The organism is Pseudoalteromonas sp. NZS127, assembly GCF_015864805.1.
Classification (GTDB): domain Bacteria; phylum Pseudomonadota; class Gammaproteobacteria; order Enterobacterales; family Alteromonadaceae; genus Pseudoalteromonas; species Pseudoalteromonas nigrifaciens.
On sequence record NZ_JADYWN010000010.1, the window covers coordinates 57,672 to 115,342 of the forward strand.

General features: G+C 39.8%; 46 protein-coding genes, 2 pseudogenes and 2 riboswitches (2 of these 50 cut by a window edge). Of the genes and pseudogenes, 24 read left to right on the plus strand and 24 right to left on the minus strand.

Going from position 1 to position 57,671, the window contains the following annotated elements; genetic code table 11:
- Nucleotides 1-816, minus strand: the 5' portion of a protein-coding gene (locus I6E78_RS10715) for a PrkA family serine protein kinase (RefSeq protein ID WP_197182458.1). 1,107 nt of this gene lie to the left of the window's left edge; only the first 816 of its 1,923 coding nucleotides appear in the window; its start codon is at nucleotides 814-816; its stop codon lies off the left edge, out of view.
- Between the two features lie 210 nt (nucleotides 817-1,026).
- Nucleotides 1,027-1,608 (minus strand): superoxide dismutase, encoded by a 582-nt coding sequence (locus I6E78_RS10720; protein ID WP_058373135.1) that lies wholly within the window; start codon nucleotides 1,606-1,608, stop codon nucleotides 1,027-1,029.
- Between the two features lie 266 nt (nucleotides 1,609-1,874).
- On the opposite strand from I6E78_RS10720, the gene I6E78_RS10725 reads away from it, so the two are divergent.
- Nucleotides 1,875-2,213 carry a Grx4 family monothiol glutaredoxin gene (locus I6E78_RS10725; protein ID WP_004335359.1) on the plus strand — a complete coding sequence of 113 codons (339 nt, stop codon included), beginning with the start codon at nucleotides 1,875-1,877 and terminating at the stop codon, nucleotides 2,211-2,213.
- 690 nt (nucleotides 2,214-2,903) lie between these two features.
- On the opposite strand, the gene recN is transcribed toward I6E78_RS10725, so the two are convergent.
- The 3 genes from recN to nadK all read right to left on the minus strand — a co-directional run bounded on the left by recN (nucleotide 2,904) and on the right by nadK (nucleotide 6,172).
- A complete protein-coding gene (gene recN / locus I6E78_RS10730; protein ID WP_197182459.1) occupies nucleotides 2,904-4,577 on the minus strand; it encodes a DNA repair protein RecN in 1,674 nt (557 codons plus the stop codon).
- A 75-nt stretch (nucleotides 4,578-4,652) separates the two neighbouring features.
- Nucleotides 4,653-5,210, minus strand: a complete 558-nt coding sequence (locus I6E78_RS10735; RefSeq protein WP_197182460.1) for a hypothetical protein — start codon at nucleotides 5,208-5,210, stop codon at nucleotides 4,653-4,655.
- A 77-nt stretch (nucleotides 5,211-5,287) separates the two neighbouring features.
- Complete coding sequence (gene nadK, locus I6E78_RS10740) at nucleotides 5,288-6,172, minus strand: NAD(+) kinase (RefSeq protein ID WP_058373139.1); 885 nt, start codon at nucleotides 6,170-6,172, stop codon at nucleotides 5,288-5,290.
- Nucleotides 6,173-6,339: 167 nt separating this feature from the next.
- Here nadK and I6E78_RS10745 point away from each other — a divergent pair, with 167 nt between their 5' ends.
- Nucleotides 6,340-7,305 carry an HrcA family transcriptional regulator gene (locus tag I6E78_RS10745; protein ID WP_058373140.1) on the plus strand — a complete coding sequence of 322 codons (966 nt, stop codon included), beginning with the start codon at nucleotides 6,340-6,342 and terminating at the stop codon, nucleotides 7,303-7,305.
- A 57-nt stretch (nucleotides 7,306-7,362) separates the two neighbouring features.
- A complete protein-coding gene (gene grpE / locus I6E78_RS10750; protein ID WP_197182461.1) occupies nucleotides 7,363-7,980 on the plus strand; it encodes a nucleotide exchange factor GrpE in 618 nt (205 codons plus the stop codon).
- 27 nt (nucleotides 7,981-8,007) lie between these two features.
- Here grpE and I6E78_RS10755 read toward each other — a convergent pair whose 3' ends face one another.
- Nucleotides 8,008-9,210 carry a Bcr/CflA family efflux MFS transporter gene (locus I6E78_RS10755; RefSeq protein ID WP_058373142.1) on the minus strand — a complete coding sequence of 401 codons (1,203 nt, stop codon included), beginning with the start codon at nucleotides 9,208-9,210 and terminating at the stop codon, nucleotides 8,008-8,010.
- A gap of 401 nt (nucleotides 9,211-9,611) precedes the next feature.
- Here I6E78_RS10755 and I6E78_RS10760 point away from each other — a divergent pair, with 401 nt between their 5' ends.
- Nucleotides 9,612-10,409: a M48 family metallopeptidase gene (locus I6E78_RS10760; protein WP_197182462.1), complete on the plus strand. Its 798-nt coding sequence runs from the start codon at nucleotides 9,612-9,614 to the stop codon at nucleotides 10,407-10,409.
- A gap of 93 nt (nucleotides 10,410-10,502) precedes the next feature.
- On the opposite strand, the gene I6E78_RS10765 is transcribed toward I6E78_RS10760, so the two are convergent.
- Together I6E78_RS10765 and I6E78_RS10770 are read right to left on the minus strand one after the other, a co-directional pair.
- Nucleotides 10,503-11,291 carry a hypothetical protein gene (locus I6E78_RS10765; protein WP_058373144.1) on the minus strand — a complete coding sequence of 263 codons (789 nt, stop codon included), beginning with the start codon at nucleotides 11,289-11,291 and terminating at the stop codon, nucleotides 10,503-10,505.
- 117 nt (nucleotides 11,292-11,408) lie between these two features.
- Nucleotides 11,409-12,722, minus strand: a complete 1,314-nt coding sequence (locus tag I6E78_RS10770; protein ID WP_058373145.1) for a Na+/H+ antiporter NhaC family protein — start codon at nucleotides 12,720-12,722, stop codon at nucleotides 11,409-11,411.
- A gap of 308 nt (nucleotides 12,723-13,030) precedes the next feature.
- Here I6E78_RS10770 and dapB point away from each other — a divergent pair, with 308 nt between their 5' ends.
- The 7 genes from dapB (at nucleotide 13,031) to ribB (ending at nucleotide 22,787) form a co-directional block, all read left to right on the plus strand.
- On the plus strand, nucleotides 13,031-13,834 hold the full coding sequence (gene dapB, locus I6E78_RS10775; RefSeq protein WP_197182463.1) for a 4-hydroxy-tetrahydrodipicolinate reductase: 804 nt from the start codon (nucleotides 13,031-13,033) through the stop codon (nucleotides 13,832-13,834).
- Between the two features lie 359 nt (nucleotides 13,835-14,193).
- Complete coding sequence (gene carA, locus I6E78_RS10780; RefSeq protein WP_041454397.1) at nucleotides 14,194-15,330, plus strand: glutamine-hydrolyzing carbamoyl-phosphate synthase small subunit; 1,137 nt, start codon at nucleotides 14,194-14,196, stop codon at nucleotides 15,328-15,330.
- Nucleotides 15,331-15,346: 16 nt separating this feature from the next.
- Complete coding sequence (gene carB / locus I6E78_RS10785; RefSeq protein ID WP_058373148.1) at nucleotides 15,347-18,565, plus strand: carbamoyl-phosphate synthase large subunit; 3,219 nt, start codon at nucleotides 15,347-15,349, stop codon at nucleotides 18,563-18,565.
- Between the two features lie 53 nt (nucleotides 18,566-18,618).
- Nucleotides 18,619-19,095, plus strand: coding sequence for a transcription elongation factor GreA (gene greA / locus I6E78_RS10790; protein WP_058373149.1), 477 nt, complete (start codon nucleotides 18,619-18,621; stop codon nucleotides 19,093-19,095).
- Nucleotides 19,096-19,615: 520 nt separating this feature from the next.
- Complete coding sequence (locus I6E78_RS10795) at nucleotides 19,616-20,461, plus strand: magnesium transporter (RefSeq protein WP_197182464.1); 846 nt, start codon at nucleotides 19,616-19,618, stop codon at nucleotides 20,459-20,461.
- 208 nt (nucleotides 20,462-20,669) lie between these two features.
- On the plus strand, nucleotides 20,670-21,728 hold the full coding sequence (locus I6E78_RS10800) for a S66 family peptidase (RefSeq protein ID WP_197182465.1): 1,059 nt from the start codon (nucleotides 20,670-20,672) through the stop codon (nucleotides 21,726-21,728).
- A gap of 64 nt (nucleotides 21,729-21,792) precedes the next feature.
- Nucleotides 21,793-21,974, plus strand: a riboswitch (FMN riboswitch).
- 159 nt (nucleotides 21,975-22,133) lie between these two features.
- On the plus strand, nucleotides 22,134-22,787 hold the full coding sequence (gene ribB, locus I6E78_RS10805; protein WP_058373152.1) for a 3,4-dihydroxy-2-butanone-4-phosphate synthase: 654 nt from the start codon (nucleotides 22,134-22,136) through the stop codon (nucleotides 22,785-22,787).
- 72 nt (nucleotides 22,788-22,859) lie between these two features.
- On the opposite strand, the gene I6E78_RS10810 is transcribed toward ribB, so the two are convergent.
- The gene (locus I6E78_RS10810) at nucleotides 22,860-23,516 is read right to left on the minus strand and encodes a nitroreductase family protein (protein ID WP_197182466.1); all 657 of its coding nucleotides are present in this window, start codon (nucleotides 23,514-23,516) and stop codon (nucleotides 22,860-22,862) included.
- A gap of 168 nt (nucleotides 23,517-23,684) precedes the next feature.
- Between I6E78_RS10810 and I6E78_RS10815 the strand changes: the two genes are divergently transcribed.
- The gene (locus tag I6E78_RS10815) at nucleotides 23,685-24,620 is read left to right on the plus strand and encodes a LysR family transcriptional regulator (protein ID WP_197182467.1); all 936 of its coding nucleotides are present in this window, start codon (nucleotides 23,685-23,687) and stop codon (nucleotides 24,618-24,620) included.
- A gap of 120 nt (nucleotides 24,621-24,740) precedes the next feature.
- Nucleotides 24,741-25,364, plus strand: coding sequence for a LysE family translocator (locus tag I6E78_RS10820; protein ID WP_011327920.1), 624 nt, complete (start codon nucleotides 24,741-24,743; stop codon nucleotides 25,362-25,364).
- A 62-nt stretch (nucleotides 25,365-25,426) separates the two neighbouring features.
- Here I6E78_RS10820 and I6E78_RS10825 read toward each other — a convergent pair whose 3' ends face one another.
- The 3 genes from I6E78_RS10825 to I6E78_RS10835 all read right to left on the minus strand — a co-directional run bounded on the left by I6E78_RS10825 (nucleotide 25,427) and on the right by I6E78_RS10835 (nucleotide 31,608).
- Nucleotides 25,427-27,097, minus strand: a complete 1,671-nt coding sequence (locus tag I6E78_RS10825; protein WP_197182468.1) for an RluA family pseudouridine synthase — start codon at nucleotides 27,095-27,097, stop codon at nucleotides 25,427-25,429.
- Nucleotides 27,098-27,280: 183 nt separating this feature from the next.
- Nucleotides 27,281-30,430 carry an efflux RND transporter permease subunit gene (locus I6E78_RS10830; protein WP_197182469.1) on the minus strand — a complete coding sequence of 1,050 codons (3,150 nt, stop codon included), beginning with the start codon at nucleotides 30,428-30,430 and terminating at the stop codon, nucleotides 27,281-27,283.
- A gap of 2 nt (nucleotides 30,431-30,432) precedes the next feature.
- Nucleotides 30,433-31,608: an efflux RND transporter periplasmic adaptor subunit gene (locus I6E78_RS10835; RefSeq protein WP_197182470.1), complete on the minus strand. Its 1,176-nt coding sequence runs from the start codon at nucleotides 31,606-31,608 to the stop codon at nucleotides 30,433-30,435.
- A 160-nt stretch (nucleotides 31,609-31,768) separates the two neighbouring features.
- Here I6E78_RS10835 and I6E78_RS10840 point away from each other — a divergent pair, with 160 nt between their 5' ends.
- Nucleotides 31,769-32,032 carry a YkgJ family cysteine cluster protein gene (locus I6E78_RS10840; RefSeq protein ID WP_011327924.1) on the plus strand — a complete coding sequence of 88 codons (264 nt, stop codon included), beginning with the start codon at nucleotides 31,769-31,771 and terminating at the stop codon, nucleotides 32,030-32,032.
- A 411-nt stretch (nucleotides 32,033-32,443) separates the two neighbouring features.
- Here the strand turns inward: I6E78_RS10840 and I6E78_RS10845 are convergent, their stop codons facing one another.
- Complete coding sequence (locus I6E78_RS10845; RefSeq protein WP_197182471.1) at nucleotides 32,444-34,312, minus strand: TonB-dependent receptor plug domain-containing protein; 1,869 nt, start codon at nucleotides 34,310-34,312, stop codon at nucleotides 32,444-32,446.
- Between the two features lie 163 nt (nucleotides 34,313-34,475).
- Between I6E78_RS10845 and I6E78_RS10850 the strand changes: the two genes are divergently transcribed.
- Complete coding sequence (locus I6E78_RS10850; RefSeq protein ID WP_197182472.1) at nucleotides 34,476-34,985, plus strand: peptide-methionine (S)-S-oxide reductase; 510 nt, start codon at nucleotides 34,476-34,478, stop codon at nucleotides 34,983-34,985.
- A gap of 149 nt (nucleotides 34,986-35,134) precedes the next feature.
- On the opposite strand, the gene I6E78_RS10855 is transcribed toward I6E78_RS10850, so the two are convergent.
- From I6E78_RS10855 to I6E78_RS10870, 4 genes are all read right to left on the minus strand, one after another.
- Nucleotides 35,135-35,680 (minus strand): DUF4136 domain-containing protein, encoded by a 546-nt coding sequence (locus tag I6E78_RS10855; RefSeq protein ID WP_197182473.1) that lies wholly within the window; start codon nucleotides 35,678-35,680, stop codon nucleotides 35,135-35,137.
- Nucleotides 35,681-35,789: 109 nt separating this feature from the next.
- Nucleotides 35,790-38,564 carry an ATPase gene (locus I6E78_RS10860; RefSeq protein ID WP_197182474.1) on the minus strand — a complete coding sequence of 925 codons (2,775 nt, stop codon included), beginning with the start codon at nucleotides 38,562-38,564 and terminating at the stop codon, nucleotides 35,790-35,792.
- Nucleotides 38,561-39,109 carry a condensin complex protein MksE gene (locus tag I6E78_RS10865; RefSeq protein ID WP_058373159.1) on the minus strand — a complete coding sequence of 183 codons (549 nt, stop codon included), beginning with the start codon at nucleotides 39,107-39,109 and terminating at the stop codon, nucleotides 38,561-38,563. Before I6E78_RS10865 ends, I6E78_RS10860 begins: the two co-directional genes overlap by 4 nt.
- Nucleotides 39,110-39,114: 5 nt before the next feature.
- Nucleotides 39,115-40,386, minus strand: coding sequence for a hypothetical protein (locus I6E78_RS10870; protein WP_197182475.1), 1,272 nt, complete (start codon nucleotides 40,384-40,386; stop codon nucleotides 39,115-39,117).
- A 231-nt stretch (nucleotides 40,387-40,617) separates the two neighbouring features.
- Here I6E78_RS10870 and nhaD point away from each other — a divergent pair, with 231 nt between their 5' ends.
- Both nhaD and lysC read left to right on the plus strand, forming a co-directional pair.
- Nucleotides 40,618-41,865: a sodium:proton antiporter NhaD gene (gene nhaD, locus I6E78_RS10875; protein WP_197182476.1), complete on the plus strand. Its 1,248-nt coding sequence runs from the start codon at nucleotides 40,618-40,620 to the stop codon at nucleotides 41,863-41,865.
- A 132-nt stretch (nucleotides 41,866-41,997) separates the two neighbouring features.
- Nucleotides 41,998-42,170: riboswitch (Lysine riboswitch) on the plus strand.
- A 75-nt stretch (nucleotides 42,171-42,245) separates the two neighbouring features.
- Complete coding sequence (gene lysC, locus I6E78_RS10880; protein ID WP_197182477.1) at nucleotides 42,246-43,637, plus strand: lysine-sensitive aspartokinase 3; 1,392 nt, start codon at nucleotides 42,246-42,248, stop codon at nucleotides 43,635-43,637.
- Here lysC and I6E78_RS10885 read toward each other — a convergent pair.
- Nucleotides 43,611-44,357, minus strand: a complete 747-nt coding sequence (locus I6E78_RS10885) for a 4'-phosphopantetheinyl transferase family protein (protein ID WP_197182478.1) — start codon at nucleotides 44,355-44,357, stop codon at nucleotides 43,611-43,613. The genes lysC and I6E78_RS10885 overlap by 27 nt on opposite strands.
- Nucleotides 44,358-44,530: 173 nt before the next feature.
- On the opposite strand from I6E78_RS10885, the gene I6E78_RS10890 reads away from it, so the two are divergent.
- Nucleotides 44,531-45,856, plus strand: a complete 1,326-nt coding sequence (locus I6E78_RS10890) for a sodium-dependent transporter (RefSeq protein ID WP_011327935.1) — start codon at nucleotides 44,531-44,533, stop codon at nucleotides 45,854-45,856.
- A gap of 53 nt (nucleotides 45,857-45,909) precedes the next feature.
- On the opposite strand, the gene I6E78_RS10895 is transcribed toward I6E78_RS10890, so the two are convergent.
- Nucleotides 45,910-46,404, minus strand: coding sequence for a glutathione peroxidase (locus I6E78_RS10895; RefSeq protein ID WP_197182479.1), 495 nt, complete (start codon nucleotides 46,402-46,404; stop codon nucleotides 45,910-45,912).
- A gap of 118 nt (nucleotides 46,405-46,522) precedes the next feature.
- Between I6E78_RS10895 and I6E78_RS10900 the strand changes: the two genes are divergently transcribed.
- Nucleotides 46,523-47,404: an NAD(P)-dependent oxidoreductase gene (locus I6E78_RS10900; protein ID WP_058373164.1), complete on the plus strand. Its 882-nt coding sequence runs from the start codon at nucleotides 46,523-46,525 to the stop codon at nucleotides 47,402-47,404.
- Nucleotides 47,405-47,597: 193 nt separating this feature from the next.
- Here the strand turns inward: I6E78_RS10900 and sbcB are convergent, their stop codons facing one another.
- A complete protein-coding gene (sbcB, locus tag I6E78_RS10905; RefSeq protein WP_197182480.1) occupies nucleotides 47,598-49,043 on the minus strand; it encodes an exodeoxyribonuclease I in 1,446 nt (481 codons plus the stop codon).
- Between the two features lie 283 nt (nucleotides 49,044-49,326).
- Between sbcB and drt3a the strand changes: the two genes are divergently transcribed.
- From drt3a to I6E78_RS10920, 3 genes and pseudogenes are all read left to right on the plus strand, one after another.
- Nucleotides 49,327-50,109, plus strand: coding sequence for an antiviral reverse transcriptase Drt3a (drt3a, locus tag I6E78_RS10910; RefSeq protein WP_197182481.1), 783 nt, complete (start codon nucleotides 49,327-49,329; stop codon nucleotides 50,107-50,109).
- A gap of 369 nt (nucleotides 50,110-50,478) precedes the next feature.
- The gene (gene drt3b / locus I6E78_RS10915; protein WP_197182482.1) at nucleotides 50,479-52,458 is read left to right on the plus strand and encodes an antiviral reverse transcriptase Drt3b; all 1,980 of its coding nucleotides are present in this window, start codon (nucleotides 50,479-50,481) and stop codon (nucleotides 52,456-52,458) included.
- A 278-nt stretch (nucleotides 52,459-52,736) separates the two neighbouring features.
- Nucleotides 52,737-53,085, plus strand: a pseudogene (locus I6E78_RS10920) (alpha/beta fold hydrolase); the annotation flags it as partial.
- A gap of 32 nt (nucleotides 53,086-53,117) precedes the next feature.
- Here the strand turns inward: I6E78_RS10920 and I6E78_RS10925 are convergent.
- Nucleotides 53,118-53,276: a hypothetical protein gene (locus I6E78_RS10925; RefSeq protein WP_197182483.1), complete on the minus strand. Its 159-nt coding sequence runs from the start codon at nucleotides 53,274-53,276 to the stop codon at nucleotides 53,118-53,120.
- A 344-nt stretch (nucleotides 53,277-53,620) separates the two neighbouring features.
- Between I6E78_RS10925 and I6E78_RS10930 the strand changes: the two genes are divergently transcribed.
- Both I6E78_RS10930 and I6E78_RS10935 read left to right on the plus strand, forming a co-directional pair.
- Entirely contained in the window at nucleotides 53,621-54,871 is a 1,251-nt protein-coding gene (locus I6E78_RS10930; protein WP_197182484.1) for a cation:proton antiporter, read from the plus strand.
- A gap of 237 nt (nucleotides 54,872-55,108) precedes the next feature.
- A complete protein-coding gene (locus I6E78_RS10935) occupies nucleotides 55,109-55,516 on the plus strand; it encodes a hypothetical protein (protein WP_011327941.1) in 408 nt (135 codons plus the stop codon).
- 121 nt (nucleotides 55,517-55,637) lie between these two features.
- On the opposite strand, the pseudogene I6E78_RS10940 reads toward I6E78_RS10935, so the two are convergent.
- The 3 genes and pseudogenes from I6E78_RS10940 to istA form a co-directional block, all read right to left on the minus strand.
- Nucleotides 55,638-55,892: pseudogene (locus I6E78_RS10940) on the minus strand (MFS transporter); the annotation flags it as partial.
- Between the two features lie 73 nt (nucleotides 55,893-55,965).
- Complete coding sequence (gene istB, locus I6E78_RS10945; protein ID WP_008111090.1) at nucleotides 55,966-56,730, minus strand: IS21-like element ISShfr5 family helper ATPase IstB; 765 nt, start codon at nucleotides 56,728-56,730, stop codon at nucleotides 55,966-55,968.
- 28 nt (nucleotides 56,731-56,758) lie between these two features.
- Nucleotides 56,759-57,671 carry the 3' portion of an IS21 family transposase gene (gene istA, locus I6E78_RS10950; protein ID WP_089368258.1) on the minus strand. 632 nt of this gene lie beyond the right edge of the window, so 913 of the gene's 1,545 nt are visible here — the last part of the coding sequence; its start codon lies off the right edge, out of view; the stop codon is at nucleotides 56,759-56,761.

Sequence of the window (57,671 nt, forward strand, 5' to 3'; positions counted from 1 at the left end):
TAGCAGAGGATGCAGTACCTTAATAGGCGCTTTGAACATCTCAACAAACTCCATTAAGCCTTGGTTTGCTAAACATAAAGATCCAGAGTAGGCGTAAGCATCGGGATCATTTTGTGCAAAATGTTCTAGTTGACGAATATCTACTTTACCCACTAGTGCCGAAATATCTTGGTTGTTTTCATCCCCAGGCTCTGTTTTGGCAATCCCTATTTGATTTAATATAGAAGGGTAGCGCTTAACCACTTTAAATTGGCTAATGTCGCCGTTAAATTCTTTTAAGCGTTTTCCGGCCCAAGGCGACATAATGGTTTTTAAATAGCGAGGTTTAATGCCGTATTCTTGTTCAAGTAATTGAGCATCTTCAATCGGGTCGAATAATGACAGCGGATGGTCGTTTACAGGGGAGCCTTTAATAGAATAAATTGGTACTTGTTGCATTAAGTATTTCAGTTTTTCGGCAATTGATGATTTACCACCACCAACCGGACCCAATAAATAAAGAATTTGTTTACACTCTTCGAGACCTTGAGAGGCGTGTTTTAAATAAGAAACAATTTGCTCGATGGCATCTTCCATACCATAAAAATCAGCAAAGGCAGGGTAGCGTGCTACAACACGATTAGAAAATAATCGACTTAAGCGTGCGTCTGTTGCTGTGTCTACCATTTGTGGCTCGCCAATTGCCATTAGTAGGCGCTCAGGGGCACTTGCATAGGCAGATTTGTCGGTTTTACAAATATCTAAAAACTCAGCGATACTGTACTCTTCTTCTTGTCCAGCTTCGTATCGTGCTTGGTAATGATCAAAAATCGTCATAAAGACCTCCAAAACCCACTTTAAAAATAGCTTAACTTTTTAAAGTCTAGTCACGATTTTGAATTTTTGTGCAATAAAATTAAAAATTTATATTAAAAATTATGATCTTGACTTTTTAATATAAGAGGTACTAGTACAGGGAGATGGTAATTGACCAAGCATAAAAAAAGACGCCGCAGCGTCTTTTTAAATTTAGCTTTTAAGGGCTAATTAAGCGAAGTTAGCGTTCGCGAATTCCCAGTTAACTAGCGACCAAAAACCTTTAAGGTAATCTGGACGAACGTTACGGTAATCGATGTAGTAAGCGTGTTCCCATAAATCCACAGTTAGGATTGGAGTAACGCCATCATCAGTTAATGGTGTAGCAGCGTTAGAAGTGTTAACTATGTCTAGTGAACCATCAGCTAGTTTAACTAACCAAGTCCAGCTTGAACCAAAGTTATTAACTGCTTTGTCGTTTAATGCTTCTTTAAATGCATCAAAAGAGCCCCATTTAGCATTGATTGCATCAGCAACCGCGCCAGTAGGTGCGCCACCGCCATTTGGCGATAAACTGTTCCAGTAGAACGTATGGTTCCAGATTTGTGCAGCGTTGTTAAATACGCCACCGTCTGATGAACATACGATTTCTTCTAGAGATTTGTTTTCAAACTCAGTGCCTGGGATCAAGCCATTAAGTTTAACAACATAAGTGTTGTGGTGTTTACCATGATGAAACTCAAGAGTTTCTTTTGAAATATGTGGCTCAAGTGCATCAATTGCATATGGTAGTGACGGTAGTTCAAATGCCATTTTTTATCTCCATCTTCTTTTAGTTAATAGTCCATTTAGTAATACGTAATGCCTGTTGGAACAGGCCAGTTATCTATACCAAACGGGAATATAGTGTTACTATAATTGTTGAGTATTCTACTCAAGTTTTAGCAAACAGCAATGCTGTTGCTAAAGACTATTTCAATTGCGGCTTTATTTGCCCATTTTAAGTTATAGATCTATGGTCTCACTGAGTTATTTTCAAGGCCTAGGTATATTAAATTATCGTCATTTTGAGGTTGTAGATGGAAACCATTGATAAAATTAAACAGCAAATTTCAGAAAACCCAATAATCCTTTTCATGAAAGGATCGCCTAAGTTGCCTAACTGTGGTTTTTCTTCACAAGCATCACAAGCGTTAATGTCATGTGGTGAACCATTTGCATATGTTGATATTTTACTTAATCCAGACATTCGTGCTGAGCTTCCTGCTTATGCAAATTGGCCTACATTCCCACAGTTATGGGTAGATGGCGAATTAGTTGGTGGTTGTGATATTATCATCGAAATGTTTCAGCGTGGTGAATTACAACCATTAATTACTGAAACAGCAGCTAAATATAAAGAAGCTGACGCAGAATAATATATCTCGATAAGCACGCTTTTTAAGGTGTATTGATACAAAATTTTGCTAAAACAATAAAACCACTTTTATAGTGGTTTTATTGTTTTTTATTAATCGTTTCTTATCGATAAATTAATCATTAAAAACTTCCCAGCCAAACCAAATTAGACGTGCGTAAATGCTGCAACACTAGCTTTTAGCCTTAAAAAGTTGAGTAGATCAGCAATAAAATACCTACTAAGAGCCAATATTAGAGCATCACATTAAAGCGCTTTATTACACTGTAAGTACTTTATTTATTGCTTGAATAAAATGTAGTAACACTTAGTCCATAGAAAAATGATCTAACGAGGGCCTGCCTTTAGCTTTTGCGCGTTTTAAACCTAAATAACAAGCTAAATTACATAGTAATTGCAATGTAATTATGAGCCCACAACTAATAATAAAATTGTTTAAAGTGGCTGTTGTATTATTCATTATAAAAACCAGCGTGACCAATAACTGCCACACCAATGCTGTATTTAAATAGCGCAATAAAACCTGCTTAAAGTGAGTATGTTTAAAGGTACTCAAAATCAGAAAAGCGAGGCTAATTATTAACACTAACCAGCCCGCAGTTAAACAAAAGTAGGCAACTGTATTTTGCATTTTAATCCTTAACCTTTAACCCTACTAATCACTTATTAAAATAAACGCACAAAACTAATATTAAGCGTGTGCCATTATTAGCTCTTTAGCGTTTGCTTTTGCTGTTTTACTTATATTGTCACCCCCTAATAGGCGAGCTATTTCGTTAACTCTGCCATCTTTGTTTAAAGGCAGCATATGGGTAAAGGTTTCTCCATTTGCTATTTCTTTAGCAACAAAAAATTGTTGATGCGCGCTACTGGCTACTTGCGGTAAATGGGTAACACAAATCACTTGGGTAGACTTACCTAATTGACGCAATAACTTACCAACAGCAGAGGCCGTTGGCCCAGAAATCCCCACATCAACTTCATCAAAAATGAGGGTGGGTGTTGTGACTTTTTGCGCAATAATGACCTGAATAGCTAAACTTATACGCGACAACTCACCACCCGAAGCAACCTTTGCTAATGGTTGTAATGGTTGCCCTGGGTTGGTTGACACTAAAAACGATACATTGTCGTAACCTAAGCTATTTGGTGCGCGTTCGGTTTCTTGAGTTAGGGCAATTTCAAATATGCCGTTTTCCATTGACAGGTTTGCCATGCTGTCACTAATTAAACGGTTTAGTGTATTAGCATACTCACGGCGGCTTTGGCTTAGTTGTTCACTAGCATGTTGATAATGGCTAAGTGTGTTTTCAATTTCAGATTCTAATTGCTCTAAGCGAGAGCTGTTATTGCTAATAGACTCAAGCTCTTGGCTAATAGCTTGGTGAAATTCAACCAATGCTTGCGGTTTAATATGGTGTTTACGCGCTAAATCCATAGCGCCGCTTAATCTGTTTTCTACCTCTACTAAGCGAGCAGGGTCTAAATCGGCCTGCTCAGTGTAACTGCGTACTTCTCGGCTAGCTTCTTCTACTTGTACTGCGGCCTCTGCAAGCAATGTAGCTACGCTTGCTAATGTTTCGTCATATTGTGCCAGCTCAGAAAATTGTTGCGCGCTGTGTTGCAATAACGAACAAGCATTTTGCTCATCACTTTCGTATAAATGCTGTAACTCACGCTGACACGTTTCTAAAATCGTTTGGCTATTACTTAATTTGTAATGCTCAGCTTCTATTTGTTCAAATTCACCTTCTTGTAGGGCAAACTCGTTAAGCTCTGCTACTTGGTATTCTAATAGTTGTTTTTGCGCAGCTTGTTGCTGCTGTTGTTGTTGTAAGTGTTTAAATTCTTTTTGTAAATTAGCAAATTGCTTATAGCTTTGGCTAACGTCACTGACCAAGTTATGATGTCCAGCATAAGCATCTAGTAGCTGCAGTTGATGCTCGGCTTTTAACAAGTGTTGGTGGGCATGCTGGCCATGAATCGAAATTAAATACTGGCCAAGCTCTTTTAGTTGCGCTGCTGTTACAGCGCTGCCATTAATGTAGCTTTTGCTGCGGCCATTTTTACACACCACGCGGCGCAATAAACATTCGTTATCGGCGTTGCTCAACATATGGTGTTCTAAAAAAGCATGAGCGAGGGGCAAATTACTTAAATCAAATTGCGCGCACACTTCCGCTTTATCTGTGTTTGGGCGCACAGCAGAGGCTTCGGCGCGCTCGCCTAGGCATAGCGAAAGGGCATCAATAGCTATCGACTTACCCGCACCCGTTTCACCGGTAATAGCGGTCATGCCGTTTTGCCACTCTGTACTTAAATTACTTACAATTGCGAAATTTTTAATTTCTAAACCAATTAACATACTGTTTATCCATCCAGTCAATTAACTGTTAATTTATACAGTGTTTTGGTTTTTTGCAAATTAAATTTTTATGACTTACGCAATTTCTTCATCTTGAATAATTTTAGAATGGCTATTAATTTCGCTTATTTCGTCAGCATTATTAATATTATCAGAGAGTTGTTCTATGTCTTCTGTTTTAATATTAACAATAAGGGCGGGTAAAATAGTTTGATAAAAAGTCTTGTTATATAAAATACCTTGCGAAGGAAGTTCTGCTACAAAGTACTGGATATTATCGACTAAATTTTGAGAAACATTGCTTTGATAAGTTTTAATTAATTCGTTCGACAGTACATTAATAAGTAAATCGGCAGTACTTTCTAACTGGTTTAGGTTTTCATCCGTGTGAGCTTGCACCACAAAAAAATTGCTTACAATTGCTTGTATACGTGGCAGGTATTTGGGGCGGATAAGCTTAGCGTCAAGTAACTCATTGAGCTTTAGCTTTAAGCGAGTATTAACTTGTGATACTCGAGCATTAAAAAGCTTTTTTTTCGCTTCGATGGCTTTTTTACGGTTATTTTCAACAATTAAATAACTAGCTAATAATGTAATTAATAATAATAAAGCAAAAAAAACAATATAAGTCATTGCCGCACAATCCTGATTGGGTTAGCTATTTTATAAAAAATATATTTTGCTCTAAAGCACGATACTTAGCAATAAAATTAGTATAAACGACTGCCCCAGTTGAGCTTTTGGCGTAATACGTTGTAATAAGAGTAATTTTTAGGATGAATAAGGCGCAGCTTTTTATCGGCTTTTTTAATGACTACCTCATCACCGGGTAAAACGGCGAGCACCACATGGCTGTCGCAGCTAACTTGCAAGCTATCGGTGTTTTCAAGGCTTAGTTTTAAGCGCACTTCGTTATCAGCATCAACTACCAGCGGACGGCTCGATAAAGTATGTGGAAACATAGGCACTAGCGCTATTGCGTTAAGCTCAGGAGTAAGGATAGGGCCGCCCCCCGATAGTGAATAAGCAGTTGAGCCGGTAGGGGTAGATACAATAAGTCCATCAGAGCGCTGAGAAAACACAAAGTCGTTATTTATAAAGGCTTCAAACTCAATCATGTGCGCTACTTTGTCGGCATGTAAAACAGCTTCGTTTACAGCAGAATTAGCACTTTTAAGCTCGTTATGACGATACACTTCTACTTCAAGTAAGAAGCGCTTTTCTTCAATATACTCGCCGCTGAGTACCTGCTCTAAACTGGCTTCAAAACCCTCGGGGTTTAAATCGGTTAAAAACCCAAGGTTGCCTCGGTTTACACCTATAACGGCTATATCAAAGCGTGCTAATACACGCGCTGCGCCAAGCATATTGCCATCGCCACCTACTACAATTGCTAAATCAGCTTGTTCACCTAAGTCGACCAGTTTAACTAACTTATTTTTGGGTATATCAATAAGTTGGCTTCCTGTACGTTTTTCTACAATAACTGCAAAACCAAGCGCAAGTAAAAATGTATGCAGGCGTTGCAAGGTTGCCGCCGCATCTGGATGATTTGGTTTACCAATAAGGCCGATAGTGCGAAAAGGAGAATCCATAATAAATACACAGCAAGTTTTAATATTTGTAGAGTAACCTAAAACAGAAGTGTTTGAAAATACAGATCGTTAGCAATACTGCCATGAATTAATCCTGCAGCTCATTAATTTAGGTGTCGTATAGCTAATCACTTGAAATTAAGAAGCTCTGCCCCGATATAAAGCACATGAGACAAGATGCAGTAACCATGAAACTAAACCCACGAGATCAACAAATTTTTGCGGCTGTAATGAGCACGTATTGTAATGGTGAGGGTTTACCTGTGCCATCAACGAAAATTGCCAAGCTAAAAGGTATGGCAGTTTGCTCGGCTACAGTACGTAATGCCATGGCACGTTTAGAAAAAGTGGGCTTACTCTATTCACCCCACACATCAGCGGGGCGCGTGCCAACAGACTACGGATTTGATTATTGGTTTGAGGAATTTTTTGCACTCGCCGATATAGCTAATTACTGGCAACCCGCGCAAACACAATTAGTTGAATTAGCGCATGGTTTAAGTCAGCGTTATCAGGTGTGTTGTTGTGTTGGTTTGCCACAAGTACGCTCGCAACAAGTATTTAGAGTGGAAGTGCTCGATTTTGATTCCACTGATTGGTTAATTTTATTAATAGACAGAGCAGGACAAAGCCATAACATTTGTATTAATAAGCCCGATGACGCAAGTGATAGTGTGCGTTATCAGTTTGCCACGTGGTTAAATACAGTATTTAGCCAACAAACCTTAATAGAAGGTTTGTACCGTATGCAGGCAATGGCAAATACGGCGCCGCGTAACTGTCATGATTCACTTAACCAGTGGACGCGTGAACTAAGCCAAAAGCTTGGATCTGATAATAGTATTGTGGTTGGTGAAAACTATTTGTATAAACAAATAGATTGCGAGCAAAGCCTAAACATTGGGGTGTCTTTTTTAAATTTTGTTGAAGACAAACTAGTATTTAAAAATGGGGTGTCGGTACTTAATACTGAAAACCTCCCTTTTTCAGATTGTAACGAATTGATTGTGATTAGCTTGCCGTACTTTCAAAATCAAGAATATCAGAGTCGTTTTTGTGTAATTTGTCCAAAATCAGCGCCAATCGAAAAAATAATCCAAGAATTTAAATTAATTGAGACAGCTAACTCTTGAATCTTTTAATTCAATCCCCATAATTACCGCAGTTGTAAAGAATTGGAGCACATATTTATGTCTGAACAGAGACAAAACCCAGAACAAGAAGTAGAACTAAACGAAGACCTAGCAAAAATGGAAGCTGATGTTGAAGCCGCAGTACAAGCAGCAGAAGAACACGCAGAGCAAGAGCAAGAGCAAAGCCCTGAAGCTGAAATTGCAATGTTATATGCAGAGCTTGAAGTAGCAAAGCAAACAATAGCAGATCAAAAAGATGGTGTAGTTCGCGCCGCTGCTGATGTTGAAAACATGCGTCGCCGTGCCGCGCAAGATGTAGAAAAAGCACATAAATTTGCACTAGAGAAGTTTGCTAACGAATTACTTCCGGTTATTGATAACTTAGAGCGCGCAATTGAGTTTTCTGATAAAGAAAACGAAACGCTAAAGCCTGTGCTTGAAGGTATTAGCATGACGGTAAAAAGCTTTAACGATGCTGTGGCAAAATTTGGCGTTGAAATTGTTAATCCACAGGGTGAGCAGTTTAATCCAGAATTTCATCAAGCTATGTCAATTCAGCCAAGCAACGATGTATCGCCAAATACAGTATTAGCGGTAATGCAAAAAGGCTACACCTTAAACGGACGTTTATTACGCCCAGCTATGGTTATGGTATCTAAAGCAGCTGACGCTTAAGTTGTTATAAATGATTTAAAAAATGCCTCAATTTGAGGCATTTTTTTTGCTTTTTAAATAGTGAACCAATTGCACTAAAACAGTGAGTATTACAGCGCCAAACATCAAGCTTGAAAAAGGCACGGCACTTTTAGCATGTAATATCGCTAATAGCGGGCCGACCAAAGCACCACTACCAAAACGTAACGTGCCAATAACCGCGGTTGCTGTGCCTGTATTTGCTTCAAACTTCATTAAAATAAGTGAGTCGGCATTACTGGCTATTATGCCTAAGCTCATCATAAGTGGTGCAATAGCGCCAACAATAAAGTAAAGCGACAGCTGCATAACACTAAAAGTAAGTAACGCAGCGCCCGAAAGTAAGCCAAATATTAATCCGTAGTAGAGCATTTTACGAGAGCCAATTCGCGGCACAATACGAGTATTTAAAAAATTCCCCAACATGAGCGCTACAACGTTAAATGCAAACAAAATGCCAAATAACTGCTCCGATACTTTAAATAGGTCTAAGTATACAAACGGCACTGAGGTTAAAAAACAAAAAAATCCAAACGATACAAACATAGAGCTTAAAATATCGGCACGTGCATCTTTGTTGCTTAGTATTGTTTTATAACTATTAAAAAATAATGGCAGCCCTTTAAGGTTACTTTTAAAAATAGGAATGTCGATTAAATACACATGCACAAAGGCTAAAATAATAAAGCTGTAGGCCGCTAAAATTAAAAAGATGGTAGACCAAACAGAAAACCCTAAAATAAGCGAACCAATTGAAGGTGCAAGTAACGGCGCTACCATCATAATCATCGACACATAAGACATACCTTTGGCGGTGTTTTTTTGGTAAATATGCCTAATTATTCCAGGTACTACCACGGTTGCGGCTGCACCGGTAAATGCCTGCACGGTACGCAATACCCAAAATGCATATATATCGGTAGTAAAGGCAAGAGCTAATGACGTTATACCAAATAAAGTTAAGCCAATTTTAGCCAGTTTACGGCGACCAATTTGATCGGCAATAGGGCCAAAAAATAACATCCCTAATGCATAGCCCGCTAAATAAATACTCAACGATATTTGTACGTTAGGCATACTGGTTTGTAAGTCACCCGCAATAACTAACATTGCCGGTAAATACATATCAATTGCTAAAGGCGTAATTGCCACAATACTGGCGAGTAAAGGCAATAAAATACGGGTGTTAAAAGACGAAGCCGAGGCAGGCATTTATAAACTCAATCATTACTAAACAGGATGTGTAGTGTAACAGGGCATGCAGATTGGATAAACTTAGTTTGCCTGCTAAGTTAATTTTAATGGGCAAATAACCTGATCTTCGGATAATAAACCTATCTCAAGCAGCTATTTTCAGCGCTAACTGCGTTGAATTTACTTGCAATAGGCCAGCTATTGACGCGTAAATTCGCCTTATTTTCACTGAAAATCTCTGGCTAGAGAAAATAAGATTAAATATAACTATGATTCAATACGTTAGTAAATCTCTTAACCAGAGTTTAGGTTAAATAAACAACAAAAATTTATTGTTACTTGCTAAAAAGCAATTATTTTAAACGGCGGTGGTATTTGCTATTCTAGTGCTAACAAAAAATATGATTTGAGGGAATATAATGAAAAAACTCGTGATAGCTATATTAGCTACTGCAGTGCTGGCTGGCTGTAAAACATCACCAACAGGGCGCACCCAAATTGCGCTTTATTCTGATCAACAAATGAGTGAAATGGGCACAGCCAGTTTTGCTGAGATGAAAAAAAATCAGCCTATTAATAAAAATCCACAAACTAACGCGTATGTAAATTGTATTGCAGAGCAAGTAGTGGCTGTATTACCAAAAGAATACGCGTCGCAAAAATGGGAAGTAGTAGTATTTGAAGATGACTCAGCGAATGCGTTCGCATTGCCAGGCGGTTACATTGGTGTGCATACAGGGCTGCTAAAAGTGGCTACTAACCAAGACCAAGTAGCTACAGTGCTTGGCCATGAAGTAGGGCATGTAATTGCAGAGCATTCGAACGAACGTGTATCGCAAAGCTCAATGCTACAAACCGGCATGCAAATTGGCGGAGCAGCTCTTGAAATGGGCAATGTTGGGTATCGTAACGAAATTATGCAGGGCTTGGGCTTGGGCGCACAATATGGTGTTGTATTGCCGTTTAGTCGTTCGCACGAATCAGAAGCTGACGAAATTGGCTTGGATTTAATGGCGCAAGCTGGTTTTGATCCAAAAGAGTCAGTTACTTTATGGCAAAACATGAGCAAAGCGGGTGGTGGCGCAACGCCTGAGTTTTTATCAACTCACCCAGCACCAGCAAGCCGCATTAAAGACTTACAAGCACAAATGAGCCAAGCATTAGGCGAGCAAAAAACAGCAAGAGCACAGGGTAAAAACCCACAATGTAAGCTGTAATCTAGTTTAACTACAAATAAAACCCTGTGAGTAACTACTCACAGGGTTTTATTATATTCATTATTTTCTGAGTAAAGAGCTGTTGATTAAAGCTTAAAATGTCCACTCAACATGAAGTTGTGGTACCGACTCTGTTACATCAGTGCCAAATTTGTTATGCCAATATTGCCATTCCATCCCTAGTAATAGGGTGTTTTCTTTCATTTCAAGGGCATGACCTAAATCCCAGGTAATGATAGGCTGCGCTAAAAACCACGCACGCACATCTTGACCAAATTCATTTTCACGCTCAGCAATGTATTCAACATGGCCTTTTACATTAAATTTTTGCGCGCCAATCATAAATGGGTAGTCAAACGCAACATCAAACATCCAGCTATTAGTCTCTATTGGTGCACCACCTTTTGCTACACCTTCACTGTCATCAATATAGGCAGTTACCAATGTCTGAAAAAAGTTAAATCCAGGTACATCCCAGCTTAATTTAACACCCGGTAAGTATTTCATTACCTTGGCGTCTCCTGCTACGTTAATACCGGCGGTTAAACCAACATCAATTAACGCGCCCGAACCAACCTGCTGGCCGGTAATAGCCGATAGGCTAACGGTTGAATACCATTCGCCATAAAAATCACGGTCTTGAAAGCCATCTTCAAGGTCGTCTTTACTGTAATCAATAAAGAAAAAGTTATCGCCGTAATCATAACCAGATGCGTGCTGAATTGAATACACAGCGGTATCTGACTCTTGCTCTGTAAATGGGTTTGTTTGCTCGCCATAATTAATGTGTAGAGCAGTGCTGCTCCAGTTAGCAGCAACAGCTGAGGTAGATAAAGCGCAAGTGCTTAAACATAAAGCGGGAAGTAATTTTTTTAGTTTCATAATAATAATAATTAGTGTGACACGCGGGAGCGCTAGTATAAGCAAAGGGAGGTGGTTTGTTAATTGTTATATTACATGTTGTAGCTTAATCACTAAGCGACAACATGTAACATTAATTTATGCTTTATTTCTGCGCAGACAAATAACCGCAATCGCACTAAAAGCCAATATAAAGCAGTAGTAAGAAGAAGTTGATACTTCCCATGGGCTAATTTTAAATGTAGCTCCAAGTAGTAATGCTTGCGCGCCATAAGGCAGTGTACCTTGCGTTACACAGGCAAATATATCGAGCAAACTGGCTGAGCGTTTACCTGTAATATTACCATCATCGGCAAGTTTTTTGGCAATTGGGCCGGTAACAATAATAGACACGGTGTTATTAGCAATACACATATTGCTGGCCATTACTAACGCCGCAATACCAAGTTGGTCTGCCACTTTTCGATGCCACTTAGCAATCACTTTGGTAATTGATTGGATTTTTTGCGCTATGTAATCCAGGCCACCATTAAGGCGAATAAATTCAGAAAGACCGCCTATAAACATCGACAGCAAAAATATTTCTTGCATGTCGGTAAAGCCTTTATAAATATCTTTTACAAAGCTGGCGCCTTCGTAACTGCCAGTAAAACCCATAAGGGCAGCAAAAATAATACCGCTAAGCAAAACTACAAATACGTTAAAGCCCATCACCGCAAGCACTAAAATAAAGGCATAAGGCAACACTAATAAAATGTCGTAATCTTTGGTTTCAACAACTTGTGCAGCGGGTGTTAAATATAATAACAACGCAATTGTGACAATAGCGGCTGGAATAGCTATTTTAAGGTTTTCTTTAAACTTATCTTTCATTTCACAGCCCTGAGTACGGGTGGCTGCAATAGTGGTATCTGAAATTATCGATAAGTTATCACCAAACATCGCGCCCGATACTATAGTACCGGCCATGAGTGCTGGATCTATACCTGTTTTAACCGATACTGCATACGCTATAGGGCCAATAGCACCAATAGTACCCATTGAAGTACCCATGGCGGTAGAAATAACGGCGGCAATTAAAAACAATCCAGGGAGCAATAAAGAAGGTGGAATAATTGACAAACCAGCGTTAACAACCGCATCAACACCACCTGTAGCACCAGCGACAGCAGAAAACGCACCCGCAAGTAAGTAAATTAAACACATGGTAATTATGTTGTTATTACCCACACCTTTAATAAAGGTTTCGACGCTTTGGTTGATTGAGGTTTTATTTAAAATAAAAGCCAGAATAATGGCAGGTAAAATAGCAACAGGGGCAGGTAATTGATAAAAAGCGTAATCAACCCCTTGCGATTGTAAATATAAGCCTGAGCCTAAAAATATCGCTACAAATGTCAGTAGGGGAAGCAAAGAAAGTATTGCTTTGTTTTTGTTAAATGATGGCTGCATCATATTCCTCGTATTATTGAAAAAAGATCACAGCCAAAACTCCTCTTTTAGCTGTGTTTAGCGAATCCTCCACTGTATTTAAACTAGGAGACCACTGCGCCCGCAAGCCAAAGACCAAATCGACGCTGAAAAAGAAGTTTAAATGTATAGACGGCTAAAGTAAACTGGTATTATTATTTAAATTAAAAGTGTGACCTGACTATTACATGCTATTTAGGTAATATCTAGCCTAGTAAATAGCGTTGATTGATCAATAGTATCTTCGCGCGATCCACAAGGTGCTGCAAATTAAAATATTAGGTAAGGTAATGACAAAAAATAGAATCGGTGTTTTTGGTGCCAACGGCAGAATGGGCTCAGCCTTATTAGAAGCAGCAAGTACAAAAGAGCATAGTGAACTTGCAGCCGCTTATGTGCGCAGTAGTTCACCGTTATTAGGCATTAATGTTAATCAACTAAACAGTGCTGCAGATAAAACAGTAACCTTTAGCGATGAAGCTAATATAACGAATGTTGATGTATTAATTGACTTTACTTTGCCAGCCGGCATGCGCACGCATTTACAAACAGCGGTTGAGCAAGGTGTACCTATGGTAATTGGTACTACAGGGCTTAACGAAGCCGATATGACATTACTACACGAGGCTGCAAACCATATTCCTATCGTATTTGCGCGCAATTACAGTGTGGGGGTAAATGTATTACTTAATTTAGTGCAAACAGCTGCCACTAAGTTTGGCGATGATATGGATATTGAAATTTTTGAAGCGCATCATCGCCATAAAATAGATGCGCCGTCGGGCACTGCGCTGGCCATTGGCGAAGCCATTGCTGATGCAAAAGGCTGGGATCACGACGATGTTGCCGTATACGACCGCAGCAAAGTTGAGCAGGCTAAGTCGCAAAATGAAATTGGTTATTCGGTGCTCAGAGGCGGCGACATAGTAGGTGAACACACCGCATACTTCGCAACAATGGGCGAAAGGCTCGAATTAACCCATAAAGCAAGCTCAAGAATGACCTTTGCATTAGGTGCTATAAGAGCTGCAAGCTGGTTAGTAAATAAACCGGCAGGACTTTATGATATGCAAGATGTACTAGATTTGAAGTAGTTAAGTTGTTCTTTCGGCTGTTTGGGTCTGAATAAAGGTACAAGCAGTTATTTATTATAATTTACTAAATAGCGTTAGATCTAAAAGAAAACTTAATGTAAAATGCAGCCAATTTGCCAAAAATTAATAATCGCGTGTTTCCAATTATACCCAAGTGGCTTGAAAAAAGCAGGGTTCAGTGGGAATAAAGTCGTTTAAAGGCAAGAAAAAATGATTAAGGTTTAAAGCTCGTTATCGGCGTCATTTAACACTGTTTATAAAATAACTTTATCCACAAAACTCGCTTTAACAATCGCCTGGGTATTGGCGGGGCGTTAAGCATTTTGCTTAGCCTCGTTTTTTACTGTTAGGAGGTTAATTTGACTAAATCCGCTCTGTTAGTCCTAGAAGACGGCACAGTGTTTCGCGGTACTGCAATCGGCGCTGACGGCATGTCAGTAGGTGAAGTAGTATTCAATACGTCTATGACTGGTTATCAAGAAATTTTGACTGACCCATCATACGCGGAACAAATCGTAACTTTGACGTACCCACATATAGGTAATACGGGTACTAATAGCGAAGACGAAGAAGCGAATCAAATATGGGCCAAAGGCCTAGTGATCCGTGATTTGCCACTGCTAGCAAGTAATTTTCGTAGCGAGCAATCGTTAGATGATTACTTAAAACAACGTAATATTTTAGGTATTGCGGACATCGACACCAGAAAGCTAACGCGTATTTTGCGTGATAAAGGCGCTCAAAACGGGTGTATTATAGCCGGTGACGAATTAGACGAAAACAAAGCGCTTCAAGCCGCGCAAGCCTTCCCAGGCTTAAAAGGTATGGATTTAGCAAAAGTAGTCTCAACCAAGGAAATGTTTGAGTGGCGCGAATCAAGCTGGACATTAGGCGAAGGTTTTAAAACCTTAAACGCGGCTGATGAAAAGTTTCATGTTGTTGCCTACGACTTCGGTGTTAAGCGTAATATTTTGCGTATGCTTGTAGATCGTGGTTGTAAATTGACTGTAGTACCAGCGCAAACCTCTGCCGCTGACGTACTAGCATTAAACCCAGATGGTATCTTTTTATCTAATGGCCCGGGCGATCCAGCACCGTGTACTTATGCCATTGATGCAATTAAAACCCTTTTAGAAACCGAAATTCCTATTTTTGGTATTTGTTTAGGCCATCAATTATTAGCGCTTGCCTCAGGTGCTAAAACAGTCAAAATGAAGTTTGGCCATCATGGTGCCAACCATCCAGTTAAAGATTTAGAACGTGATGTAGTGATGATCACCGCACAAAACCATGGTTTTGCTGCCGATGAAACTACGCTACCTGATAACCTGCGTGCTACGCACACATCGTTATTTGACGGTACTTTGCAAGGTATTCATCGTACAGATAAGCCAGCGTTTAGCTTCCAAGGTCACCCTGAAGCAAGCCCAGGCCCGCACGATGCCGCCCCACTATTTGATCACTTCATCGATTTGATGCAAGCGCGTAAACACTAATTTAACCGGAGTAATAATGCCAAAACGTACCGACATAAAAAGCATTCTTATCTTAGGCGCAGGCCCAATTGTTATTGGTCAGGCTTGTGAATTTGACTACTCTGGTGCACAAGCGTGTAAAGCACTGAGAGAAGAAGGCTATCGAGTTATATTAGTTAACTCAAACCCAGCAACAATTATGACCGACCCTGATATGGCCGATGCGACGTACATCGAGCCAATTCACTGGGAAGTTGTAGAAAAAATTATCGAAAAAGAAAAGCCAGATGCAATCCTACCGACTATGGGTGGGCAAACAGCATTAAACTGTGCGCTTGAATTAGACAAGCACGGTGTATTGGCTAAGCACGGCGTTGAGCTAATTGGCGCAACAGCAGATGCAATCGACAAAGCAGAAAACCGCGAACGTTTCGATACAGCAATGAAAAACATTGGTTTAGAATGCCCACGTGCTGAAATTGCTCATTCAATGGATGAAGCAAGAGACATCATTACACGCATTGGCTTACCGTGTATTATCAGGCCTTCTTTTACTATGGGCGGCACCGGTGGTGGTGTAGCGTATAACCTAGAAGAGTTTGAAGAAATTTGTGAGCGCGGCTTAGACTTATCGCCAACGAACGAATTGCTCATTGATGAATCACTGATTGGTTGGAAAGAATACGAAACAGAAGTTGTACGTGATAAAAACGACAACTGTATTATTGTTTGTACCATTGAAAACTTTGACCCTATGGGTGTGCACACGGGTGATTCGATCACCGTTGCACCAGCGCAAACATTAACCGACAAAGAATACCAAATTATGCGTAACGCCTCTATGGCGGTATTACGTGAAATTGGTGTTGAAACCGGTGGCTCTAACGTACAGTTTGGTATTAATCCTGAAGATGGCCGTATGGTTATCATTGAGATGAACCCACGCGTATCACGCTCATCAGCATTAGCGTCAAAAGCAACGGGTTTCCCAATTGCTAAAATTGCAGCAAAATTAGCAGTAGGCTACACACTTGACGAGCTACAAAATGATATTACTGGCGGTAAAACACCAGCGTCGTTTGAGCCGGCAATTGACTATGTAGTTACAAAAATACCTCGCTTTAACTTTGAAAAATTTGCTGGTGCGAACGACCGTTTAACCACGCAAATGAAATCAGTAGGCGAAGTCATGGCGATTGGTCGTAACCAACAAGAGTCATTACAAAAAGCATTACGTGGCCTTGAAGTGGGCGCAACTGGGTTTAACCCAATTGTGGCGCTTGACGACCCTAAAGCAAAAGAAATTATCATTCGTGAACTACGCGAGCCAGGTGCAGAGCGTATTTGGTATATTGCCGATGCAATGCGCCATGGTATGAGCGTTGATGATGTTTACGAGCTGACAAAAGTTAACCGCTGGTTCTTAGTACAAATAGAAGACATTTTAAAAGACGAAGCAAAAATTAGCGACGTAGGCATGGCAGGTTTAAATGCCGACTTCCTACGCAAGTTAAAGCGTAAAGGCTTTGCTGACCCACGTATTGCAGAAATTGCTGGCGTATCAGAAGCTGAAATTCGTAAAAAGCGTCATTTACTAAACATATTACCTGTATATAAGCGTGTTGATACCTGTGCTGCAGAGTTTAGTTCAGACACAGCCTACATGTACTCAACTTACGATGAAGAGTGTGAAGCTAACCCAACAACCCGTGACAAAATCATGGTGATTGGTGGCGGCCCTAACCGTATTGGTCAAGGCATTGAGTTTGATTACTGTTGTGTACACGCTTCGCTTGCACTGCGTGAAGACGGTTATGAAACCATTATGGTTAACTGTAACCCTGAAACGGTATCTACCGATTACGACACCTCAGATCGTTTATACTTTGAACCAATTACCCTTGAAGACGTGCTAGAAATTGTACGTGTTGAAAAGCCAGTGGGTGTAATTGTGCAGTACGGTGGTCAAACACCGCTTAAGTTAGCGCGCGAACTTGAAGCGAATGGCGTGCCAGTTATTGGTACATCGCCAGATGCAATTGACCGTGCAGAAGATCGCGAACGTTTTCAACAATTAGTTGAGCGTTTAAATCTACTGCAACCAGAAAACGCTACGGTAACGTCAACTGAAGAAGCAATTTTAAAATCAGTTGAAATTGGCTTTCCATTAGTAGTACGTCCATCGTATGTACTTGGTGGTCGCGCTATGGAAATTGTATACGACGAGCAAGACTTACGTCGCTACATGACCGAAGCAGTACAAGCCTCAAACGAAGCACCAGTATTACTAGACCGCTTTTTAGATAACGCGATTGAAGTTGACGTTGACGCAATTTGCGACGGCGAGCAAGTAATTATTGGCGGCATCATGGAGCACATAGAGCAAGCGGGTGTTCACTCAGGTGACTCAGCGTGTTCATTACCTGCTCATACGCTATCGCAAGAAGTACAAGATGTAATGCGCAAGCAAGTTACTGATATGGCACTTGAGCTTGGTGTGGTTGGTTTAATGAATACTCAGTTTGCTGTTAAAGATGGCTTAGTGTATTTAATTGAAGTTAACCCACGTGCTGCACGTACTGTACCGTTTGTATCAAAAGCAACCGGTGTTGCGCTTGCAAAAGTAGCTGCACGTTGTATGGCGGGTCAGTCTTTGGCAAGCCAAGGTATAACTAAAGAAGTTATTCCTCCATATTACAGCGTAAAAGAAGTTGTTTTACCATTTGCTAAGTTTCAAGGTGTGGATCCAATCCGTGGCCCTGAGATGCGTTCAACCGGTGAAGTGATGGGTGTTGGTGATACTTTCGCCGAAGCGTTCGCAAAAGCACAATTAGGTGCAAGCAATACTTTACCACGCGGTGGTCGCGCGCTATTATCCGTGCGTGATAGCGATAAGCCACGTATTGTTGAACTAGCCAGAATCATGACAGACCTTGGTTTTGAAATAGACGCAACAGGTGGCACAGCTGCTGCACTTGAAAATGCTGACATTGCGGTTCGCCGTGTAAATAAAGTATTTGAAGGGCGCCCGCACATTCTTGATAGAATCAAAAGTGGCGAGTATAGCTATATTGTTAATACCACAGAAGGTCGCCAAGCGATTGAAGATTCGAAGGTGTTACGTCGTGGTGCTTTACAGCACAAAACCAACTATACTACGACCTTAAATGCGGCGTTTGCAAACTGTACAGCAAACCAAGCAGATGACCGTGGGAAGGTGACGTCAGTTCAAGAACTACACCTGCGATTGAACTAAGGAAATGTGCCAAGGCCGTTAAATTGCGGCCTTGGGATTAAGTGAGAAAAAGTATGCAAACAATTCCGATGACAGTTCGTGGTGCAGATTTACTGCGCAAAGAACTTACCGAATTAAAAACAGTTACCCGTCCTAAAATCGTCAGCGATATTGCAGTTGCACGAGAACATGGTGACTTAAAAGAAAATGCTGAGTATCACGCTGCGCGTGAGCAACAGGGTTTTTGTGAAGGCCGAATTCAAGAAATTGAAGCTAAGCTTTCAAATGTACAAATAATTGATGTAACTAAAATGCCTAATACCGGCAAAGTTATTTTTGGTACAACAGTTACTATTGTCAACGTTGAAACTGATGTTGAAGTTAAATACCAGATTGTTGGTGATGACGAAGCGAGTATTAAAAATAATCGTATTTCGGTTAATTCACCGATCGCACGAGGTTTAATTGGTAAGCAAGCAGATGATGCTGTGAACATTGAAACCCCTAAAGGCACCGTTGAATACGAAATCATCGAGGTTGAGTATATTTAATAACTCACTTTACGCGTAAATAAAAGCCAGTGTATTAGTACACTGGCTTTTTTGTTTTAAAGTGTTTAAAAGTGTTAAAACAGCCCTTATAAATTAGCCTTAAAAATTTTACTTTGTTACCATATACAGGCTGCAAATTAAGCAGTTTACTCGGAGATATTTATGAACGATACCGACCATCCCTCTAGATTGAGGGCAGAGAAATAACCCGTATTGGTATTTATCTTCTATAAATCTACCTAAGCGGTAGAGTAATTTTATTCTTTCCTATTTTTCTTCTCTCAGACACCTAGATATAAATAATGAAATTAGCCTTATTACGTGCTGATTATGGTTACTAATGCGCAGGTATTTTAACCAGTCATATAGTTTCATTATTTGATGGTCGTTACCTTACGCTAATGTGTTTTACTCCTAGTTAATGACTGTTAGCCAAATAGTTTTTTAACTGTTTGAGCGCCATGTTATTAATTTAAATAAAACACAATTAGCCTGACATTAGCCAATCGGGAGATTCGCCATGACGGTAATGAGCAAAAACTATGTAGAAAACAACCCACATTTTTCTCAAGCAGAAATAGGGGCGGCTAGAAAAGTGTTTTTAGCGCACAGCTATAATAAACAAGTGCACTTATTAACAATAATGGATGTTGAAGAAGCGGTTGCTATTTTACAACACTGTTCAATTACTTATGTACAAGACTTAATAAGTCGTTTAGAAAAAGATGGACACGACAAACTCGCTCGACATTATGCGCATCAGTTGGGTTTTATTCATTCAGAAGTTGAAACAGCGCAAAGTTATTTAAATACCTCGGCACTGGGGCATGTACAACAGCGTATTGGTTGGATCGTCGTGTTAGCGTTATTAGGTATAGTATCTGGGTTAATTATTACTCAATACGAAGACACATTAAGCCAGTTAGTATTGTTGGCAGTGTACATGCCGGTTATTGCGGCTGCGGGCGGTAACACAGGTTCACAAGCGGCAACTTTGGTAATACGGGCGTTAGCGACAGGCGAGCTGAAAAAAAGGCAATGGTTTGCTGTGTTTCTTAAAGAAAGCCAAATTGCAGTGTGTCTTGCGTTAGCGGTGGCGGGCGTAATGGTTATTCGAATTTTATTTTTTAGCGATGTTAAATCTGCAGGTGGGTTCGATTTAAATATAATTGCGATGGCCATTGCAGTGGCATTGTTTATTCAGGTAACTATTTCTACTACGTTAGGGGGGTTATTACCTATTTTAGCGCGGGCACTTAAGTTAGATCCCGCGGTATTAGTGAGCCCTGTATTGGCATCAATTGTTGATATATCAGGGATGTGGATTTACTTTACCGTAGTTAACTATTTTTTAGAAATAGGTTAAACCAAAAGTTTTAGGTTTATATGTTTTGCGCTAATCACTTAACACTCAGTAATTAGCGCAAAACCTAGTTTGAATATATTCTTGCGCATTTCCCTCCTCAAACAATTACTTTAACTAAAAATTCCTCTAGGTTATTCATCTGCCATCAATTTGATCTATGCTGATATGGAGCAATACGGTTTAACGTCCTCTCAAATAAGGAAAAATAATGGCTAATATACTTTACCCGGCACCTTTAAAAGTAGGCTCTAAAATTGCGGTGTGTTCGCTTTCAGAAGGGATCGCGGCTAAATATCATGCTCGTTTAAAAATTGTAATAAACGGTTTAAAACAGCGTGGCTATGAAGTGATTGAGGGGGCGTTTTTACGGCGCAGCGAAGCAACAGCAGAATTAACTACCAAAGCCCATGCAGAGCAGTTAATGGGCTTTTTAGTTGACGATAGTATTGATGCAATTATGCCTCCCTTTGGTGGCGAGCTTGCGATGGAAATACTGCCGCAACTTGATTTTAATGCTATTAAACAGGCTAAACCCAAATGGCTTGTGGGATTTTCTGATGTGAGCACGGTGGCCTGTGCACTCACTGCTAAATGCCAATGGGCAACGCTACATTGTGCCAATTTAATGCAATTGCACCCAAATGAAAAAAGCCCATATTGCTTACAAATATTTGAAACCCTAAGTTATGCAGCAAATAGTGAGTTTACCCAGGCACCATCTACACATTATCAAAAAGCAGCCCCCGATTATGCACAGCACCCAGAAGCCTTATTTAATTATACCGAGGCGACTCAATGGCAATGCTTAAATTACTTTGATCAGCGTACTATTGAAGTGTCGGGGCGTTTATTTGGTGGCTGCCTAGATACCGTGGGTTTATTACTCGATTCACCATTTTTAGACCTGCATGAATTTAAAAAACACAGCGCGCCCGAAGGGCTAATTTTATACTTAGAAAACTCAGAATTAACTCCCACTACCGTAGCGCGATTTTTACTGGCGTTAAAACTAGCTGGTATATTTGACGACATTAACGGCATAATTATCGGCCGCAGTGAAATTACCCAAGGTAAAAACCCTGATTTTGACTATCGCCACGCATTAAATGTAGCGCTTGGAGGCTGCATGTTTCCGGTTATTATAGATGCCGATATAGGCCATATTGCACCTAACTTAAATTTAATTAATGGTGCTACTTGCACATTAATTGCCGATATAAACGAAGGCAGAGTAATAAAAGCGTCATTAAATACGTCGCTCTCTTAATTGGCTTTGAATAACGTGTGGGTACAGGGGTATAATAAGTTGGCTTTTATAATACGTTATTTAAGTACATTCTCAGGGCGGGGCGAAATTCCCCACCGGCGGTATGTTTAACTCACTATTTTAAATTACATTTATAGTGTTTAAATAAGCCCGCGAGCGCTTTGTTGTTTTATATAATGCCAAAGGTCAGCAGATCTGGTGAGATGCCAGAGCCGACGGTTACAGTCCGGATGAAAGAGAATATGGCTTAAATATAGCGTTAATAGTGCACGGCTTTTGGCTGTGTGCTATTTGCGTTTTTTAATTTAAGTTATTGTTGGTACTTATACTTTAATGCTTTTAGAGTTTATTTTATCGATCCTTTCAGTGTCCTGAATCTATTTATTTTTAATCAGGAATATAATGATGATTCAGTCTCTACTTACTCAATTTGGCGAGCCGTTAACGCGTGTCGAAAATGCCATTACCGCACTACAGCAAGGCCAAGGTGTATTGGTTGTTGATGATGAAAACCGTGAAAACGAAGGTGACTTTGTATTTTCAGCCGAGCATTTGACCACCGCCCAAATGGCTGAGATGATCCGCGAAGGCAGCGGCATTGTGTGTTTATGCATGGGGGAGGAGCGCATAAAACAGCTCGACCTACCGCAAATGGTTACTCATAACACCAGTCAAAATAACACCGCTTATACCATAACCATTGAGGCAAAAGAGGGAGTAACTACCGGTGTTTCTGCAGCCGATAGAGTTACAACTATTAAAGCCGCCACAGCCGACAATGCTAAACCTGCGGATTTATCGCGCCCAGGGCATGTATTTGGCTTAAAAGCTAAAACGGGTGGAGTACTGGTACGCCGTGGCCATACCGAAGCATCTGTTGATTTAATGCAACTTGCGGGTTTAAAGCCGTTTGGCGTTATTTGCGAGCTAACTAACCCCGATGGCTCAATGGCGCGTTTACCTGAGGTGAGCGGTTATGCAAATAAGCATAATATGCCAGTGGTATCGATAGAAGATTTAGTGCAGTACATTCAAATTGCACAACAAAAAGTAAGTTAACTGCAATAAAAAACCCCTGTTTAATTTAATTAAACAGGGGTTTAAATTATTAAAAACGGGCGATAAACGCGTTTATAAAACCTGAATTACTTGCTCAGCGTCTAAACGCGATTTAGGTAATTTAGCATTATAGTCCTCAGCGCTATCGTGATAGCCCAGTGCTAATGCAACATCACATACGTAACCATCTAATTCTTTAGAAAAAATTTCGCCAAGTAACTGCGCATCTACGCCTTCCATTGGGGTTGAATCAATGCCTAAACGTGCAGCTGCGTGCATGGTATTACCAAGTGAAATGTAAGTTTGCGCTTTAGTCCAAGTTGCATTATTGCCTTGCTCATCGGTATTCATATCTACAAACGCAAATGCGCCAAAAGCGTGTTCACGGTTTTCGCTTTGCGTGCGACCATTTTTAATATCTGTGTCTATAACGCGTGCGTAATCATCACGGGTATAGTTAGTTTTGTGAGCAAAAAGCACAATATGCGATGCTGTTTTAGCGTGTTTTTGATTAAACTGAAACATATTAGCAAAGCTGTCATGAAAGCGTTGTTTAGCCTGATCAGACTCAATAACAATAAACTTCCACGGTTGTGAGTTAATTGATGAAGGCGATAAACGCATAGCTTCATAAATTACGTTAATGTCGTGATCGCTAATACGTTTAGCTGCATCATAATGTTTAGCCGTGTGGCGTTTTTCTAAATCGCTAATAATAGGGTGAGTCATGGTTTTCTCCGGGTAAATTTAACTTTTAAACAATCATACTTAACAGATAAAAATTAACGATTGGTTAGCGTAATAAGTGCTTAGTGCGAATGGCAGCTAATATACGCTTTGCTTTGTGAAAAATAAACAGCATAATAATTGAAACATTATCAAATAAAAATAGATAATATGCAGATAGACGATCTTAAGCTTATTTTAAAAGTTGCAGAGTTTAGAAGTATTACTTTAGCAGCAGCAAAATGCGATATGCGCACTGCAACCGCGAGTGCTGCTATTAAACGTGTAGAGTTAGCTCTTGGCAGTGAGCTGTTTATAAGAACAACACGCCACTTACGCCTTTCTGCAGCGGGTGAGCGCTACATTCCTCAGTGCGAGCAAGCACTTGCGGTGCTAGAGCAAGCAAAACAAAACCTCAAAGGCGAACACGATGAAATTGAGGGAGAGTTGCGCGTTGCACTGTCATCAGATTTTGGGCGTAATTTAGTGATCCCCTGGATTGATGAGCTCATGGATAATTACCCAAAACTCAGTTTAAGAACGCATATAAGCGACAGTAACGTCGATTTTTATCGTGACTCGGTAGATATAGCGCTACGTTATGGATCTCCTAGCGATACCAATATGTATGGTTTTAAAATTTGTAACGTTCCACGGCTCCTTTGCGCCACTAAAGAATACTTAATAGCACATGGCAACCCCAATCACCCAGACGAATTGAGTCGTCATCAAGGTATGTTTTATCAACTACAAGACATTATAAATAACAACTGGGAATTTACCGACGGGCAAAGTAAGTTTAAAGTTAAAATGCAAGGTAGGCGTGCCTCTAACGATGGCGACTTAGTTAGGCGTTGGTGCGTTGCAGGTAAAGGGCTGGCGGTTAAGTCAGCGCTCGATATAGCAGACGATTTACTGGCCGATAGGGTAGTTACGGTAATGCCAAACTATCAACATGTTAGCGGTGAGTTATGGCTTATTTGCCCAAGCAGGCAGTCGATTACTCCAGCAGTTCGTTTACTGCGCGATGTGTGCCGCGAAAAATGCCGCACAATTTTAAAACAGTTAATTGCCAAAGGTATTATTGATAAAAGTGTATTGGACTAGCCACTTATTTACGCTTGATAATTTTAAGTGTAGGGTATAAATATAAGGCTTTAGCTTAAGGTGGTAAATATTAAGTCGGGCAGTTAAATTTAAATAAAGGACTTTTAATAAGGTGTGCTTATGGATTATTTAGTTGCAACCGTATTTTTTGCTGTGTCAGCTTCGGTCACTCCTGGGCCAAATAACATCATGCTTATGACCTCAGGGGTAAACTTTGGCGTGCGAAAAAGCCTACCTTTACTTACGGGGATCTGTATTGGCTTTGCCTTAATGATACTACTCATTGGCTTAGGCTTTGGGCAATTATTTGCGTTGTTCCCTAATTTGCATTTAATTATTAAGTGCTTAGGAACACTGTACTTGCTGTATTTAGCATGGCTTATTGCTAAATCTGGCAGTGTTAACTCAACAAATAGTCAAACCAAACCGCTTACTTTTATAAAAGGAGCATTATTTCAGTGGGTAAATGGTAAAGCATGGGTTGTAGCCACCGGCGCTATTGCGGCGTTTACAACCGTTGGCGCAGGTTATTACGGGCAAAGTTTTACATTAGCACTGACGTTTTTGTTGGTTGCTTTTCCGTGTGCGGGAGTGTGGTTATTTTTTGGTACATTATTAAAGCAAGTATTAAAGTCTGAACGTTATAGACGCTACTTTAATTATACTATGTCGGCGTTACTGGTTTTATCGGTAGCACCTGTGGTGAAAGAAATTACGCTGCAGGTATTCTCCCAAGGCGTTTAAACAAAACACCTTGAGAGCAAATTTTAACAATAAAAAGTCAACAGCCCTAGGCTCGCTTATTATTAAAAGTCGGGCGCAACTGTAAACTCTAACGGCTGATGATTAATCGGGTGGCAAAACGATAAGTACTCGGCATGTAAATGTAATCTATTGGCTTTTTCACCGTAGTGATCATCGCCAACTATGGGCATATTTAAGCCTAACTTATGCGCGCAATGTACTCTTAGTTGGTGCGTACGCCCCGTTTTAGGGTAAAGGTGCAAGCGGGTAATATTATCTTTTCGCTCTAATACCTGCCAAGTAGTAAGGGATGCTTTACCGTATTGATAACACACTAACTGACGTGGTTTATCATCAAAATCTAAGCGCAAAGGTAAGTCAATTGTGCCGCTGTTTTCAACTACATTTCCGGCAACTAAAGCAACGTAACGTTTTTCGATGGTACGCTCTATAAACTGTTTTTGCAGGGCCTTATGGGCTCTTTTATTGAGTGCAATAATTAATAACCCTGACGTCGACATATCTAAGCGATGCACAATGAGCGGGCCGGTAGCGTGTGGAAATTGTGTTTTAATGCGCAAATAAACCGAGTCTTCAATATTAACCCCAGGAACGGACAAAAACTCAGCCGGTTTATTGATCACTAATATGTCGTGATCTTGGTAAATAATAGTTAAATCTTTACCAATAGCAGGGTTGATCAATAATGGGTTTTCTTCTACATGTAAGCCTTTGAGCATATGCCCTAAAATAGGTTGGCATTTACTATAACAAGACGGGTAGTAATGTTTATGATGCCTAATAGCTGATTTAGGCGCAGCGCCCCACCAAAATTCTGCTAATGCTAAAGGTTTTAAATTATGTTGATACGCATATTGCAATAACTTAGGCGCGGCGCAATCTCCTGCGCCTGCTGGTGGCGTATGCTCAGGCAAAGGGGCAAAAATAGCGTTTAGATCTTTGGTTTCGTTATCGGCACTTAAAAATTGGTATTGCGCAAACAGCTTTTTTTGTAAGTTTTTAGAAAGTGTTTTACGGCGCTTTTTTAAGTGTGCAATTTCATCAGTAATATTATTTAGAGCTTGCTGCAGGGTGTCGAGTTTACTTTGCCATTGCTGCTTTAGTGCTTGTAGTTGCTTTTTTTCGACAATACTTTGCCCAGCTAATTGAATTTTTAGCTGCTCAAAGTCAGTTGGGGATAACTGAGTACTTGCATCAGTACGTTGCTGTTTACGCATTCGGCGGCTAACTTGCATTAACGCTTGCTGCGCTTCTAACTGCTGCTGATAAGTGGCATTGGCTTGGTTAAATACGTTATTAAGGGTGCTAAATTGTTCACTATTTTCAAGCTGCTCAATTTGGGCGTTAATATTATTAATAATGCTGCTTTGTGCTAAATACTCAGCATCGTGTAGCTGCATATCGGCTACGGCAGGTACAAAGTTAATTTTACTGCTTACGCCCTCAAGTTGCCCCGAGTAAGCGGCTAAATAACCAAGCTGTTGCTGATTATTTTGCACCACTAGTACACCAAACATTTTACCCGACTCTTCATTATTAGCTGGATTTGCCAAGTATTCTAACTGTGTTTCGAGCTGTTGTTGCAACTGCTCGGTTGCTGCTACAGCAATTGCTTTAGGCTCATAGTAAAAAGGAAAAGTAAATTTGTCTGGTAGCGCAATGTGATTTACAGGCGCTGAAAATAGCGTAAAGCAAGAAGCAATATTTGGCATGGGTAATATAATAATGAAATTTTTAACGAGATAATTAGCCAATATAATAACATAGTCGTTGCTATGTCACTAAGTGTGTTGTGTAACCTGTGTTATCCATATTTCAGGTAAGTTGTGGCGTTGCGATTAAAAAAGCTCGGTATTAAATACCGAGCTTTGTAGGTTGGGTTGGGCTGTTTATAATTAACTATTTGTTGTGGTTGGGTGGCCATCTACCATTTGGGGTTTACCGCGCATTTTAGCAATTAAGCGCTTAGTGTCCTCTAGCGCCACATACTGACACGGAATAAGTATTAGCGTTATTACGGTGGCAAATAACACCCCAAAAGCCAGTGATACAGCCATAGGAATAACTATTTTAGCTTGTAAGCTGGTTTCCATAATAATAGGCATAACGCCAATAAACGTAGTCACTGATGTGAGTAAAATTGCTCTAAAGCGCCGAGCGCCAGCTTGCATTACCGCCTCTTTAATAGGCACACCTTCAGCGCGTGCTTTGTTTACAAAGTCAACCATCACGAGCGAATCGTTTACCACTACGCCGGCCACGGCAATAATGCCAAACATTGATAAGCTACTCATGGTCATGCCTAAAATCATGTGGCCAAACATAGCGCCAATGACGCCAAATGGAATAACCGACATAATAATAAGCGGCTGCGAGTAAGAGCGTAGCGGAATAGCCAGTAGCGCAAATATAATGATCATCGATAATGCAAAATCGCGTTTTTGTTCATCAGCACTGTCCATTTCTTCTTGAACACGCCCAGCTACGTCGCTTTGTACACCCGGATAGCTTTTTAATAAAGCGGGCAGGTATTGATCCCGAATTTCCTCGGCAATAGCAAAAGGCTCTGCTTTGTCGGTATTTACCGCTGCCCACACATTAACGGTGCGTTTTGAGTCTTCGCGTCGAATACGATTTACCCCATCAACTAAACTTACTTGCGCTATTTCGCTAAGCGGTACTTCTGCGCCGCTTGGAGTAATAATACGTACACTTTGAATATCGCTAATAGAATTACGCTCATCTTCGGGGTAGCGTATCATTACTTTAATTTCTTCACCTTCGCGTAAAATACGCTGTGCTTCTAGACCGTAATAACTAAAGCTCACCTGCGACGCTACATCGGCAAGGGTTAAGCCCATACTGTAGGCAAGCGGTTTTAAATCAAGTTGTACTTCGTCGGTGGCGCTTTGCATTGAGTCGTTTACATCGCCCACGCCTTCGATAGTTTGTAACTTGGCTTTTAATTTAGCGGCAACTTCTTTAAGTACGGCAGCATTTTTACCTTCAAGTTTAAAGCTAATATCACCATCATCACGGCCACCGTTCATTATGCTATCTTCAATGGTGAGGGTTTTAACACCCGGCAATGGAGGCATTTGCTCGCGCCACAATGCACTTAGCGCAAAGGTGTCTATGGGGCGTAAATCGGGCTCTACTAAAATAGCCATAATATTGGCTTGTGTACGGCCACGTAAACTGACCGATAAATCGCGGATCATCGATTTACCATATTGCTGTTGTAGTTGTTGATCTACTTTTAGCAGCACACTTTCTATTTTTTGTGCCGTCTCTAAGGTGGCTTGCTCAGAAGAAGCCAAGTTCATTTCTATTCGAATACGTGGAAAATCATGCGGTATTTTAGGATTAGGAACAAATTTAACTAATCCTCCTGCAAACATCCCAGCGCTAATAATTAATAAGCACATAAAGCCTATTATTACTGTGTAACGATAATGAATACAGTGGCCAATAAAGGGCGTGTAATAATGGCTAACAAAGCTTTTTAAGCCGTTATCCATTACTGTACGAATACGATACAGTGGGTTTTTAGGGTTAGGTTTACGCTTACTCATAGCAGCAATATGTGCGGGTAAAATTAGTTTTGATTCAATCAAAGAAAAAATCAAACATAAAATAATCACGCCACCAATCGCTTTTGAAAACGCAGCACCTGGGCCTGTTGCTAAAGTTTGTGGTAAAAAGGCGGCAATAGTGGTCAGTACGCCAAAAGTTGCTGGTATAGCAACGCGTTTAACTCCGCGTACTACGTTATCTAGAGTGTGGCCGTGCTTTTCTATTTCGGCGCTCGCCGACTCGCCAACCACTATGGCGTCGTCTACTACTATGCCGAGCACTAAAATAAAGGCAAATAATGAGGCTAAGTTAATTGTCACGTCTAAAAAGCCAATTGGCATAAATAAAAATGCGCCTAAAAACGACACGGGTAAGCCCATCATCACCCAAAACGCTAAGCGTAATGGTAAAAATAAAGCCAGTACTAGCATGACTAACAAGCCACCCCAAATCATGTTATCGACCATCATATCAAGCCGACCTTCAAGGTAGTAAGTTAAATCAAGAATAGGGGTTAGCTTTACACCTGCGGGTAACTGCGATTCTTTTGCTGCCATGTAACTTTTAAGTACTTTGGCTACGTCGGTAATATCTTGATCTTTTGAGGCGTTTATTTCAAACGACAATGAATTTTTACCATTGTACTTTGAATATTGTAGGCCCTCGGCAAAGCCATCGTTAATAGTAGCTACATCGCCTAAATAAATTTGTGCGCCGTCGGGCAGGGTAATAAGCGGCAATTTTGCAAACTCGTTACCCCGGTAGGCTTGCTTTTCTACCCGCATAGAAATATAGCCATTTTTTGAGCGAATTTGCCCAGCCGACATATTGGCCGAAAAGCTTTGTACGGCGCTGGCAATATCTCTAAATGTTAAACCGTACTCACGGAGTTTATCTGGGCTCACTTCTATGCCTATTTCGTAATCTAGGCCAGCATTAAACTCAACCAAATTAATATTAGGCAGGGCTTGGAGTTCGTCTTTTATGTTATTACCTAGCTCTTTTAGCTGGTAGTTGCTCATGTCGCCATACAGCGCGAGGATCATAACCTCTTGCTCGTACTTATCGCGGCGCACCACAGGACGCTCCATATCGGCAGGAAAAGTATTGATTGAATCAACCTGAACTTTTATTTCGTCAAGTACGTCTTGGGGATTATATTGCTCTTCTATTTCAACCCAGGCTTGCGAAAACCCACGGTTAGAATAAGTGATAAGGCGTTTTATGCCTTCAATTCCTTCTAGGTTTTCTTCTATTTTTATGGTTATACCTTCTTCAACCTCTTGCGGAGCAGCCCCAGGGTAAACAGCTTGTACGCTGATCCAATTACTTTCAAACTGTGGAAACATCTGTTTGCGAATAGTAAATGCCGTTAAAATACCGCCAATTAATATAAAAATCATTAATAGGTTTGCGGCTACGGGGTTTCGGGCAAACCAGGCAATTAAGCCTTTTTCACGAGTACTCATGGTTATTCCTCTTTAAGGGCAAGCTGGGTTACATCGCTATTAGGCGTGGTTTCTTCAATTTTAACGGCCATGCCCTCGGTTGGGTATTCAAGCGCTGAGGTAATAAGCTGATCACCCTCATTTAAACCTTGATTGGCTATTATCATGCCGTTTTGCTCACGAATTATATTGAGGGTTTTAAACGATAGGGTTAAGTTATTATTTAAAATGGCAATTTTATTATTTTTTACTAAATGATGCGGCACAATAATAGCGTTATCGAGTGCGCGCCCTTCAATAGTGGCATTAATATAAGAGCCAAATCGCAGCGGTTGGCTGTTATTAGCATAAGGAGTAGCAAGCTGCGCGACTAAGTAACTCATTCTACTTTTTTGATCAACCACGCCTTCACTGCGTATTATTTTAGCTTGCCATGTTGTTTGCTTACCTGCGTACTGGGTGCTAAAAGTGACGTTTGCGTTTATGCCGCCGTTGCTTAAGAATTGCAGCTCGTTATCGGCCACGGGTAAACGTACTTCAGCAACTGCTATGGCACTTAATGCACCCAACCGACTTCCTTGATTTACCACTGAGCCTAAGCTAATGCTGCGCTCATTAATAATCGCGTTGTAGGGGGCTTTTATGTAAGTGCGTTCAAGGTTGCGGTTAGCGCGTTTAACACTGGCTTGCGCTGAGCGGTAACGTGCCATTTTTTCGGCGAGTTGCGGTTTACGTAAATACAGCTGAGATGCAATTGCATCGCTGGCATCGGCTTTAATTCGCTCCCATTCTGCTTTTGCTACGTGGGCTTGAGCACGTTCTATTTCGAGTGCAGAACTTGCTTGGGCTAAACCGGCCTGGGCTTCAATTAAGTCGGCTTCGTAATCATTTGGATCAATTCGTGCTAAAATATCGCCTTGTTTTACAAATGCGCCTTCAACAAACTGCCCGGCAACCGAAATAACTTGCCCACCTACTTGTGCAATTAACTCTGTTTTATCTTTTGGTTTTACAATACCGTAAGATTTTACATCGAGTGTTATTGCATCAAGGTGAACGTGTTGCGTGGCAATAAGTGGGCGAGTATCTTGTTCTGGTTTTTCTTCGGGTGGCGTTTTCATGGTTGAAAAAGCGAAAGCTAACGCAATTCCGCCAATTAAAACCGCAAACGGCAGTATTATTTGTTTTTTAGAAGCCACGAGGCATTCCTTCATAATTGTGGTGACCAGCTAATAATACGCAATAAAATGTTTACAAAGCATTTAAAGATGTAACAAAGCATTGCGCTTCACTACCTGTTTATTTAAGGTATGACTAAAAAATGCAGCAGCAAACAAATATATTTATATTGAGGTTATTATGAAAACACAGCCTATGGCGTGTCGGTTAGGCTGTGGGGCATGTTGTATTGCGCCAAGTATTAGCTCACCCATTCCAGGAATGCCAAACGGTAAAAAGGCCGGAGAGCGTTGTATTCAGTTAGATGAGCGTAATTTATGTAAGTTATTTGGCGACGCTAGTCGGCCAAAAGTATGCAGCGATTTTAGCGCCACACTAGATGTATGCGGTACAACTAATGCGCAGGCTTTAGCGCTTATTACTGAGCTTGAAGAGTTGACTTAATCCTCGTTTTTAATACACACATATTTACATTTATTTATGAATAAGTGTTTTAAATACTTGAATGCAAAAATTGAAAGCCGCGCTTTTCGCAGCAGCAAGCTCAACGCTTACGATTAAAGTACAGTTTTGTGGCTGTTTTTGTAGATGCGAAGCTTGCTTGCGTTACGGGCAAAGCCTGTAAAGTGATTTACTTACAAAGAGGTTAAGAGACGCTGCGCTTTTAGAGGAAGAGATAGACCCGAAATAAGTCCTTATTATCCGAACTTAGGATTATATATTGACTCATTTACTCCCATTATCTGCTCTTTGTACAATAGTGTTTTACTTTAAATAATTGAACTGTGCTTTTCACGTGAGCAAGCCTATCATCTACAACTATCTGGTAAATAATAAGCTTGCTTGTGTAGTGCGCTACCAGCTATAGGTTGCGCTTAGCGTATATTGCTCGCCCCGTCCAGGAGTGCCCGGGATCTCTTGAAACGATTCATTCCACAGGTTATCTGCGGCCAATGTAATAAATAAGTTTTTAATCTGCGGCGGCATTATTTTTAAGGTTAAATGAGTGAATAACGCATCATCATCGCCACTGCGCAGCGTATTTTCATGTTGTTTGCGCCATTCGTTATCTATACGAAACTCTAAAATATCTGTTGGGTTCCAAATAGCCGCAAGGGTTAGCCTATGATCTGGGTAGTTTAATGCGTAAAAGCTAGCATCTATATCGGCTGCGCCATAATTCTCTGATTTTTTTAAAAAGCTATAACTGGCAATAATTTCTGCGTTATCAAAATGCTTAGTGGCAAGAAACTCAACCCCCGAGGTATTAATATCTACCGGATTGGCAAAGCGGGCAGAAGTAGCATCTAAACTATAAGTCCAATCGGTTAAGTTATCATCTTGGCGATAAAAAACAGCAGAGTTAAAGCGCCAACTTTGTCGCTCTAATAATAAACCCAGCTCGAGATTTTTAGTGATTTCGCGCTCAAGGTTGTAGTTACTTCTAAACAAACCGCCAGTGTCGCTGCCACCAATTGCGGTATAGCCTGCAACTTGGCTTGCCTGTGCATACGATAAATAAACAGTGCGCTCAGTGCCGTCGCTGTTTTGTGTATTTAAAGTTATATCACCAATAAGTGAAATTTCAGAATCATCGCGATTAGTATCGTCAAAAGCCGCACCAAGGCGAATAGTAAGGTGTTGATCGCTCTCAAGTGCCATTTGGTACTCTGGCAGCACACTTACTTTATAATAATTACGTGAGGTGAAATTATTTTCAAGCGTGGTCGATTCAATCGAATCATTAATAAATTGCGCAGAATAATTGAGTGCAAAAGACGCGCTGTGCGCATGGCGCCCCGAAAGTGCTAGTGATTTAACATCGGTTTGATGAAACGCTTCGAACGACATTGGGTTTTCACGAGAATACACATAGTGATCCTCGTGTTTACGATAATATGTAGATACTTCAAACGAGCTCTCGGCGCCATAGTTTTGTTTATGGTTGAGCATAAATAGCTGAGTTTTAAGATCTTCAGTTTCGTTAACCCCAAATGGAGTATACAAATTTGGCCAACCAAAAAACTTTTCTTGAGAGCCAAAAAACAGATCGGTTTGTGAGTTTGGGCCCACTAATTGAACACGGCTTGAGGCACGGGTAAAGTCATGATCGCCATAATCAATAGAGCCATCACTTTGTGAGTGAGAAAACTCGCCTTCTACACCCAGCTGCCAATCGGAAATACCATCCAATGGTATATTCACGCCCGCATGCAGGCTTTGTAAATTAAAGTCATTGCTGCCAACCCCAAGTGATACGCTACCACCGGTACTAATTGGCTTCCAAGCAAACGATACTGTACCAACCGAACTGTTAACGCCATAAAGTGCATTATCTGCTGCGGTGAATATAGCTGGGCCACGTAACATTTGTGGCGCTATAGGAATTTCGGCAAAGTAATGTCCCGACTGCGGATCGAACAACGTTGCGCTGCCAACCCTAAAACCAGTATTTTCGAAAATACCACCACGAATGGTTACATCGGCTTGTGCTTCGGCCATATTACGCGATTGCACATCAACACGCGGATCATACTCTAAATTAGAAACCGGTGAGTCGAAGGTGCCCACGGGTTCTTTATTTGCAGTAGGGGAAGCTTCAACCGTTATTTGCTCTATTGCTGTGGCATTTTTAGTTTGCACTTCAGCGTAGGCAAAGCCAGTAACACTGCATAGCAATGTAGGTAATAATATGGGTAATATAAGGCGCGGGGCACGATTCATGTTTTTCTCATTTTTGTATATGTAATTGTGCTAACAATTAAATCCGAAACACCCTGTTAAGGCGTGATAAAGTAGTCAAATAATTGTAATTTGGCTTGGTATTGTATATTAATCTTAAAAAATTGCATTTGATAATCATTCGTAAAGTAGGGTAATTGATTTTATGGGCACAGTACAAACAAACGAAAATTCGCATCTAGAAAGCATTTACTTTGCTGGAGGCTGCCTTTGGGGGGTACAAGAGTTTATTAAGTACTTACCCGGCGTTGTTACCACTGAGGCTGGACGAGCTAATGGCAAAAATAATAATACACAAGGTGAATACGACGGTTATGCCGAGTGCGTGAAAGTAACCTTTGATATAACAGCCGTGACACTCAATAAACTGATTGAATACTTTTTTGAGATTATTGACCCTTACAGTGTTAATAAGCAGGGTAACGATGTTGGATTAAAATACCGTAGTGCTATTTATAGTAAACAGCAATGTCACTTAACAATTGCAAAAGACTATATAAACCAACGCGCTGATGCAGATAAAATCGTGGTACAAGTTCAGCTGCTAACCAATTATGTTCCAAGCGATGCAGAGCATCAAGACCGGCTAACTAACTTCCCTGATGACTATTGCCATATACCACCTGAGTTATTACATAAATATAAATCGAAATAAAGCGAAAGTCTGCTATATCAATTATGCTAAAAGCGACAGTTTTTCTTATCAGCAGGCTCTGCGGCTACAGCAAAAAATTTAATAAAAAACAATCAGTCACAAAAAAGCTCACACATTGTGAGCTTTTATATGTGCTTTAAAACCAGCGGCTACTTTTGTGGCGGGAAGTTACTTAAAATTTTAGCAACTGTTTTTCTAACCGACAGTTCACGTTGCTCAGGAGATTGGTTTTTCTTTAATCGACCATCTTCAGCGCCGCGCCATACTAACTGGTTTGATTCACGCTCAATAATATCAATAACTAAAGTGCCTACTTCGTATTCACGAGCAGATATATCGTTTTGATACCCTAAACCCCACGAGCTCCAACGAGCGCCGTAGCCAATGTTAAAAGAACTTACGTCTAGCTCTTTATCTACCGATGCATGGTAGTTTACTAGCACGTCTGCTTGAGCAGGATCGGCTAAGCTCATGCCCATTTTCTGATTAAGCTCACTGCTTATTGCGCTGCGTACACGCTTTTCCATTAACGCGTTAATTTGATAGTTATTGGTGTCTTTTGTTAAATCAGCATTTTCTACCCACGCAAAGGTTTTATAGTTAGCAAAGTTTGCTGATTTGTCGTAATCCCAGTCTGCGGTTTGCGTACAAGCAGTTAAAAACGCAAGTGCGGCTACAATAAAAATATTTTTCATACAGTTTACTCCTAATCTTTTTTATAAAATAACACACATTGTTAGGCAGTGTGATATTTAAGCGCTTAACAACAGTTTAGCTGCTATAGCTGAACCATTGATTAATTACTTAATGTTCAACTTCTATCCAGTCTTTTTCGTCTACCCAGTTTTGTGCACCGTCTTTAACTGAGCGAATTGGCACAATATAATCGCAGCTTGTTTGCGGTTTAACTGAGGCAAATATAGGGACGAAGCCAAAGCTAAGCGCGGTTTCAATAATTGCCTTTTGATTTTGCGGATCAATGTCGGCGGCTTCATCTATGTATATAGGTATACGGTATAAGTTTTGTTCCTGTGAGCTTAACAAATAGCGAATAAACAACATACCACATAATAACTTAATAGTTATGCGCGTACCGTTTGAACCCGCCGAGTCTATTTTGTCAAAGTGTTCGGTATCGCCTGCGCGATTGACTACTTCAAAACGAATATCAAATAAATCGGTGAGAGTAAGGCCAGCTTTGTCGGAGGCGAGCTTAATTAAATGATCTTTCGCCTCGTTTACTGCGCTTTCGCTATAGGGTTCTTGGCTGAGTAAATCCAGCGTATCGCCTTGCTCAAACTGATGCGAGGTACTAATTATAGTATCTATGCTATCAACTAACATTTTGCGCGGTATTACATTAATTTTAAATGCTTGCAGGTTCGAAATACGATGCTGGCTAATACCTTTATTAAAGCTGTTCATTTCGCGGCGCAGGCGGTCTAAATCTTCGCGCAGGCCCTTAATGGTTGCGGCTACTTCAGTTAGAGCCACGCGGCCTTGGCGCTCAACGGCATCGCGTTCGTTATCAATGTTATGAAACGCACTAATGAGTTTTTGATACTTACTAAACTCATCGTTTTCGTTATCAAACTTGGTAATACCGGCGTTATAAATATGCAAATAGGTATTGCGTACGTTTATCTCAAAGTTACGCAGCTCTTGGCAGTCTTTATTAAAGTGGTGCACTAGGTCGCTTAAATTATCAAAGTCTATTGTTACCTCTATCATGTAAGGGGTAACTTTGCCGCTGTATAAATCAAGGGTGTGGTCAATTCGCTCACTTTTAACTTGGCGCAAACGATCAGATTGGCGATTAATTTGCGCCTGTTTTGATTTAATTATTGAGCGTCGGTCGCTAATTGAGCCGCTATTTTTTTGAATGTCTTGTAGATAATCGTCAACCTGATCGCGCTCGGCTAACAGCTGCTCTTTTAGCATGGTTTGTGCTTCTGCCGATTGCAGCATAGTGTCAAACTGCTCTAAACGTTTAAGAGCGGCTTCGGCGCTCATTAGTTCATCGTACAAGGTGTCTTTTTCTTTTTGCTTGTCGGCCACATTTGCCGCTACATCGCGCTGTTGCTTAAACTCTTTTAAAGCCTGTTCAAGGGCGCTTAGCTGAGCAGTTAGTTGCTCTTTATTTTCGCCGCTTTGCATTTGTACAGGCGAGAGCTTTTTAAGCTTAATACTCGCACCAGGCAGTGTAAGTACGCCGCCTTTAACGTTTTCACTTAAGTGCGATAAAAATTCCCCAAACGTATCTTCGTCATCAATACTTATATCGCCATTGCTGGTGGTTGCAAACGAAAGCATGTCGGGGTTTAAAATGCGCGAAATTTCTTCCACTTCTTTTAACGACAGCTCTTCGCGCATGCGGGTAAATAAATTAAATTCCAAGTTTTTAAGTTGCAGCTTTAAGCTCTTAATTTGTTTTTGGGTTTCGCTAATACGGTAGTCAAGTGTATGCAGGCTTTGCCCTTGTGCGCTGGTAATAGAGTGCGAAAGCGACTCGTAGTCTTGCTTTAACTGGGTTAGGTTTGTTTTAAGCGTGGCTTTGTTAACCAGTTCAAATTCGTTTTTAAGTGCGTTAAAATCTAAAAACCATTGCTCTATTTGCGTTTGCCTGCGTTCTATATCGCGCGACTGCTGCACGTATAAACTTTGCTTTTGTTCAAACTCGTGTTTTTCGTGCTCTATGTTTTCAAGCGCTATTGCTAGCTCTTCTAATTGCGACTCTTGGTAGTTGTCAAAATCAATGAGTGCTTGGTCAATTTTTGGAGCATAAGCCGCTAATTTACCTTTTAGTACGGTTTGGTTCTCTAGCATCGACTCAAGCGCGGCTATGGGCTCTTGCATCGATTCAAGGGCGTGTAACTCACGTTTACTGCGGTTTACTTTGTCGAACGAGCGACGCCACACTTCATAAAAGTCGACCTTAGAGTTAGACATGTGGCGCTCAAATACACGTAGCATAAAGCGTTTTACATCGGCGGCACCGAGTTTATGTAAGTTAAGAATACGGCGAAATATTTCTTTATAAATAGTCGAATCTTGAACGTTATTAAGCGGGATCATTTTTAAGTTGATCTCGTCGTCAAATGGGGTTGCGCCGCCGGTGAGTAGGGCGTTTAGCTCTTGCGCTTTTAGCTCTATGGGGTTGTACCCAAGCTGTTTTAAATGGCTAAACAGCTTAGTGTATTTAATAATGGTTTTACCTTGGGTGTACTGCTCTAAATCAAGCTTACCTTGGTAGCAAAAATATTGGTGCGCATAACCGGCAATTTTCCCCAAACCCGCTACACCAATTACTACTGAGCCATGGGGCAGATTTGCTTCAAGCAAAATGTAGGATTGATCGGATGAAAAATAAAACTTACGGGTTTCGTCTAAATCGTGGCCATCCCACTCGGTTAGGCGTAAATCGTTAATAAGCGGAAACTGCAGGGCATTTATTACCGAGCTTTTACCGGTATTATTTGGCGCGCAAATAGAGCTGCTTTTATCCAGCGGGATCACACATTTTGCGTAACCTGCGGTATTGAGTAGGGCGAGTTTACTTAGTCCGTATAAATTTTTCATTGCTCGTCCTCTGTTAGGTAGGTTTCTTCGTTTACTTCCATTAAGGCATCTATATAGCGATGAATTGGGGCTTGTAGCATAAAGCCTGCTTCTACTTCGCGTGCCAAACCTAAGCGTACCATGCGCAGGTACACGTCTTTGCGCAGATCGGAGCCCGAAAATATCTCCAGTTGATCAAACAAGTGTTTGTTAATTTGCACTAAGGTTTGCATTAACTCTAAATCGTTTACTTCGTCGAACAAGGCGCGCATTGGGTCTTTGCCGGTGTTGGCGTAGTGCTCAATTAAAATATAAATAGTAAGCGCAATAGCACGGGATATTTTTCCCATATTGGGTGTACTTTCGTCGCTGCTAAAGTAATAAAAGCCACGGCTGTCGTGTTTTAGCTCGTTACCTAGGGCGCTAAATAGCGCACTGTAAGCGTCTATATTTTGATCCAGCTCTTGCCACATTAGGTTGTCTTGTTCGCAAATATGATAACCCGCCACTAATTTTTTATTAATTGCTTGTAAGTGGGTAAGCTCGTTTAAGTTTATTTGTGTCATGGTGATTACTCATCTGCCTTACTAGGTGTTTGCGGCTGTGAATTATAGGGATAAAGAGAAAAATACTGACCGGCAATTTTAAAGCGTGCTTTTTCATCGCTTTGGCTTTTTTCAAGCTCGTTGTCACTCACTAATTTTTGATACAAAAACAGCATTTCTTCGGCATCTAAATCGGGGTAACTTTCGTCTAAAAATTGCAGCAATGGTTGCGGCTTTTTACGTTTTGTATTGAAGCGTTTTGCAAAGCTGCTTTTAACATCGTTGTAATCGGGAATGTTTGGCGTTTGAAAAGGCGGTACATCTTGCTGATCGGGCAATTGGTATTCTTGGTGTTCAAACTCAACCAAACTTGCCATATAGGCAACTATATGGCGTTGTTGCCCCAACGAGTAACGCTGTGCGTCGCTCACAAAGTGTGGTTGCACCGCTGTTAGCATGTTGTCTACGCCATTTTTACGCACTAGCCCAAGCACTTTTGCAGCTTGGCGGGTAATTAAGTTATTTCGGCGTAGCTCTTCACGCAGCGGCATTAGCATGTCGGCACTTTTACGCAGGCTTTCGCGGCCTACTAAATGCATTTCGAGAATACGGGTACGTAATTGCTCTAGCATGCGTTTGTCGGTATATGCTTTACCCGATTGCTCAATACGCTCTATTTGCGTACTAATTTGCTGCTCTATAAGATTAAAACAGGCATGAAACTCACCGCGAATATCAACCATTTCAAGCATTGGCTCTATGTATTCGTCAAACGCTTCTATTACCGCTTTATAACGTTTTTGCAGCGATTGCACCGCGTTATTAGATTTAGCTTGCTCAACAATATTTAAAATAGCGTTTTCGTTGTGTGCGTACAGTTTCATTATTTTGCGTACTCGATCATCCATAATACGGCTAAAACGGCGTAAGTCGTCAAAATCTTCCACTTCGCCCGCGTTAGCTAAGCGATCGCCAAGGCGAGCTAAGTCCTCTACTAATACGCTAATTTCTTGTGCTAAACCTAAATGCTCTTCTTGCAGTAAAAATGTAGCAAAGTCGGCAATGGCACGGTTTATTTCAAGCTGCGAAGATTTAGCTAAAGGAATTATAATATCTTGATTTAACAAGCGATTAGTTTCTTTATAAATTCGCTCGTTATGCCATGTAGGTTGTTTGTGTTTAATGGCATTTTGCAAATCTTTAATACTAAAGTCGGCCATTTTAAAACGTTTAAATAATAGCTCTAGCACCCCCCAATGTTCGCTAAGGGTATTTAATAGCTTTTTAGCTGGGATCATAAGGCGTTTATACATCCTAGTATGTTGTTAAATAACGAGCTAAATAAGCGAGTTATTCGTAATTTTAATAGCGCTGATAGCACTATGGTATTCGTTTTTACAACGATTTAATAATAGTTTTTACCAGGTCATAGTGATAACATCCGCACCGAAAATAGGCACACGAAATATGCGGCTCTATTTTCTTCATAGGTTCAATTTTTACATTATTCCAAAGGTTGTTCAATTATCATGGTTTCCTCTATTATCCTGACTTTAATAGCGATTGCATTTTTGCTGATCGTTATTGAGGATATAATCCACGTAAACAAAGCTAAAACGACACTTTTTTTTGGTACGCTCTGCTGGATTATCTCTTTTATCTTCCCTATTAATGGGCAAAGCCCTGATACGATTCAATCACTCCTTAATCATAATATTTTAGAAATTGCCTCCTTATGGCTGTTTTTAATGGCGGCAATGACCTTTGTTGCCTATTTAAACTCAAAAGGGTTTATCGAAAATATTGTTAACCGGATTATGCCAAAACGAATTAGCGAACGTAAGTTAATGTTTTTGGTTGGTGTTTTTGCATTTTTATTCTCTTCTATTTCCGATAACGTAACCGCTACGCTTATATCTTTAGCGGTGGTTTTATCATTAAAACTTGAAGCCAAAAAGCTAATTAGATATGCCACGCTGATAATTTTTGCGGTTAACTCTGGTGGTGTGTCGTTAATTACCGGTGATGTAACCACGTTAATGATATTTTTAGATGGTAAAGTAACTATTAGCAATTTGTTATTGTTAATTGGGCCAGCATTTGTAAGTGTGATGCTGTTAGCTGCACTGTTATCAATAGGCTTAAATGGCCAGCTCGACTTTACTAAAACCAAGCAAAAACGCATTGAAAAAACCGATATTACAATTGCAGTTATCTTCTTATCTACGGTTATTGCTACCTTAACACTGAGTGTTTTATACAGTGTACCGCCATTGCTTACCTTTTTGTTTGGTTTGTCTATGATGTTTTTAGTGGCGCAATTTTTAATGCGCAAAAAAGACATAAACAAAGACATGATAGATTTTATTCGTGAAATAGAATACGACACCTTGTTGTTTTTTGTAGGTGTATTATTACTGGTAGGGGCGTTAAAAGAAGTTGGTATGTTAAGCCACTTTAGCGACCTGTACACAATAATGGCACCTGAATACGCAAACTATTTAATGGGTATATTGTCGGCAGGCGTTGATAACGTACCACTTACTGCCGCGTTATTAAAAGCAGATATAGTAATGACACAGCAGCATTGGCTGTCGTTTACTTATGCCACAGGCGTAGGGGGCTCTATGTTAATTATAGGCTCAGCGGCGGGTATTATTGCCATGAGCAAAGTTAAAGAACTGACCTTTATGAGCTACTTACGTTTGTCGTTTTATTTATTAATTTGTTACACCGTAGGCTATACAGGCTCGTATTTAATGGCAGGTTTTGTTTAATATTAGTTATTAAAGTGCTTGACAGCTAGATGTCTAAACGATAACTTTCAAAGCCCCAGTAAAGTATTGATCTTTTCAATATATTGCTGGGGTTTTGTTTTATTAGTGATTGCTAAAATAGCCATTAATACAACATTCAGAAGAGGTGCGATACTTAGGTATTTAATGTGAGGTGACGAACGCCGTTGAGCATTAAAGAGGGAAGTACTCGCCGAGAAAAATAACGCGTCGTCGTCGTTGTTTTTCGGTTTATGGGGCTGAATCCTCAAAACTGTCACCAATATAGGTGGAGAGCTTCTGGCAGTGAATTTTCTTACCTTATATTTGCTGCCAAGTTCTTCTTGTTTTATTACGGTTTGGATGCCGTGAAAGGAGACGAAATGACAACCCAATCAGTGCCACATGTAGTATTAGGCAGCAAATCAAATTATACCGTTGCTAAATTTGGCGGCACCAGCGTAGCTAACTTTGCAGCTATGGACCACAGTAGTAAAATTGTAGTAGCAGATAAAAGCGTGCGTATTGTTGCACTAAGCGCCAGCGCAGGAGTCACTAATCATTTAGTTGAGCTATGTAAAATCAACCTTAGTGAAGATGAGCGCCAAGCACATATTAACGGCGTGCTGGCGATTCAGCAGGCTATTTTAGCCGAGTTGAGTTTAGATACCGATTTAGCGCAGGGCTTTGCCCAAACGTTAGCGGCATTTGAAAAACTAGCCAGCCAAACGCTACAAACTAAAGCGCTACATGACGAGCTATTAAGTTTTGGCGAGCGGTTATCAACTTATTTATTTACTCAAGTGCTGCGTTTAAAAGGTTTAAATGCAATACGCTTTGACGTGCGCCAAGTGCTTAAAACCGACAGTCAATTTGGCAAAGCAACTCCTAATGTTGCAGCTACTGCACAAGCAGCAAGCGCATTACTTATTCCGCTTTTAGACGATCAAGTAATTGTTACACAGGGCTTTATTGGCAGCGACGAACACGGCCAAACGACCACTTTAGGGCGCGGCGGATCAGACTACAGTGCTGCATTACTGGCCGAGGCTATTCATGCTAAAAGTGTGCATATTTGGACTGACGTAGTGGGTATTTTTAGTACCGACCCGCGTTTATGTGTAAAAGCCACGCCAATTGCACGCCTTAGCTTTGACGAAGCTGCCGAAATGGCTACCTTTGGTGCAAAAGTATTGCATCCGGCAACTATTTTACCCGCCAGCCGCAGCCATATTAATGTGTTTGTAGGTTCGAGCCGTGAGCCAGAGCGCGGTGGTACTTGGATTGAGCGTGAAAAGTCGCAACTGCCAGGAATTCGCGCAGTAACACAACGTAAAAACCAAATATTACTTACTCTTAAAAGCCCCGAAATGCTATTAGCTAGTGGCTTTTTAGCCCGAGTATTTACTATTTTAAGCGAGTTTAATATTTCGGTAGATTTAGTGACCACTTCTGAAATTAGCGTAGCAATAACGCTTGATAACGCGCCTAATGCATCGCGCCCAGAGCTTGATCAGGGTTGCTTAGATAAACTTGCTGAGTTTTGCCATGTGTCGGTAGAAAACAACTTAACCTTAGTGGCGCTTATTGGCTCAGAAATACAGTTGCGCCAGCACGAAATGAACTTAATGCAGGTATTAAGTGACTTTAATATAAGGCTAATTTGCCACGGTGCAAGTAAGCATAACTTGTGCTTTTTGGTCGAGCAAGGCGAATCCGACAACGTAGTGCAAGCTATTCATAGCCGACTACTCGAAAGCGATTGCGCGGCCTAATATAGCTAAATTAATAAGAGAGCACTGCCAGTCAGTGCTTTTTTCGCTCACTACACTTATATCAAATTCGCCTACCACAGAACTACTGGCATTAAGCTGCGCGCAAGTTAACTCTGTAAACACATTAGGGCTTAGTAACTTGGCAATAGGGCGGCTAGTGGCTTTAGCGAGCGCTTCTTTTAAGGTCCAAATCCTAAAAAAGTGTTTAGCTTGATCCTCTGCATTGGTGGGCTTGGTGATCAGCGCAATTTCATCGGTATGATAAAAATGCTTTGCGAGTTTTTCAAAAGGGCGCTTTGTGCTTATTTTTTCAATATCGAAACCAAACTGGGCTTTTGTAGGGTTAAGTGCAGCGCCAACAAAACCATTAGAATGCGATATACAGGTATTAATAACGGTGTGGCTGTTATTAATGTGTAGCGCTAATTTACTTGTTTGTAGGTTAAACTCTGAGCTTATATTACATGGCTTAATGCCCGCCATATTAGGGTGCGATGTTATAACTAAATACTTAAGTAATAATCGCGTGGCTAAATACTCTTGCTTGGCCGATACGCTTTTACGGCGGTTTATTATTTGCAGCTCAAAAGGGCTTAAATAATCAGGCAAATTAAATTGGCTTATATCGAGCGTTTTAGCGTCAAACAATAAAATAGGGCTTTTATTGTTACTAAAAGGCTGATTAATTTGCAGGGTGTTTTTAAAGTAAAGTGAACTCATAAACGCTCAAAATAATAATAAATTTAATACCGATTACCTGCTTGTATGCATAAGCTGAACATATAGTGAGCGGTTGTTAGTTGTTGTGCGCGCTAGGTACATTTTTATTACTAAGGCGCGATGAAATATGGTTTAATTCACAACAGCTAAAATAATAACAGATTTGTAGGTGTATGACACAAGTGCGTGATGGTTTTCAAAGTCGACTTGGTTTTGTATTGGCCGCCGCTGGCGCAGCGGTAGGTTTAGGTAATATATGGGGTTTTCCTACGCAGGCTGCTAACCATGGTGGTGGTGCTTTTTTGCTGGTTTACTTTATTGTTATATTTTTACTTGCTTTGCCGGCTTTATATACCGAGCTGTATTTAGGGTATTACGCCCAAGCTAATCCGGTAAAAGCACTTAGGCAAGCATGGCAAAATAAAGCCCCTAAAGTAGGCGCGGCTGCAGGTTATATTGGCCTTGGCGGCGCTATTGTAATGCTTAGCTTTTATTCAATAGTGGCAGGGTGGATGCTGTCGTATGCTATTGAACCCGTAACTACATTTTTAGGGTTTAGCGGCGCTAGCGAATTTTTACACAGCGACTCTGCGCTGCGTAATTTTGTGTTTACCCCGCTTATGCTTATTTTAACCGCGAGTATTATTTTAAAAGGGGTTAAATCGGGTATTGAAACCTGGTCACGGCGTTTAATGCCGGTGCTGCTAGTATTGTTAATTGGTTTAATTATTTATATTGCAACGCTTGATGGTGCAAGTGATGGCTTTGCAGCGTATTTAATACCTGACTTTAGCCAAATACTCGACCCTAACTTAATTATTGCAGCTATGGGGCAAGCCTTTTTCTCCTTATCGCTAGGTGTGGGCTGCATGATGATTTACGGCTCGTATTTAAAACCCGGTGCTAACTTACCAAAACTGACTGCCAGCGTAGCACTACTCGATACCAGTGTGGCCTTTTTAGCTGGTTTACTTATTGTGCCTGCTATTTACGTGGCGCAGCACAATGGCGTAGAAGTATTTAGTAACGGTAAATTAATTGGTGAAGGGCAGCTTATTTTTGCCATTTTACCCGCGTTATTTAGCACCATGGGCGATATTGGCTTATTGGTTGGGTTATTGTTTTTTGTATTAATGTCGATAGCCTCGGTTACTTCTACTATATCAACCACCGAAATTCCGGTGGCGTTTTTAGTCGAAAACCACGGTGTTGATCGCACTAAAGCTACGTGGCTAGTTAGTGGCGTAGTGCTAGTGTTTGCCAGTTTAATAATACTTAATTTTGATTGGTTATTTGGCTTGGTTATTATGGTATTTACCCAGTACCAATTACCGTTAATGGGATTGTTTTACTTTGTTACTGTGGGCTGGTTATGGCAGCGCGGTAACAAACTACACCAGGCAACTAGCGGCGCGCATTACTGGTTTGCTCAGTACATACGTTTTGTTTGCCCAATATTAATGACCTTGGTATTTGCCAATGTGGCGTTTAGTAGTTAAGCGTTACTGCAAGTTATAAATAAAACGGGAGCTTTTGCTCTCGTTTTGCTTTGTTATTTAGCTGTTAGCAATAACTGATTTTCAATTGCCTGCTTTAACGTTTCTGGCTTGGTGCGCGGTGCATAACGGGAAACAAGTTGGCCTTGCGAATTAATTAAAAATTTAGTGAAGTTCCACTTTATTACTCGCCCTTGCGAAATACCTCTGGTGTGCTGCTTTAAGTAATTAAACAAGGGGTGAGCTTCTGGGCCGTTTACCATTACTTTGGCAAATATTTCAAATGTGGTATTAAATTGCGCTTGATAAAAGCTGTTAATGGCTAAATTATCAAGCGGCTCATTTTGGCCAAATTGATTGCACGGAAACGCTAAAATGGTAAATCCACTGTTTTTATAGTGCTGATACAGCTTTTCTAAAGCGGTTAACTGCGCCGAAAAATGACATTCACTGGCAATATTTACAATAAGTAGCGTTTTGCCTTTTAACTGCTTAAAAGAAAAAAGCTCCCTGTTACAACACTCTGCGTTAAATTGATAAATACTATCCATAGATCACCTACTTAATTTCCTATTAAATAAACTTTATAAAGACTTCATTCGCTTTTTTATCAACCGATTGACATAATCAGGCATGGTTTTTAAGTTATCAGTTTAATAGGTCATTTTTATGTCAATGAAAGTAGCATTTATAGGTTTAGGCGTAATGGGTTACCCAATGGCGGGGCATTTAGCAAAAGCAGGGCACAGTGTGTGCGTTTATAACCGTACTCAAGCTAAAGCTCAAAAGTGGGCTAACGAATTTAGCGGCAACTTTGCAGCCACTCCACGCGAAGCTGTAAACGGTGCCGACATTGTATTTATGTGTGTGGGTAACGACGACGATTTACGCTCGGTAGTATATGGCGAAAACGGGGTATTAGCCGGTATTAAAGCAGGCAGTATTTTGGTCGATCATACTACTACTTCAGCTACAGTGGCGCGCGAAGTGGCAGCAAAAGCGGCGTTATTAAAAGTCGACTTTATTGACGCGCCAGTATCGGGTGGTCAAGCTGGCGCCGAAAATGGCGTGCTTACAGTAATGGCTGGTGGCAGCGAAACTGTATTTGCTAAAGTGCAGCCTGTTATGACGGCATTTAGTCGTTTCAGCCAATTGTTAGGTGGCGTAGGCTCAGGACAATTATGTAAAATGGTTAATCAAATTTGTATTGCGGGTGCAGTACAGGGCTTAGCCGAAGGCTTACATTTTGCAAAGCAAGCAGGGCTTGATGGTGAAAAAGTAATAGAAACTATTTCTAAAGGCGCTGCCGGTTCGTGGCAAATGGAAAACCGTTACAAAACCATGTGGGCAGGAGAATACGACTTTGGTTTTGCAGTTGATTGGATGCGTAAAGACTTAGGCATAGCGCTAGATGAGGCGAAAAATAACGGTGCAACGCTAGCAATGACAGCCACAGTAGATGGGTATTACGCCGATGTGCAAGCATTAGGCGGTGGCCGCTACGATACATCAAGCTTACTTGCACGCATTGAAGCACAGCATAAAAAATAACGTTTACGTTGAGCCCGTAAAGTGATTTATTCACAAAGAGGTTAAGAGACGCTGCGCTTTTAGAGAAAGTGATAGATCTAAAAAGATCATTGTTGGTTTTATGTCTTCTCATTTACTTAAAACAAAAAACGCGACGCTTTAGTTATAAAGCGTCGCGTTTTTATATGCGTTGTATAAGTACGTCTAAACCAAATTACATGCTTTGTGCATAGTTATATAAGGCTTTTAAAATGGTTAGGTTTTTTTCACTGTCGTCATGCTCATGGGCTAAATTTTCAAGCGTGATCATAAAGTCTTGAGCGTTAATTGAGGGTTGATCTTCCCCGTGCATTAACTTGTTTTGACAATACTGACGCCATTGATCCAGCTCTTGCTGGTTAAGCGTTTGCGGCCAGTTACGAGCGCGGTATCTAAACAATAAAGTATTAAACTTTTTATCTTCAAAATCGAGTTTTAAATCGGCTAAGTCTTCGGGTTTTGCATCGCGAATAATCGCAAATTTAGCTTTGTCAGCATGGCTAGTAAACCCATCGTAAAGTAAATAGTCAACGTTAGTTGTTGCGCTGTAATCGCCTTGCTCGTTAAACACCTCAGTTACTTTATCGCGCAGCTCGCTATTGCCTTTTAACACCGCCAGGTTTTTTAAACATTGCTCGCGGTCAATGCCTAAACGCGCTGCATTTTCAGGTAATAACGTTTTAGCAGGTGCTAAAATAGGGCACTTGTTTAAATGCACTAGTTTTAATCCTACTGGTAACTCGTCTTCAGCTAAATCAATACGCTTGGTATATAAACGTTTACGTAATTGCTCAACACTTAAATCAATAAGTACTTGTGGGCTTTGAGTTAAATCAAAACAAATTACGGCATTTTTATTTACCGGATGATAGCTCATAGGTGCAACCCAGCTAGTACAGCCTTGCGTTGCTGGAATGCGTGAGCTGGTATGCACAAGCGGGGTCATGTTAAATACATCAACCAACTCAGCTAAGGCTTTTTTACCACGTAAACTAAAAAAGAAGTTATACAGCTTTGGCTGCTTGTCTTTTATTAGTTTAGCCAATGCAATAGTAGCGGTTACATCGCTTAGTGCATCGTGCGCCGCAGCGTGTTCAATACCGTTGGCAACGGTTAAATGCTCTAACTTAAAGCTTGGACTACCGTCTTCTTTTAACGGCCATTCAATGCCCTCTGGGCGCAGTGCATAACAAGCACGTACTAAATCAATAATGTCCCAACGGCTATTGTTGTTTTTATATTCGCGCTCGTACGGGTCGTAAAAGTTACGGTAAAAGCTATAACGGCTTACTTCGTCATCAAACCGAATACTGTTATAACCGGCAACACAGGTATTTGGCACACTAAATTGTGCATGAATTTTTGCTATAAATTCAGCCTCAACCAAGCCTTTTTTCATCGCAACTTGTGGCGTAATACCGGTAATTAAACACGCCTCAGGGTGCGGTAAGTAATCCGCCTGCGGTTTACAGTATTCAATAAGCGGCTCACCAATAATATTTAAATCAAGATCGGTACGAACACCCGCAAACTGGCTCGGCTTATCCTTTTGCGGACTAGCCCCCCAAGTCTCGTAGTCGTGCCAATAGATTGTTGCTTGATTTTGCTCTTGATATGCCATGCGTAAAACCTTGAGTAGTTAACTTTAAAGCGCCAAAAATAGCGCCAAGTTACTAAAATTATGAATTATTTAGATTATGGCATATGGGCGGGGTAGTTTATAGGTTTGAGCGAGAAAATGGTTTGTACAAGGGCTTTAAAGGCTCCATATGAAATTTTAAGCCAATGGTTTTTTCATAGAACATTAAAAAACTAAAATATTATATTAGTAAGTTGTTTTATAGTGTTTTATTTATATTTAGAGTAAATTATCTGAGAATTAAAATGTTATAGGTAGAGCTTAAATGGATTTTGAATATATTAATGAAGGCGAGTTAAACATTCTTGCGAGAAATAAGAGGCTAGATAAGTTTAGTACATTAAAGGCAATTGATTTACTCAAGTATGATGGACTTTTCATGAGTGAATTCAATAAACTAACATTACATGGTAAAAGAGTTATCTCAATAAAAGAGCCTGGAAGTTATCTACTGTTAAATTATCTATCCCAAATGCTAAATAATGTTTCTAATTCAAAGCAGTCAGATAAAGATTTAATAATTAGAACTATCATTCAATTGTTACAAGAAAAAACAACCAAATTTATTTATAGACTAGATATAAAAAAGTTTTATGAGTCAATACACCCTGAAATTATGTATAACCAAATTTCACAAGATATGAGAATCTCACCAAATTCTAAAAAGTTGATTTTATTATATTTGAATAGTGTTGAAAGTAATGGTTTTGAGGGAATTGGCAGGGGTACTTCCTTAAGTGGCAGCTTAGCTGAATATTTTTTAGAAGATTTTGATAAAAATGTAAAGAAAATTGAAGGGATCTATTTCTACGCAAGATTTGTAGACGATATAATAATTTTTAGTTTTAATGAGATTCTCAATATCCAAGAAAAGCTAACAAGCCTTTTACCTTCAGGGCTGACTTTCCATAGCAAAAGTGAGAAGTTCCAAGAGATTAGAATCGACGATGATAAAGAAAAAAAGTTTAATTATTTAGGTTACAGTTTTGAAGCAAAAAAATCTAAACTAAGTAAAATTGATATATCAGAAAATAAAGTGAAAATATAAAAAATAGGATAGTAAAATCACTTTTATCTTTTGGTGAAGATCGAGATGAAGAGTTGCTTTTAAAAAGGTTGAAGTTTATCACAGGAAATCGGAGAGTTGAGTTCAGGAATGGTAGAAGCTTTAACTTAGGTCTTTATTATAGTTATAAGTACATTGATATTACTGATTCCCTATCTTTAAAAGAAATTGATAGATTTTATAGGAATGCTCTATATTCAAAAAAATCTAGAATTAAACGGTTAATTAAAATTGAAGAAATTGAAAAGAAAAAACTGAATTTCGTCAAAAACCTCTCATTCAAAAATGCATTCATAAGTAAGCCAATATATTCATTTGAGGACATCAAAATAATAAAAAGGTGCTGGTCCAATGCTCAATAAAATAAACCAAGATGATAGTTTGAGAGTGTTGGCAACAGAGGTCACACCTTTTGAAACACCTTTGCTTTTTTCTAATACTGGCTTTTATAAAAATTATAAAGAGAAAGATAATATACCTAGTTTTTTAGTCGGGCTTATCGAACAAAAAGCAGAGGATTACTCAATCCCTTTTAATTTTAAAATTGATAAAGATGCTAACTCACATAGAGTTCTGTCATTGATCCATCCTTCTTTGCAACTAGATGTAGCTTCATTCTATGATGTGTTTTCATCGAGAATATTAAACTCATGTTCTGTAAGTGATTTTTCTATAAGGTACCCATCAAAAAAAGCTTCAAGGTACTATACTAGTGAGCACGCTTATACCGAAGAGCACTTAAAATCAGACGTAGTTGAGTTTGAATTGGAAAATAATCAGTATCAAAACTCATATTTCTCATACAAAAAATTTCAACATATAAATTTCTTTACTAGCTCTACTGAGTTTTTGTATTTAGAAGAGAAGTTTAAATTTTTATTAAAGCTTGATGTGCAAGCATGTTTCGATTCAATTTATACACATTCAATATGCTGGTCAGTTAAAGATAAAAAATTCGCTAAGAATAATACGAAAAAGAACCTCAAAACTTTTGAAAATGAATTCGACAGCCTGATGTCTAAGATTAATTATAATGAGACAAATGGGATTATAACTGGGCCTGAATTTTCAAGAATATTTAGTGAGGTGATACTCCAAGGGATAGATTCTGAAATTTATAAAAATTTAGAGAAGTTAAATATAATCTGTGGAGTAGATTATGAGTTAAGAAGGTACGTTGATGATTATTTTTTATTTTCAAATAATCTAGATAAGTTAAATATAATTGAAAGGGAAATTATTGATGTGCTTCACTACTATAAGCTTTCAGTCAATAAGAGTAAGCGAGTTTTTCAGGAAAGACCATTTTACACATCTAAAGATATTGCTATTGACAAGGTTAGGGAGTTAATAAAATCAGTTAATAACAAAATTACAGAGCTTAAGCCCATGGGTGATAAGTTTATTAGGCTTCCCTCTATGAAGAGAATAAAAAGAGAAAATGTGGTCCCTCAATTTATCAGAGATGTAAAGTCTGTTATAAAAGAAGTAGGTGTTGGCTTACTGGATATTACAGCGTATATACAAAAATCACTTGGTAAACTTATTTATTCCGCGATTGATAAGTATCAGTTTCACTCATTGAAAATTTCAAATGATGATTTTGAATATTTTGCTTCTTACTTTGATATCATACTGTACTTTTATTCTTTGGATAGAAGAACTTCAACTTCCTTCTCATTTTGCCAGTTAATAATAACTCTTAATGATTTTTCTAAAAGGAAGTCTTTAATTTACTCTCACTATTTTAGAGATAAGCTTTCTCATTATTTACAATTAAAAATATTACAGATTGATCATGAATGTGAAGAAGGCATGAAAATAGAAGTTTACAATTTGGCTTTAACACTTGAATACATATCAGAAAATATCCAAGAAAGCCTACCTAGTATTAGTTTTAATAAGCTCAATGAGTTAAAGAGCTATAATTATTTTGATTTTATATGTTTGATGTATATTGCTGGTAAAAATAAATCATTATCTCATTATATTCCAACTTTGACTATTAAAGCTGAAACTTATATGGAGAACATTATCAATGATATTGGCTTTAAATCTGCAGAATTAATACATATGTTATTAGATTATTTAAGCTGTCCATTTATAAGTTCGATAAAAAAAATCAACTACCTTAAAAAGATTATTGTTATTGGTGAGCTTAAAAATCAATTGTCACGAAAAAATGTAAAATTCTCAAAGGATAACGTGTCTTTAGAGGCTGAATTACAAGTAATTATTGATTATTCAACTAACCGTTATTGGTTCTCAAACTGGGATAAAGTAGATATATGGAACTTATTGATGAAAAAACAGTTGAATCCGACATATTGATCAATGTATTGTTATCCAGAACCTAGTATGAAGTAGTGTCGTTTAATAGCACGCTAGTTCTGCTTTCCCCATGTGGGAATCCGCCCGAGACAAACTCTTAGGGTTGGCCGAAAGGCACACACAAAAGGTTTGTGACGGCTACCATCGATGGTGGCCGTCAAATTTAATGCTCACCTTTTTCTAATCCTTTCGTCAATGGCTTAAGCAAACCACCAACTTTCTCTAATCATAAGAAAATAAACACTGTCCTACTTTGCTCATTTCGTGCCTTAGCCGAAATGATTAAAGTTGAAGTAAATGGCTTTGACGTTGAATACGAGCTAGCTGGTGAAGGTAAGCATATTATTTTACTTGAAGCGGGTGGTTCTGCAGGTTTAAGTTATTGGGATCCGATTTTCGAATTACTTACCCAACACGCTAAAGTGCTCAGGTACTCCCGTATTGGTAATGACGGTTCTGCGCAAATAAAAAACAATAGCTCAGAGGAATATGCAGCAGAGGCTTTGCTGCAATAAAGCTTGATGATGTGAAAAATGGAATGTCGAGTCAGTATTTAGGTTTTGGACAAAACGTCCACTCCCTGATTACTCTAACATTAGCTTTTTATTTTTGGTGAGTATTAAAAAAGCCGCTAATTGGCGACTTTCAGAAAGCTTATATTAACTACATGCTTGTGCTTTTTTAATCATTTCATTTTGTTCAGCAATTGTTTCTTTAATCACTTTATCAAAAAACTTACGTTTTTCTCTTGAAGATGCGTTACGAACGAAGTCTGAGAAAGGTGTAGACTTAATTTTTTCGCGTTTATTTTCAAACATAGTCATACCCCTATTATTTACTCTTGTTATAGCTTCTAATGAAGTGCGATTGTACTTTTTGCCAAGTAACAGGTCAATATGAGTAAAAGGGGAGTGGCTCAAATCTTGGCTTCATACATACACAAAATCCCATAAAACAGTTTAAATCCACATTAGGTAGCTTTTTGCTTTATAAAGTATGAAGATTTAAAATCACTAATTGTCCCATTATTAATGTCAGATATCAGTATTTTGACTATGCTAATTTAACGCCAACAAACGTAACCTTATAATTAAACAAGCGCTATTCTTCTGTCTTGCTCGTTTTGAGCAAAAGTTATTACATATATATTGAGGCTTAAATTATGGCATCAGCAACTGGCCTAACCGTACTTGATATAAGTGCTATATTTTTATCGATTACCGCATTACTAACCTATGTTAATCATCGCTTTATTGGTTTACCTACAACCATTGGCGTTATGGTTATTTCTATGTTGGTATCGATTGCTGCAATATTCTTGGGCTTTTTAGGGTTTGATCAGCTAATAGATTACGAAGTTAGTTTGCTTGAGCAATTAGATTTTACGGAGGTTTTGCTCGATGGCATGCTTTCAATGTTGCTTTTTGCCGGTGCTTTGCACGTTAATGTAAGCGATTTAAAGCGTTATAAACTGCCTATTGGTATTTTGGCTTGTGTGGGCACTTTGTTGTCTACCGTTATGATTGCAGCAGCCCTTTATTATATGTTGCCCTTGCTGGGGTTTAGCTTGCCATTTATTTGGTGTTTATTATTTGGCGCTTTAATATCGCCAACGGATCCTATTGCTGTGATGGGAATTTTACAATCTGCTGGTGCTCCTAAAAGTATTGAAACTGTGATTGCTGGTGAGTCGTTATTTAATGACGGTATTGGCGTAGTTATTTTTGTACTTTTGTTGGGGATTTTGTCTAGCGGTGATATTCCAACAACTTATTATGTAGCAAATACGCTGGTAGTAGAGGCTGGTGGCGGTATTGTTTTTGGTTTAGTGCTGGGCGGTATTTTGTATTACTTGCTAAAAAGTATTGATAGTTACCAAGAAGAAGTACTACTGACCTTAGCTGGTGTTATTGGTGGTTATGCGCTTGCAAGCCATTGGCATCTGTCGGGGCCGCTTGCAATGGTAATGATGGGGCTGATGGTTGGTAATCATGGTCGCAATTTAGCTATGAGCGACAAAACTCGCCATTATGTTGATTTGTTTTGGGAGCTAATAGACGAAATTTTAAATGCAATTTTGTTTGTTTTGATTGGGCTTGAAGTAGTAATGATAATTTACTCAGGTAATTTATTTATTGCCGCAGGTTTAACCATTTTAATTGCTCTACTAGCACGGCTTATTGTAGTTGGCATTACCACCACAACTTTTAGGGAACAGCTAGAATTGCCTACGGGGGCTTGGAAGGTTTTGACGTGGGGCGGTTTGCGCGGCGGGATTTCGGTGGCATTAGTACTTCAGCTACCTACAGGCTCCGAACGCGATATTTTATTGGCACTGACCTACGCAGTTGTGGTGTTTTCTATTTTAGTGCAAGGCTTAAGTATTGGTAAAGTTGCGAAAAGTATTCGTTAGATACAAATAATATGAAACGCTAATCCGCCGAAGAATAATAGCCACCCAGTCAATTTACTTTTTTGTAAAATATTTCAGATTACTTAGTATAACTTTAACTACGTACCACTAGACTAAAGTCTATAGGTTAGTTTAATTCACCTATCGAGTTTATTTTAATCGTTTGTCGATTTTGTGTTAATTCTCTAAAGTTCAGTTGTCGGCAACAAGCACGACTTAACTAATAGGACTATGACCATGAAATTAACACTTATCAAAACTATCGCTCTTAGCTCACTACTTACATGTTCAGCTGCTGCAATGGCTGAGCAAAGTGATTACAAATTAATGGTTATTGAAACCGCAACTGCACCACAGCAGTTGGAGCAATCGTTTAACAGCTGTGCGCTTAACGTTAAGTCAAAGAATTACGCTGAAGCTGAAGCCGTGTGTACACAAGCAATAGCACTATTAAATAATGCACAAGGTTCTAAGTTTAAACTACGCCAGCTTACATCGTACGCGTTAAGTAACCGTGGTGTTGCACGCTTAAAAGCAAATAACGAAACTGCTGCAATCGCTGATTTATACGAGGCAGTGCAGCTTAATAAAAACGCACTTGTATCTCATAATTTAACGCGCGCTAAACAAGAGCTATCTTTATAAAAAGCATAAATAATAAAGAGTGATGCCTTTCTAAAGTATTCTTATTAATTGTGAACAACAAAAAATGCCGCTCATTTTACTGAGCGGCATTTTTGTATCACTAATTTATGTGGTTGCTAGCTTAGCCTGCAACGGGTGTACTGCCTGTTGGAATGTCTTTCATGCTTTTAATTAGCATGTAAATACAGGTGGTGGCTAAGCAGCCGCCTAAATAAAGTAAAATACCATCGCTTGCATCAGAGAAGTTAGCTGCAAGCATTGGGCCTAGCACAGAGCCTAGGCTGTAGCTTAAAAGCATGATTTCGGTTGCTGATACAATTTTAGCCATAGGCAAAGAGTCGCAAGCGAGCGTAATGGCAATAGGGTAAAGTGCGTAATACCATGATGCCGATCGCTCAATACCATTCAAGCCGATCACTTTTTTGTCTGTCAGTAGACCTCAGTAAAATCTAACTTGAGTGATCGGCATCAGTCAAGAAATTTAGTTTTTTTCGCATCGACTCGCCTTTTAATTCCAACTTTATCGCCCCGTGCACAAGCCTATCTAGAATCGCATCCGCGTGTGTCGATTCTCCGATCATTTCATACCAATTTTCTATCGGTAATTGACTCGCTATTAAGGTCGATTTTGTATCATATCTTGCATCAATTAATTCCAGTAAATCACTCCGTTGTTGAGCCGTTAATGGCTCTAATCCCCAATCATCTAAGATCAGTAAATTGGCAGAGCTAAGCTTGTTGATCAGTTTTCGATAACTACCATCGGCTTGCGCTAGAAACATCTTTTCTAATAGCTCTTTGAGCCTAAAATAATAAACGCTACTCCCTTGTTGGCAGTGGTTTTGACCAAGCGCGCAAGCGAGATAAGTTTTGCCACAACCTGTTGCTCCTGTGATCAAGATGTTTTGGTGAAGACGAAGCCATTCACCTTGTGCTAATGAACGGATCTGAGCTTTATCGAGTTGTCGTGCTGCGCCATAGTTGAGTTGGGCAAGTGTGCCGCCAACTCTGAACTTTGCTTGTCGCGTTAGGCGATCTATTTTACGCTGATCACGCTGCGTTATTTCATGTTCAAGCAATAAACTTAGCCGCTCTTCGAAGCTTTGTTCAACGTATAAATTGGGTTGCTCGTATTGCTGCAATAGCGCATCACGTATGCCGCTTAGCTTTAAATTACTTAACTGATTATTAACTTGTTGATTGATATTTTGCATAAGTCTTCCTATGGTTTGTTAATTTTTATTAATGGTAATAGTGGTTGCCACGGATATTTTTATGATCAATATCTTGTAGTAAATCACCTTGAGCTTGTGGCAAGGGTTGTTTATCCAAGCCTTTTTCTAAGATACTCTTTACTTGTTTAACGCGAGTAACACCTGTGGTTAATGCGCGATGACAGGCGGCTTCAAGACGTTGATCACTAAACTTTTTACCTAGGCTTAATAACCCCATACAAGCACGGTAGCTTTGCTCTGGATGTTTTTTAGCTTGCATCAATTGCATAACAAACTGCTCAGTTGATGTGCCAAATTTACTCGCCCAGCGTTCGAACCGCTGTGGTGTCCATTGTTGCTGCTTTTGATGAGCGATAGGCATATGCAGATCAAGCGTGGTGTGCGCACCTTCTCGGTATGATCTGGGGTGAACAGCGACTCGTATGCCTTGATGGTAGAGTGTCACCAACTTCCCGGAGGCATGGGCTTCAAGCTTTTGTTTAATTAAGGTATGTGGCACTGAGTAGTAGTGCTTTTCAATTTCCACATGATAATCAATATGCACGCTCACCTGTTTTACTAAGGTATAGCTGTAAGGCTGTGTGGGCAGTGGTTTGAGTGCAGGTCTGTCGATAGCATCAAACTGACTGAGCCGTGAGCCAGGATGCTTTTTCATTTTACGTTGATTTAAATCGACCAGTAATGCTTGTATTTTCAGGTTCAATTGACGCAAGCTAAAGAAGGTTTCATTGCGAAGGCGCGCCATTATCCAACGTTCAACAATTTGCACACCCACTTCAGCCTTAGCCTTATCCTTTGGTTTATAGGGTCTAGCGGGCACAATGACCGTATCGTAATGTGTCGCTAGTTGTTGGTAGGTTGGATTTAAGTCAGGCTCATATCGACACGGTTTGGTGACGGCACTTTTAAGGTTGTCAGGA

Coding starts and splice junctions, on each gene's coding strand:
- lysC (WP_197182477.1), top strand. CDS start 42,246: ATGACAACCCAATCAGTGCCACATGTAGTATTAGGCAGCAAATCAAAT.
- I6E78_RS10855 (WP_197182473.1), bottom strand. CDS start 35,680: ATGAAAAATATTTTTATTGTAGCCGCACTTGCGTTTTTAACTGCTTGT.
- I6E78_RS10830 (WP_197182469.1), bottom strand. CDS start 30,430: ATGAGTACTCGTGAAAAAGGCTTAATTGCCTGGTTTGCCCGAAACCCC.
- I6E78_RS10850 (WP_197182472.1), top strand. CDS start 34,476: ATGGGCACAGTACAAACAAACGAAAATTCGCATCTAGAAAGCATTTAC.
- I6E78_RS10745 (WP_058373140.1), top strand. CDS start 6,340: ATGAGACAAGATGCAGTAACCATGAAACTAAACCCACGAGATCAACAA.
- I6E78_RS10810 (WP_197182466.1), bottom strand. CDS start 23,516: ATGACTCACCCTATTATTAGCGATTTAGAAAAACGCCACACGGCTAAA.
- drt3b (WP_197182482.1), top strand. CDS start 50,479: ATGCTCAATAAAATAAACCAAGATGATAGTTTGAGAGTGTTGGCAACA.
- I6E78_RS10825 (WP_197182468.1), bottom strand. CDS start 27,097: ATGCCAAATATTGCTTCTTGCTTTACGCTATTTTCAGCGCCTGTAAAT.
- recN (WP_197182459.1), bottom strand. CDS start 4,577: ATGTTAATTGGTTTAGAAATTAAAAATTTCGCAATTGTAAGTAATTTA.
- I6E78_RS10845 (WP_197182471.1), bottom strand. CDS start 34,312: ATGAATCGTGCCCCGCGCCTTATATTACCCATATTATTACCTACATTG.
- I6E78_RS10735 (WP_197182460.1), bottom strand. CDS start 5,210: ATGACTTATATTGTTTTTTTTGCTTTATTATTATTAATTACATTATTA.
- I6E78_RS10725 (WP_004335359.1), top strand. CDS start 1,875: ATGGAAACCATTGATAAAATTAAACAGCAAATTTCAGAAAACCCAATA.
- I6E78_RS10770 (WP_058373145.1), bottom strand. CDS start 12,722: ATGCAGCCATCATTTAACAAAAACAAAGCAATACTTTCTTTGCTTCCC.
- nhaD (WP_197182476.1), top strand. CDS start 40,618: ATGGTTTCCTCTATTATCCTGACTTTAATAGCGATTGCATTTTTGCTG.
- istB (WP_008111090.1), bottom strand. CDS start 56,730: ATGCAAAATATCAATCAACAAGTTAATAATCAGTTAAGTAATTTAAAG.
- grpE (WP_197182461.1), top strand. CDS start 7,363: ATGTCTGAACAGAGACAAAACCCAGAACAAGAAGTAGAACTAAACGAA.
- dapB (WP_197182463.1), top strand. CDS start 13,031: ATGACAAAAAATAGAATCGGTGTTTTTGGTGCCAACGGCAGAATGGGC.
- nadK (WP_058373139.1), bottom strand. CDS start 6,172: ATGGATTCTCCTTTTCGCACTATCGGCCTTATTGGTAAACCAAATCAT.
- I6E78_RS10800 (WP_197182465.1), top strand. CDS start 20,670: ATGGCTAATATACTTTACCCGGCACCTTTAAAAGTAGGCTCTAAAATT.
- carB (WP_058373148.1), top strand. CDS start 15,347: ATGCCAAAACGTACCGACATAAAAAGCATTCTTATCTTAGGCGCAGGC.
- I6E78_RS10870 (WP_197182475.1), bottom strand. CDS start 40,386: ATGATCCCAGCTAAAAAGCTATTAAATACCCTTAGCGAACATTGGGGG.
- I6E78_RS10900 (WP_058373164.1), top strand. CDS start 46,523: ATGTCAATGAAAGTAGCATTTATAGGTTTAGGCGTAATGGGTTACCCA.
- I6E78_RS10860 (WP_197182474.1), bottom strand. CDS start 38,564: ATGAAAAATTTATACGGACTAAGTAAACTCGCCCTACTCAATACCGCA.
- I6E78_RS10885 (WP_197182478.1), bottom strand. CDS start 44,357: ATGAGTTCACTTTACTTTAAAAACACCCTGCAAATTAATCAGCCTTTT.
- I6E78_RS10820 (WP_011327920.1), top strand. CDS start 24,741: ATGGATTATTTAGTTGCAACCGTATTTTTTGCTGTGTCAGCTTCGGTC.
- I6E78_RS10720 (WP_058373135.1), bottom strand. CDS start 1,608: ATGGCATTTGAACTACCGTCACTACCATATGCAATTGATGCACTTGAG.
- I6E78_RS10755 (WP_058373142.1), bottom strand. CDS start 9,210: ATGCCTGCCTCGGCTTCGTCTTTTAACACCCGTATTTTATTGCCTTTA.
- I6E78_RS10795 (WP_197182464.1), top strand. CDS start 19,616: ATGACGGTAATGAGCAAAAACTATGTAGAAAACAACCCACATTTTTCT.
- I6E78_RS10930 (WP_197182484.1), top strand. CDS start 53,621: ATGGCATCAGCAACTGGCCTAACCGTACTTGATATAAGTGCTATATTT.
- I6E78_RS10895 (WP_197182479.1), bottom strand. CDS start 46,404: ATGGATAGTATTTATCAATTTAACGCAGAGTGTTGTAACAGGGAGCTT.
- drt3a (WP_197182481.1), top strand. CDS start 49,327: ATGGATTTTGAATATATTAATGAAGGCGAGTTAAACATTCTTGCGAGA.
- sbcB (WP_197182480.1), bottom strand. CDS start 49,043: ATGGCATATCAAGAGCAAAATCAAGCAACAATCTATTGGCACGACTAC.
- I6E78_RS10815 (WP_197182467.1), top strand. CDS start 23,685: ATGCAGATAGACGATCTTAAGCTTATTTTAAAAGTTGCAGAGTTTAGA.
- I6E78_RS10935 (WP_011327941.1), top strand. CDS start 55,109: ATGAAATTAACACTTATCAAAACTATCGCTCTTAGCTCACTACTTACA.
- I6E78_RS10925 (WP_197182483.1), bottom strand. CDS start 53,276: ATGTTTGAAAATAAACGCGAAAAAATTAAGTCTACACCTTTCTCAGAC.
- I6E78_RS10760 (WP_197182462.1), top strand. CDS start 9,612: ATGAAAAAACTCGTGATAGCTATATTAGCTACTGCAGTGCTGGCTGGC.
- greA (WP_058373149.1), top strand. CDS start 18,619: ATGCAAACAATTCCGATGACAGTTCGTGGTGCAGATTTACTGCGCAAA.
- I6E78_RS10840 (WP_011327924.1), top strand. CDS start 31,769: ATGAAAACACAGCCTATGGCGTGTCGGTTAGGCTGTGGGGCATGTTGT.
- I6E78_RS10865 (WP_058373159.1), bottom strand. CDS start 39,109: ATGACACAAATAAACTTAAACGAGCTTACCCACTTACAAGCAATTAAT.
- ribB (WP_058373152.1), top strand. CDS start 22,134: ATGATTCAGTCTCTACTTACTCAATTTGGCGAGCCGTTAACGCGTGTC.
- I6E78_RS10765 (WP_058373144.1), bottom strand. CDS start 11,291: ATGAAACTAAAAAAATTACTTCCCGCTTTATGTTTAAGCACTTGCGCT.
- I6E78_RS10890 (WP_011327935.1), top strand. CDS start 44,531: ATGACACAAGTGCGTGATGGTTTTCAAAGTCGACTTGGTTTTGTATTG.